The following is a 57,671-nucleotide window of genomic DNA, read 5'->3' on the forward strand; positions in this document are numbered from 1 at the left end:
ACCAAATCAAATGGCCGAAGACTTTTATAAGTTGGCTGCCTAGAATCTCCCAAGGGAAAGTCTCCTGATAATTCAGCGTATATCAGAACAACTCATAGGCAATATTTCGGAGTCAATCATGTAATAACATTATGGTTAATCACTATTATTTTAAGTGTATTACTATATCCATTAATACTAAAATTTTCTGAATTTAAACATAAAAATAAGCAAATTCCTTTTCTTAAATATTTATAGTTAAATCGAAATTTAGTACGCTAATGCTTATGTATGATAACTTCAGCATAGAATATTGTGCGCTTAGGCTCACAATATTTTAAGAATTTTGCCAATATGTGGTTAAAAAAAAGCTTTCTATACTATGAAACATCAGGAACATGATGTTCTGACAAAGATAATAAGATAAAGTACACGGAGTGTCAGGTATTAGTACGGAAAAGCCCAACAGGATGTTGGGCTTTTTTTATTTCCAAAAATTTCTACATATAAATAATTTGACTACACACCTCGTGATAAAAGTTCATAATTTTTGAATTTTATGACCTCAACCCCTAACCTTTCATTGATCTGTTTCAGTGGATTTTAGTAATACACAATTTCATTCTAATAAAAAACTTTAGCTACTTTTTCGACATTACTAAAACCACCTGCATTTTGTGGTCCCACGCCAATCAATTGTGGTGGTATGTGATGCCCTGCAAGTTGATCATCACGACTGGCAATTTTTGTATTGTAAAATTCATCTTTAGCTGCAACTTCTGCCAGTGGAATAACTTTAACACCATCTTTCATCCCACCAGGTGTGTAAATTAATAGATTCTTAAAGTTCTCTGCCCCTTTTGAATTTTCAAGAGAGTCTTCTAAATCCTGAACATCATCCTGAGTTTGTAGTGCATTAGTCATATGTAAAATAAAACCTGCATGTGCCCCATTTTTATAATTACTAAGACGGAATAGCGTTGTAACTTCGTTTAGTAAAATGGTATTAATACTACTTAGATAATTAGGTACACCATAAACTTCTTAACAAACTTCAAAAGTCGTGAACCGAGCACTCAACTAAATCGCCATAATAACGATCAAGCCATTTAATATGGTTTTTAATATAATTTTTGGATTTGGTAAATTGCCCGACTTTTTCGTAATATAAATTAAAAAGTTCACTCAGACTACATTTGGGCTTATCTAAGTCTTTTAATTCTTTTTCATATTTAAGTTGCAGTTCCATGAGGCGTTTGTAAGCCGATTGAGTGCATTCTTTTATCGTGTCACGAGTTGCAGATGAGCGTTTCCCATTAATCATAATCTCAATGTAATAAGCTTCACCGCGTTTTCTAGGTTTTGGTATTTTCATGACGTAAATTAGTTTCGATAATTACTCAATTTCGCATGTTTCCGAAACTACCGAAACTATAGCACATATTATTATAGGCATAAAAAATGGCTCTAAGCCATTGTTTTTGCTTAGAACCCTTGCTATTTCTAGCTTTGAATTTTGGTAGGTATAAGCAGACTCGAACTGCTGACCTCTACGATGTCAACGTAGCGCTCTAACCAACTGAGCTATACACCTGAAGTGCTGAGAATAGTATTCATTTTCATAGCACATGACAAGCCTTTTTATTATTTTTTAATTCAGATGCACATTGTTTAAGCAAAACATCCAACTGTTTTAAAAGCATTTTATCTTCCTGCTTCATATATACAATTTTTTGATAAATCTGATTTGCCTCTAAGAATGATGTTTGAATATCAGCATACTCAGATAAGCGAAACATCCATTGCTCAAATGTTTCAGATGTTTGTTTATAAAATGGCTCATCTAAATGCTTCGAAAAACGATACAGAATTCGATCTACTGCTGAAATGGCTAAATATTGTCGAATTTGAACAACTATAAAATAGAGTCCTCCTAGCCCCAACAAACCAAGCATTAACACTAAAGCAAATGAATAACTTGATATTAAACCTAGTTTTGCCATCCAACTAGTCTGCTTTTCAGCGTCATAACCAACTACTTTACTTTGCCACTGATAACTAGCGTAATCACTCCATACACGTAGCGTTTTTAAAGCATTAAATTGCTGATATTTCCATATACTCGTTGAATTGTCACCAAATACAGATTGATCATTTTGCATAAAATCTTGCATACCCTGATCAATTCGGTTCGGTGCAATGATAAAAGTCGGATCTATTCTTTGCCATTTTCCATCCAACTGAACTTCCGTCCATGCATGTGCATCCATTTGTCGAATTTCCCAACTCTGACCATCAGGGGCAAATTGCCCCCCTTGATAACCCACTACTACACGTGCAGGAATACCAACATAGCGCATCAACATGGTAAAACTCGAAGCATAATGCTCACAAAAACCCTGACGACTTTGAAATAAAAACCCATCCACTCTGTTCTGCGCCAATGTTCCAGGCGTGAGCGTATAAGAGAAATGATTCTGTTTATACCAAGCCAAAACATGCTGAACATACTGCTTTGGTTGATGTTGTGCCGTATTCCAAAGATGCATAGCAAGCTGCTGTGACTTTGGATCATAGTGTTGTTGAAAGCGTGTACTTCTTTGATTTAAAAATGTATTTGAGGATACATCACTCTCGACAGGAAGTTGCTTACCAACCCACTGTAGTTGAATCGGTTGTGTACGTTGCACAGCACGTGTTGGAATAATTGCACCATCTAGATTGACCTGAAAACCACGTTGACTGGGAATAGACGCCTCAAGCCCCATCACCCAATGCGTTTGGTTATCTGCCGCAAGATATTGATAATTAAAAGTCTGTTTAATGGTAGATGTCGTTTCAGGCGTAATATTGACTACACTTTGATTACTTGGATGACTTGTCCAAGTCTGACCATCATATTGATCAAGCACCATTGCCCGCCAATATAAATCTTGTCGGGGCGGTAATTTCTTTAAATCACCCATCACTCGAAACGCAAGCGCAGAAGATTGCGAAAGCTCCGCAATATCGCCCGGTGACATACGATCACTGATTCCTGTTACACCTTGCTGACTACTCACAGGAATTTGCCATAATGGCGGCAAGCGTGGAAAAAACATGAAAAGTAGAACAAAAAAAGGAACCGCAAGTCCTATCACTTTTAGTACATGCACTGTATCTGTTTTTAAGGAGGCCTGCGTTTGACCGCTCTGAACATAATGCCCCGTTTGCAGTTGATATAAACCAACCAAACTTCCTAATAAACTACACAGTACCATCATCGCCATCAACACCGATTGGCTGTGCAAGAAAAGACTAGCACTAACAAATAATGCAAAATTAAACAACACGATATAGTCCCGTGATTGTTTTGTTTCGAGCGCTTTGCCATATAAAAATGTTGCGAGTGCTGCTGTGCCTGCTTCAACACCCACAAAAGTACCATAATTCAGCCAAATCACCATTAAAGCGAATAGCGTCAAAATGACTTTAATCCCCTGCTGGATTCTATTTTTAGTTTGATTTGATAATGTTTTTTGAATGTGAAATGGCTGAATTGAATTTTTATAGTTCCATAGCAAATTGATCCACATACATGCAAAAATCACACTCAATGCTATGGGGAAATACGCTAATTCAGCAATCCAAATAATCGCAAGTGTTAACAATACACTTAGACGTGTAAGTCTTGTAATTGGTGTACTTGGAGGCTTTTGCTGCACATAATTTTGTTGTTTCTGATCTTGTTGACTAGGCTGTACTGAGCGCCATTTAAAAATATTCATATCACGCCTTTGCCAACATTAATTGTGCATTGAAAAATTGTATTTCCCCATGCCCAACAACTAACTGTTGTGTTGGTAATTTCATGCTATACAACATATTTTCAGCTTCACAACGGTCCACCATACCCATCATTAAACTTAAACGCTCTTCGTGTGATGTCGATGGCATCTGTGCATAATCAATTTCTACTATTTTTGCATCAAATTGATCTTCAAATTGTTTAATATATAAGCCCTGCCCTCGTGCAGCCTGCTTCCAAGACACCGCTTGTAAAGAATCACCTTCTCTGAATGCTCTTAATTCCCGAAATTCATCAAGATCAGGTTCACCACTACTCGAAGCTTGTGAATTTTCCTTCTGAGAATCCATAGCTTTTGGTGCAATCCAAATCTCTCCCTGAAAATAACAATACGTCCATGCACGAACTAACCCCAAAGGATAAGTCGAAAATATTTGGATTTCAGGAACAACAAACCACCCTCGTTCAGTTGGCTGAAAAATTAGTTCCACTTGCTGATTAAGTTGTTGTAATAAAACAGGCTCCACCTGATTTGCATAGCGAATTTGTAAATATTTAGGGCTCAACGTTGCCTGCTTAAAAGATAATCGTAGCGTTAAAGCGTCACCTGATCGTCCAATTTTAGGTGCAATCACCTCAATACTTAAAGCATGCAGTTGTTTAAATGTCACGTAAAAACTGATACATAAAATTGCACTCATCAAAAAGCAAAAACCTAAAATCAAGTTATTTGCATAGTTAATTCCTGCAATGAATGTAATGAGAATCAAGACTAAATAAAGGAAGCCTTGTTTATAAATAAATACTAAAACATCATTTTGGCGTAAAGTTTTTACGCCATGGTATTGGAAACGCTGACTGAGCCATTGTCGAAACTTCATCCGCATTGACATGACACTATCCTTTCGCTTCAACCTGCTGCATCAATAAACGTGTTTCCGCTTCGCCTAGTCCAATCCGATGAGATGCCACCGCAACAAAAACAGCTTGGACATCATCAAGAGTCACAAAACTACGTTTACTAATCAGGGCATGTGCTTGAGCTGCCAATTTCAGTGCTAGCACACCACGCGTAGACAAACCATGTCGTCCTTTCCGTGTTTCTTCTGTTAAATCAAGTAAATACTCAAGTACAGCATCACTTAAATAAATCTGACGCACCCATTGTTGTAATTGTAAAATATCTTCACTCTTAAACACTGCTTGCAACGTATTGATCATTTTTTGACGAGCATCTTGTTGTAAGAGTTGTTTTTCTGCCGAGCGAGATGGATAACTTAAAGATAAGCGCATCAAAAAGCGATCAAGTTGTGATTCAGGCAAGGCATATGTACCACTTTGAAACAGTGGATTTTGTGTCGCAATCACCCAAAATGGTTTGGGTAATTCATAACGTGTACCATCGACGGTGACATTGCCTTCTTCCATCGCTTCAAGCAAAGCACTTTGGGTTTTTGGACTACTGCGGTTGATTTCATCAGCCAATAAAATTTGAGTAAAAATAGGACCTTGTTTAAAATCAAATTGATGTTCTTTTTGATTAAACATATTGATGCCAATCACATCACTTGCAAGCATGTCATTGGTAAATTGAATCCGCTGAAACTGCAAGCCTGCGAGGTGTGACAAACTGCTTGCCAACGTGGTTTTCCCTAAACCAGGTAAATCTTCAAAAAGTAAATGTCCACCTGCAAGCAAGCTACATAAAGCAAGTTGCGTCTGCTCAGGCTTATCTAAAATGATTTGATTGATCTGGCTTAAGAAGGCATCAATTTGAGGATAAAATGGTGTCAGTACATCATCAGCAAGTAATGTGACTTCTTCATTTTGTTGTTGTTTTTTCAATCCCCAAATCATAATCTATTTTTCCTAATCTAATTGATGATGCTCGGTTCAACATACACGGTTTTAACAAATACTCAAAGATTAATCATTCGTCTAATTTTATGCCTAACTAATGCATCAAATTCAGAATATAAAAAAACGGCACCGAAGAGCCGTTTTTTACTTTTTAATATCTTATCTAAACATCAACACGGACACTTCTTCAAAGTTCCACCTGCTGTTGGATAACGAGCATCGACACAATAACGATGAAAGGTTTTTTCGTCCATTGGCTCTAAGTCAGGATGATTTTTTTGCATATGTTCCACATAAGTTTGATAATCAGGAACCCCAACCATCAATCTGAAACTTTGCTGTAAACGTGTCCATAAAGTCGCAATTCGTGACCAATTTTTTGGAGAAAAGATTAAATCCTTCTGCGCCATCACGGTCATTTTAATGATTTTATAAATCACTGTTTTACCATTTTTTGCAAATTTTAGATTCATATCACTCACCTTCTCATCTTAATGTTTCGCTGACGTCACGATGGTTTCTGAAGGATCAACATATATCGCTTCGCTTTCATTTACGCTTGGTTCAGGATTTGCCAATGCACGGCGAATCACTCCAATTGCAGCAATAATCATAATAATCGCAACGATCATAAAAAATGCACACAGCGCAGCGTTGATCTGATTTGAGAATACAATCGTTTGCATTTCTTCAAGCGTTTTGGCAGGTTTTAAAATTTCACCCTTCGCAATTGCAGCCTTGAACTTATCTGCTTGTGCCAAGAAACCAATTTTAGGATTGGAATGGAAAATCTTTTGCCAACCTGCTGTCATACAGGTAATGATTAAGAATACTGTTGGGACAATGGTAACCCAAACATATTTTTCTTTCTTCATCTTAAACAAAATTACTGTACCGAGTGTCAATGCCATTGCTGCCAACATTTGGTTACCAATACCAAATAACGGCCATAAGCTGTTAATACCACCGAGTGGATCGACCACACCTTGATAAACGAAGAAGCCCCAACCTGCAACTGCGATACCTGTACCAATTAAATTCCCCACAAAGTTATGTGAGTTTTTTAGAGCAGGAACTACAATACCCACTGTATCTTGAACCATAAAACGACAAGCACGTGTGCCTGCATCTACAGCAGTTAAAATAAACAGTGCTTCAAACAGAATAGCAAAGTGATACCAAAATGCCATCATTGAACGGTTGTTGAAAATCTCGGTAATGATATGTGCCATACCAATTGCAAATGTAGGTGCACCACCTGTACGAGATAAAATGGTATTTTCACCCACTTCCTTTGCTAACAAACTCAGTGCTTCAGGTGTAACGACAAAACCTAACGTACGTACCGCTTCAGCAGCCGACTCAACGGTTGTACCTAAAACTGCCGCAGGTGAGTTAATCGCGAAATAAATACCCGGCTCAAGAACTGTTGCGCAAATCATTGCCATAATTGCAACGAATGATTCCATCAACATACCACCATAACCAATCACACGAATATTAACTTCGTTATCGATCAGTTTTGGTGTTGTACCTGATGAAACAAGTGCGTGGAATCCTGAAATTGCACCACAAGCAATCGTAATAAATAGGAATGGAAACATAGAACCTGCAAACACAGGACCCGTACCATCAATAAAATGTGTTGTCGCAGGCATTTTCAACATCGGCATTGCTACCAAAATGCCAATTGCTAGACCAACAATCACACCAATTTTTAAGAATGTTGATAAATAATCGCGCGGTGCAAGCAATAACCAAACAGGTAAAACTGAAGCAACAAAGCCATAAATGATCAGCGCCCAAGTCAGTTGCGTACCTGTTAGAGTAAAGAATGGTCCCCAATAGGCATGTTGAGCAACATCACCACCATATATAATGGCAGCCATCATCAAGACAAAACCAATAATGGAAACTTCAGCAATTTTACCGGGACGGATATAACGCATATATACGCCCATGAACAGTGCAATTGGAATAGTCGCCGCAATTGTGAACACACCCCATGGACTATTGGTCAATGCTTTTACGACCACTAACGCAAGTACAGCAAGGATAATAATCATTACCCCTAATGCACCGAGCATTACGATCACACCTGCAAATGAACCCAATTCTTGTTTTGCCATTTCACCGAGCGAACGTCCATCACGGCGAGTCGAAATAAACAGAACCAAGAAATCTTGAACAGCACCTGCTAATACCACACCGACGAGAAGCCAAATCGTACCGGGCAAATAACCCATTTGTGCAGCTAGAATAGGACCCACCAATGGACCCGCTCCTGCAATGGCTGCAAAATGATGTCCAAAAAGAACATGCTTATTGGTGGGCACATAATCCAAACCGTCAGCAAGTCGATGCGCAGGCGTTAAACGTCGTGCATCAAGTTCAAAAACTTTTGTCGCAATAAATAAGCTGTAAAATCGGTAGGCTATGCTATACACACACACAGCAGCAAGCACGAGCCAAACAGCATTGACATGCTCACCACGACTGACAGCTAGTATCCCAAAAGATACGGCTCCGATAATAGCAACAATCACCCAAATCAATTTTGATAAGGGTGATGATTTTTTTTCTGTATTTTCCATGCAGACCTCACATCCTGATTACAAAAGCAGTTCCATTGTTTTTATAAAGCGCAATGCATTTTCGTGTGACACTTTTCTGTTGACTCTACTCCTCATCTTTTTATTTTCATCTACGACTTTGGCATAACATTATTTTAAACTTATATGACGAATATGACATAAATTTAGCATTAGTCATACTCATCATTTTTTGATTCTTATACTTTTCTATCATTCAATAAAAAAAGGGATGATTTTCATCATCCCTTCAATCATAGATCATTTATACGTAATTATGCACGTTCTAAATAATCACCTGTACGTGTATCCACACGTACACTTTCTTCTTGCTGTACAAACAATGGAACACGTACAACTGCACCTGTTTCAAGTTTAGCTGGCTTACCGCCACCGCCTGAAGTATCCCCGCGTACGCCTGGATCAGTTTCAACAATCTTCAATACCACGAAGTTTGGCGGGCTCACTGACAATGGAACACCATTGAACAGCATAATTGTACATTTTTCATTTGAATCGTCTTTTAACCATTTTGCAGCATCGCCCATTGCAACTTTGTCTGCAGTGATTTGTTCAAATGTTACAGGATCCATAAAGTTCCACAATTCACCATCGTTATAAAGATATTCCATCTCTACATCTACGATGTCTGCGCTTTCTAGTGTTTCATTTGATTTAAACGTTTTTTCTAAAACTTTACCTGACTTTAGGTTACGTAATTTTACACGGTTAAAGGCTTGACCTTTCCCTGGCTTAACGTATTCATTTTCCATGATTGAACATGGGTTACCATCAAGCATTACTTTAAGACCTTGCTTAAAGTCATTCGTAGAATAATTGGCCATTCAGGCACACTCCAAACTTACTATATTAATCAACACATGCAAAATAGGTATTGGCAAAGTATTCAGACAACGAACATTTGCAATGTCACCTAAACATGCATTTTACATATTTTGGATGTATTCTAAATGAGCAACCTATGTCAGGGCAACGAAAAAATATTCCTGTCCAAGCAGTTTGGGGGTAAAATCTTCAATTCACTTTCATTTCAATTGGTGTTGCACATCTATAGTGCAAAGTTGAAACAACTCCAAACCGATTAATTAATTATTTTATTCAAACGTGGCATGACAAACTTTATATACCAAGAGCAAAATTGGCAATCGCAAATGAGCGATTTAATCACCTCTCCGACTGAACTGCTCGAACTCTTAAATCTTTCTGAACAAGATTTACTTTCGGGAGCATTGCTCGCTTCTGAACAATTCAAATTACGTGTCCCTCGTGCTTTTGTCAGTAAAATGCAAATTGGTAATCCTCTCGATCCCTTATTATTGCAAGTTTTACCACACCATCTCGAATTAGAAGAACATATCGAATTTATCACAGACCCTCTAGGTGAGGAACAAGCTAATCAACTTCCTGGCGTACTGCACAAATATCAATCTCGCTTTTTACTCACCTTAACAGGTGCCTGTGCCATTCATTGCCGATACTGTTTCCGTCGTCACTTTCCTTATCAAGAAAATCTTCCTAAAAATGATGACTGGCTTAATATTCGTGATTACCTTCTAAGCAAACCACATATTAATGAAGTGATATTGAGTGGTGGTGATCCACTGACATTATCCAACCGAAAGCTCGCTTTATGGCTTGAACGCCTAGAATCTCTCAATCAAATTCAAATTTTGCGTATTCATTCACGAGTTCCTGTGACTATCTCAGAACGTCTCGATGAAGCGCTTGTTTCCTTATTGAAAAACAGTAGGCTACGGATTATTCTAGTGGTACACTCAAATCATCCTGCTGAATTGGATGATTTGACTTGTCGCAGACTAGCTAATCTTGTTCAACAGGATATTTTGGTTTTAAATCAATCCGTTTTGCTCAAAGGCGTCAATGACTCTGCCGAAATATTAGCTGAATTGAGCCATAGATTATTTCAAGCGAGAGTCATGCCGTACTATTTACATGTTTTAGACAAAGTAAAAGGTGCTCAACATTTTGATTTGGAAGCAAATAAAATTGATCAAATTTACACTGAGGTTTTAGCGACTTTACCAGGCTATTTGGTTCCTAAGCTTGTCCGAGAAATTGCGGGAGAACAAAATAAAACCCCGTTGTATGGAGTAACAATCTTTTAAATTTAAGAGTTAAAACATAATGATAAATAAAGAAACTTCTGAAATTTTCCAATCTACTACGGTTCTCAGTCGTGATCAGTTGAGCTTTGCTGAGCCAACTGTACAAGCACTGAGTCAATGGGTTTCAAAACTCTCAATTATGCAGTTGGGCGATACCTCAGAAGCCATTATGACTGCGGTTCATGAAATATCTACATTACGCTGTGATGAAACCCTGCGCTTTGATCTCATTCAGGTCTTACACCCATTTATTGAAAATGTTTTGCTTAGCTTAGAAAAACATTTTAATAATCAAGGACTTTTTCACTCAGATCGCAATGAACATATTATTGAATTGACCATTCGCTTGCGCATTTACTTCACCAATATCTATGTTGATATTGTACATCGTAGCCATCATCAGCTCTTAAACCAAAAATTTTCGCTGTTCAAGTTTAATGAGCGAAAAAATCTAAAAACAGCACGTACGCTTGCCACCTATTATGCTCTTGAGCAAATTTGTTTACTGCTCGTTCAGCAACAAATGTTATATAGCTCTGCATTATCAAATCAATGGTATACAACACACAACCTGTATGAAATGGCGATTAAAAATGAAGAATACCTAATTAATATTAATCAATTACAAGGTACGCATCATGTTGTTCAAAATATACAACAAGCCTATGCGCAAGTCTTATTACTCGATATTTTTAATACTCATCAAATTCGTCCAAGTGAAATTCAAGCGTTATATGAATGTAGTTTTGATTGGTCAAAAATGATTCAAGTACTCCCAAGAGAATCATCTATCTCTCGTTATATTGTCGATACCACTAAAGACCATCCACCAGTATATAACCGCAGACAACACGAAAGTTTTCAACCTAATTTATATATTTCGACACAAAGCCTACTCGAACATATCAACATCACTATTCAAAGAGACAATGAATATTTGTCCAAAAATGAGCAGATGTATTTATCGACTGCACTCAAATTTCATGTACAAAATGTTTTAGGCAGTACGCCTGAGCGTCAACATGAACGTTATGAGTATTCTGCTCAGTTACGTGTATGTTTTGGTTTACAAACGGCGCATTTTTATTTATCTAAAGCGAAAAATTTTGCTGAAACATTACAACTTAAAAATAATTACGCATTTCAATCAGAGTCCAATGTGCAATCAAGCATTGCCAATAATAATGATTCTAGTGCACCTAAATTGATAAAAACCCTAGACCGTGAAGCCAAGCAGATCCATCAAATTCCTGTCTTAGACATCAGTATTCATGGCTATCGTATTCGTTGGGCAAATGAAGCACCAAAAAGCTTACGTACAGGTGAGTTTTTATTAGTCAATGAAAATTCACAAAATAAATGGAAAGGCGCAACTGTTCGTTGGATCAAACAATCCATCAATAAAACATATGAAGTTGGTATTGAAATATTGGCACAGGATATTTTCCCATGTGCTGTCAAAGTCTCTACTGACCACTCAAATGTCAATTATCACCCTGCATTGTTGATTCAGACACAAGAACTCGATCAGGTAGTCAATTCTATACTTCTACCCAATCTCCCCTTCTTTAAAGAACAGCAAGCCATTCATCTTCGTTTAAATGATCAGGAAATTAAACTTTATCTAATCAAAACTTTACTGATTACTCAAAGTGTTGTTCAATTTGATTTTGAACTTTTGAATGATGAACAAAAAATCCTAATTGATGAATATATTCACCAGCAATCCAATGACCTAAATAATCAAGATGTATGGGAAGCCTTGAAATGAGAAATTTATTATTATCTAAGAAACTCAAACTGTCTGAAACTAGACTGTTAATCATTGATGATAACCAAATCAGATATAATGAAATTCTTAATATATTTCAAAGTAAAAATCATCCCGTCCATGCCATTTTGCTTGATGACCTCAGTAGCTTTGAAAAACAATTGCATACCTGTTGGGATTTGGTCATTTTTGGTCAGGCTTATGATTTAAAACTTGAACAAGCGATTACCCTCATTCATGCATCGTCCCAAATTGATATTCCAGTACTATTACTCAAACCACAAGACTATAAGCCTGAGCATTATCAAACCCTAATTCATAAAGGTGTTTACGACATTGTCAATATTGCTCACCCTGAACGTGTTTATATCAGTACTATACGTGCACTATCATATAGCCGAACATTACAAGCACAAAAAAACTTACTCTGCGATTTAGATACAGCAAAGACGCAAGCACAAGCATTGGTTCAAGAGCAAAAGAAAGCTGTAGCTACTCTTGAAGAAGGTATGCATTCACAAGCCAATGAGGAATATTTAAAATTATTTGGTATCGGATCCGAAGATGACATTCTCGGCTTACCGATTCTTGATGTATTAAAACCCAAGAATCTCAATGATTTCAAAACTCGTTTCAAAAAATTTACGCAAGGGCAAACAGAACTTAGTCGTTTTGAAATTACTACACAAAATGAACAAGCACTGTCTGAAAATCCACTTACAATAGAGTTTTTACCAGGTGAAGATGGTACGGTACAAATTGCAATAGAAACTGCAAATACTGCACCAATCGCTCAACCAAGTGTAGCATCAGCGCCAACAAATAATGCAGACGATACCTTCCATTTGATTCAACGTCATTTGATTCAACAACCTGCTACAGCCAATGCACTAATTATTTTTAGTTTTTCTAAATGTGATGACGAAATATTACATTTAAATTGGGCTGATACCAAAGCATATTTGTCTCAACTCAAAGCATTTATTAAAGAGCAAACTGGACAACGTGTTTTTAAAATTAATACCGTTCTTCACGCAATTATCATGCAAGCAGAATCTGCCACAGCACTTGAGTCTAAAGTTTCCGCACTCAACTCTTTAGAAAAACAGCAATTACTCAATATTAATAATCGTACATTCCCTTTACAACTCAAACTTGGTTTTAGCCCTATTCAACTAGAAACATTTAGCGAAGCGAATTTTGAAGGCTTATTGGCGAAGGCTTATGATACGTCTTTACCAAAACGTGAATCTGCATCAGACTTACAACTGGAAGCGACACTACAAGAAACCACAATTGAGCTGATTTCAAACGAAGAACTCTCAGTACCTAATGTACAACCGCTCAATACACCAATCATTCAACCTACGCTCAATATTGAACCTGTACAACGTGAGTCACCAATCTTAAAAGAAATTCAACAGAAGTTAGAAAAAGGTGAAATCCATCTGAAGTATCAGCAACTGTATGATAAACAAGATACAAACTTATATACTTATGAAGTCACTAGTGGTTTCATTTATGAAAACAATTGGAAAAAAACCTGTAGTTTAGTCGAATTAGATGATGATGTTGAATTGTCAATTAAACTTGATCGTTGGATTATGGTCGAAGCATGTAAACAATTACATAATTTTATTACGCAATATCCTGATGCTAAACTCATCATCAACTTGAATCGACATATTTTATTTCAAGATAAGCAATTCCCTGAATTAGTAGCAAAACTCATCACCATTGTGGGTAGTAAATTATCATATCCTCTCATTCTACAGTTTGATGAAGAAGATATTGCCAAAAGTCCAATTGAAGCACAAAAGCAATTTAATATATTACGTGAACATGGTGCAGAAATTGCTATACGTAACTTCGGTTCAACAATTTCAACTGAAGCTATTGTAAAACAAACAGATTTAGCACTACTGTCATTAGATGAAAAATATACGGACATGTTGGCTGATGAAAAATCATTAGCAGAACTACAAAATATGATTCAACATTACACAATGATAAAACCATTGGTATTTTTACTCAAAAATCTGAATGATATGAATGCTTTTGCTAATGCTTGGAATGTCGATGTACGCTTTATTCAAGGTGATTATTTCCAAAAGAGAATGGATCATTTAACCGATGTACAAGATCAGTAATTAAAGTATTTTCCACATTAAAAAACCAAGTTTCGACTTGGTTTTTTTACACATGATAATCGTAAATTGTTTCTACACTTATTTTAGGCATAAAAAAACGGGCAGATGCCCGTTTTTTTTGCTTTCGCAGATTAGTCGCGTTTGATAGAACGTGACATACCAGCAAAACGTTGTTTGAACTTGTCGATACGACCGCCAGTGTCAACATTCTTCTGTTTACCAGTATAGAATGGGTGACAAGCTGAACATACGTCAAGATAAAGCGTTTCTTTACCAAGAGCAGAACGAGTTTCGATTACGTTACCACATGAACAAGTCGCAACTAAAGTTTCGTATTTTGGGTGAATATCGGCGCGCATGGACGATTCTCCTAAGTTAAGAAAGGTTTCGCTGTCATCGCAATTGATCACTCTCAAAATGAGGAAATAAGCAGTTTATTTTAAAATAAATTTTTCCAATAAACCCGCAGATCAACACCACAACAGACCATTTCTTTTGAGCCCACCGAGACTATAAGCGTCAGAGCTAAGCACAACAAGTGGGCAACATTATACTTCAAAATAATGTAATAAGCGAATTATTCGGCTTTCAATTCTTCCACAACGTCAACCGACTTTTGATTCGCCCAATAATTGGCGATGATCCCACAGACCATCAGTTGAATTTGGTGAAAAATCATAATCGGCAAAACAATCATGCCAAGAGGTTGCCCTGCAAATAGAATCTGCGCCATCGGTACGCCACTCGCTAAAGTCTTTTTAGAACCGCAAAAAAATACCGCTTTTTGATCAGGTACACTAAAGCCTAACCAACGTGGAATATACCAAGCCAAAAGCATGACAATAGTTAAAAACACTGAACAAACGACTGTAAGAATAAACAAAGTCATCCCACTCACTTGATTCCACAAGCCTGCTACGACAGCACCACTAAATGCTCCATAAACCACCATCAAAATGGTGCCTTGATCAAAGGCTTTCACAATGCTGGGAACTTTTTGCATATATGGAAAAACATAAGGACGTAACACCTGCCCTGCAACAAAAGGCAAAAGCAAGAGTAATGCAATTTGTACGATCGATGAGGTCGCATCATAGTTATGCTGCGTTTGTCCAAAAATAAATAGACTCACCATAATGGGAGTAATAAACATACCGACCAAATTAGAAAATGATGCACTGATCACCGCCGCAGCAACATTACCTTTTGCAACTGAAGTAAAGGCAATGGAGGATTGTACTGTTGATGGCAAGAAGCACATAAACAGAAAGCCCCAATACAACTGTTGTCCAAGTAAAGGTAGCAAAAATGGTTTTGCAAGTAGACCTAAGATTGGAAAAATTAAAAAAGTAAAAGCAAAGACAACGCCATGTAAACGCCAATGCATAATGCCTTGCACAATCGCTTCACGTGAAAGTTTAGCACCATGCAAAAAGAATAAAATCGCAATCGCAATGGTGGTGATCTGACCAAATATGCTTGCACTTTGCCCTTGCACAGGAAAAAATGAAGCTAAAGCAACCATGACGATAAGTAGTATCGTAAAACGATCCAATGCTAATATTTTTAATATATTCATATTCAACATCCTGTCAGTGATAAAAAATCTATGCTGAACTTTTCAAATACATATAAAAAAGCTCAGTAAAATGATTTTTACCTAAAGATAAATAACCATCTTACCGAGCTTACTTGATTAAGTCATATTATGAGGAAAATGTTCATTATTTATTTTAAACATTCCACGTTTAACTTAATTGTTTCTCGCATCTTGATCTTGCTGAATCAACTCGATTTTATAACCATCTGGGTCTTCAACAAATGCAATAACCGTCACACCACCTTTCATTGGTCCTGCTTCACGAACAACATTACCACCACGTGCTTTTATGTCTTCACACGCTTTGTAAGCATCATCAACAGCTATCGCGATATGACCATAGGCATTACCCAACTCATAACTACTTGTGTCCCAATTATGCGTTAACTCAAGTACCGTATTATTTTCTTCATCGCCATAGCCAACAAAAGCAAGAGTAAAACGCCCTTCTTCATAGTCACGTTTACGTAATAAAGTCATACCGAGAACTTCAGTATAGAACGCCAAAGACTGTTCTAAATTGCCTACACGTAGCATGGTATGTAACATGCGCATTATGATTCACCTTTTTCATTTTGAATGGTTTTTTGATGTTCACCTAATAGTTTTCCAACCCAGACCACAAGAATTAAAATTGGAATACCAATTAAAGTCGTCATCAAAAAGAATTTTGGATATCCAATATTGCTGACAATTGTACCTGAATATCCACCTAAAATTTTAGGAGTTAAAGTCATGAGCGAACTAAAAATGGCGTACTGAACTGCAGTAAATGACACGCTTGTCAAGCTTGAAAGGAAAGCAATAAATGCGGCTCCCGCCAAACCTGAAGCCAAATTATCGACAATAATTGCAAAGTATAGCCAAGCGGAACTATATTTCTCAATAACCTTACCTTTCAGTTCAACCATGTCAACTGATGCTGTATTTGAGTTTATATTAACCACCGCAATAGGTTCAATATTAACATTTAACTGTGGTTCAACATCACTTATCAGATAACCATGTGTAACAGCAACCAAGGGCTCTGACTGAACAAAATTCAAACGTGCTTCAATACTTTTACTTTCTGATTTTTGCAAAGCATCCGCATCAACAATCGCAGTAAACATCCCTGTTTTATCAAGTTTGGTATTAAATGTTTGACCATCAAGGCTGACAAGTACAGGTTGATCTACATTTAAATCGGTATCTTTCACACCTAGAATTTGCCCTTTGACTACCACACTTTGCTTCAGCTCTTGTGTAGTTAATTTGCTATCACCTGTTATAGGTAAAAGTTGAATCTGTGCATGACCGTTTTCAACCAAATAGGGTGCTTGAACTTCAATCTGCTCTGACTGATCGGCAAATTGTGCTTTGACTGAAATGTGCTGATTTTCTGAAAGAAGCTGAGCAGGTACAGCAACTTTCCACGCACCTACTTCATCAGGCTGTGCTGTAAACTGTTGTGAACCGACTTGAATATCGACAGGTGCTAAAGGCTGTCCCGATTTGACCAAACCAATAAAAATCAGATTGGTTGAGCTTGCCAACACTGCGCCAATAAACATCAATTTCATAATGTTCATGCGTTGTGCAAGTAAGCCTCCTAAAAATCCACCAACAAGACTGAAAATTACACCGTAAATTTTAACGGCTTCAGCAATTTGTTCTTTGGTAAAATTTAAATCTTGATAAAACACATTGGAAATTACCCCAGCAATAATGTCTGAAATACGATAGAAACCTATCAATAGTAATAAAACTAGAGCAAGTTTCACTCCATAGCGTTTAAAGAAATCTGCAATTGGGCTGACCCAAGTGTCATAGGCCATCTGCTTATTTACGGCACCTGCCTGCACCAATCCATAGCCTGCAAAAAATGCTATTGCACCTGAGCCAATAAAACGCACAGCCTCTAAAGCAAAGAGTAAAAAGCTATCTTTGATTTCAAATTGTTTTGCCAAAGCTTCCGTTAAACTACCTGAAAAAATATAACTTGTAACAAAACTCACCACTGCAACAAAAAAGACAGCAACCAAGCGATAATAATCAGTATTTTTATAATGCTTATCGACACGATTAATTTGTGCTTCACGAATGCTCAGTGTGGTTATAATACCTACTACCATGACACCTGCCATCGCTAAGTAAGTATATTTCCATGCATCATAAATATAATTGCCTTTTGATGTTCCAAGCGATGCGGCAAGAAAAAGTGCGCCCGCACCTGCAACAATCATCCCGATACGATAGCCTGCGTTGTAGGTCGAAGCCAATACGGTTTGCATTTCCGTTTCAGCCAATTCAATACGATAAGCATCAATCACGATATCTTGCGTTGCCGCTGAAAAACCAAGTAATACAGCACCGACTGCCATTTGATACAAATAGCTCTGCCCAAGTGACGGATCTGAAAAAGCCATAATCGAAATTGCACAAATAATCAAAATTTGTGCAATGAGAAGCCAAGCTCTACGCCGTCCCAATTTTTTGGTTAGATAAGGCACAGGAATTTCATCAATCAATGGTGCCCAAACAAATTTAAAGGAATATCCCAAAGCTGCCCAACTGAAAAAAGTTACTGCACTTTTTTCAATACCGGCTTCACCAAGCCATAAAGATAGGCTTGAAAAGATCAATAAAATGGGTATCCCGGCTGAAAAACCAAGAAATAACATAATGAGAGCACGGCGATCCATAAATGCCATAAAGGCGGACTTCCACCCCGATGGTGGTGACGCATTTTGTGCTGAGTTTTGCGTAGACATACGTTTATTGTTTTCTGCAAAAAGAAATATCGCTATTCAACCGCTTAATCACATTAGTTTCAATGGTTTTTATGCTACTGCATTGCTGAAATCCAGATATTTGATTTGAATCTGCTTGATATTTACGCCCAATACTGTATACCTTTAAACTTTCAACCTTTAGCAGTTTTGGATTTCACCTGTGACCCAGAAACATGATCAAATGAGCTCAACCCCTGTTTCAAATACGACGATTACAACGACAGCACTCCAAAGTCCAAATTTACTTCCAACTGCTTTTGACCAGACGGATATACAACAAACCTTAATGCAGACTGCACTAAAACCAGAACAACTGACGCACCTGTTAAATTTACCTCGTGTTCCAAGTTCAACTAAACGAATTAAACCACTGAATAATTTTTTAGGTCAAGATCGTGCTAAAGCTTCAGTAGAAGCTGGTATTGCCTTGCCTTATTCAGGCTACAATATTTTTGCTGTCGGAACAGCCGGACTTGGTAAACGCACTATGATCAAGCGTTTACTTCAACAACATGCCAAGTCTATGCCGACGCCTGACGATTGGGTATATGTCAATAATTTTAAAAATGCTCGCCAACCCATTACTCTACGCTTTCCCGCAGGTCAAGGTAGTAAATTTGCAACATTACTACATCAAACATGGCAAACCATTTTAAAACAGCTTGAACGACGCTTTAGTGCGGAAACCTATCACAATCAAATTGAACGTATTCGCCAAATCACTGGTAATGAACAACAACATGCTTTGGCTGAATTGACTCGTGAAGGCGAAGAGTTTGATCTTAAACTGATCAATCGCCATGATGAGCATGTGTTTATTCCCACGCATTATAAAGATGACAAAATGCAGGAAATGTCGCAAGAAGACATGAATGCATTGACCAGTAAAGAGCGCACCGAAATTGCAGCCAATATCCGCTATATGGATAAAAAGCTCGAACGTCTAGGTTTACAATTAGGCGATTTAGAGGATGATGCACGAGATCAAGTTTCGGAACTGAATCGAGATATTGGTAAACAAGTCATTATTCCTCGTATGGAAGCCATTTTAAATAAATTTGATACTGATGGCTTAGAGCTATATCTCAAACAGTATGCACAAGATATTATTGATAATGTTGAAAATGTGATTGATAGTGAAAGTGATGAATTTGCACCTGCATTATTCAACAGCGTACCTTCACGCTATCAAGCCAATGTCGTCATTAGCAATAAACCTAATGCTGGTGCACCTGTTATTTTTGAAGATTTCCCGACACATTACAACTTGTTGGGTCATGTTGAACAATTGACGCAAAATGGTACGATTACCACCGATTTCACCCTAATTCGTCCGGGTGTATTGCATCAAGCCAATGGTGGTTTTTTAATGCTTGAAGCAGAACAACTGCTTGAGCAACCGTATGCTTGGCAAGGGTTAAAACGTGCGCTTAAATCGGGGCAATTAAAATTATCATCTCTTGAGCACATGATCACGCTCACAGGCAGCATTTCAATTGAGCCTGCGTCTATTCCACTGAATGTAAAAGTGGTTTTATTGGCTGAACCTGAAGTTTATTATGAAATTTTAGAGGTTGAACCTGAACTCGGTAGCGTGTTTAAAATCCGTGCTGATTTTACAGATACCTTACAACGCAATGAAGAAAATGAACAAGCTTATATGCAGCTCATTGCCGATTATGTTCAACAAGACAAACTGTTGCCTTTTGACCGTTCTGCCCTGTCTGCACTACTTACCGATTCTAGTCGTCAAGCTGAAGATCAAAGTTCATTGTCATTACATGCTTTGACTTTGGGTGATCTGATTCGTGAATCACATCACCATGCACTGCAATCTGATGAAAAAATGGTGACAGCGCAGCATATCAATACTGCATTGAAACATCGTCAATATCGTCTAGGTTATTTACGTGAATTGTATTGGCAAGATTTATCTCGTGGCACACAACTTATTGAAACACGTGGGCATCGTTTAGGTCAGATCAACGCACTTTCGGTTATTCAATATGCCGATGTCGAGTTTGGTCTACCTTCACGCTTAACCGCTTCAGTTTATCAAGGTGGTGGCGATATTCTCGATATTGAGCGCAGTGTTGAACTTGGTGGTTCTTTACATGCCAAAGGCGTGTTGCTCATGTCGAGCTTTCTCAAAGCACATTTTGGTCGTGAGCAAATTCTGCACTTCTCAGCCGCGCTTGCTTTCGAGCAAAGCTATGGTCAGGTTGATGGTGATAGTGCAACGGTCGCTGAACTATCTGCGCTTATTTCGGCAATCAGTCAACTACCGATTGATCAATCTTGGGCGATTACAGGTTCAATGAACCAACTTGGTCAAGTTCAACCCATTGGTGGAGTGAATGCTAAAATTGAAGGCTTCTTTGATGCATGTAAATTGCAAGGTTTGACTGGTAAACAAGGCGTTATTATTCCTCGTCAAAACATGCAACATTTGATGCTCCGCCAAGATGTCATTGAAGCTGTGGCTGATGGTCAATTCCACATTCATGCGATTGATACCATTGATCAAGCTTTTGAAATTTTAATGGCACGCCCTGTTGGTAAGCTCGACAAGAAAGGTCGTTATACCAAAGGTTCTATCTATTCAGTGGTTATGGCACAACTCGAATATTGGCAAGCGCTTGAAGATGGTTTAGACATCAGCATAAAATCGAAGAAGAAAAAGAAAAAAAAGAAACAGAAAAAAAATAAAAAGATTGAAAAAATAGAAGTACCGATCATCTGTGAAACACCTCAAGATGCGGTGGCTGAAGCTTTGGTAGATTAAAGTAGTCGATTCATGATGTTACCTTGAACCATTTTAAAAACAGCGTTGAATTTTTCAGCGCTGTTTTTATATGTCGTATTGGGCTTATTTTTGATCTTCATTTTGAATTTTTTAAGCTATTTCTACATTTTTATTACACATAAAAAAAGCACCATAAGGTGCTTTTTGAACATCAGAAGGTTAAATTAAGCTTCTGGTGCTGCGCTGTATTGCTCAACCAATGGCTTTAATTCACCATTTTGGAACATTTCAAGCATGATATCGCTACCACCGATTAATTCACCATTGATCCACAATTGTGGAAATGTTGGCCAATTTGCAATTTGTGGCAAAAGTGCACGAATATCTTGATTTTCCAAAATATTTACATAAGCAAAAGGACGACCAATTTGGCTAAGTGCTTCGACTGCACGTGCAGAGAAACCACATTGTGGAAATTGTGGTGTGCCTTTCATATAAAGAAGTACAGCATGTTTAGCAATCTGATCGCGAATTAACGCTTCTGTATCACGTGCTTGTTCAGTCATTGATAAATCCTCAACTCATTCTGCGTGCATTATACCTAAATCCACCATAAAGAGTACGCCAAGATGATTATTTCCAATTTAATTTACATTTGGGCTTTAAATCTGTACCGTATTTTGCTTATATAAACTTCCCCCTATTTCCTTCCTAACAGATAAGAGTTAGTCATGAATAACATTACCCTCGCTCCGGTACAACCTGATCAACCATCGCATTTAATGCCGGTATTTAGCCGCCAACCGATCAGCTTTGTCCGAGGCAGCGGTTCTTATCTTTACACTGAAGATGACACTGAATATTTAGATGCACTTACAGGAATTGCTGTATGTGGTCTAGGGCATGCACATCCTGTGATCGCTCAAGCCATTGCAGAACAAGCGGCAACACTCATTCATACAAGCAATATTTACGAAGTAAATTGGCAAACAGCTGCAGCACAAAAACTTGCTGAAGTTTCAGGTATGGAAGAAATTTTCTTCTCAAACAGTGGTGCAGAATCAAATGAAGGTGCAATTAAAATTGCCCGTAAATTTGGTCATTTACAAGGTGTAGCAAGTCCTAAAATCATTGTTGCTGACCGTTCTTTCCATGGTCGTACAATGGCAACATTGTCTGCAACAGGAAATAAAAAAGTTCAAGAAGGTTTTGGTCCATTGGTCGAAGGCTTTATTCGTGTACCTTTTGGTGACATCGAGGCGATTGAAGAAGCAGCCATCAACCATCCTGACATCGTGGCAATTTTAGTTGAGCCAATCCAAGGTGAAGGTGGTGTGAATACCGCACCTCAAGGATTTAGCTACTTAGAAGAAATTCGTCATATTTGTAATCAACATAATTGGTTAATGATGCTTGATGAAGTTCAAACTGGTAATGGTCGTACAGGAAAATATTTTGCTTATCAGCACACCAATATTATTCCTGATGTGATGACCACTGCTAAAGGTTTAGGTAATGGCTTTCCTATTGGTGCAGTAATGACTCAAGGTCGTGGTGTTGGTGTATTAACCGCAGGTAATCATGGCTCAACATATAGCGGTACTCACCTAGGTTCACGCGTTGTTTACACTGTGCTTGATCTGATTCAAAAAGAAAATATTGTTGAAAATGCTGCCGAAATTGGTACATATTTAGTCGATCAATTCCGCATGCAACTTACTGATCTCAATGTGATTGTCCGTGGCTTCGGTATGATGATTGGTATCGAATTACCGAAAGACTGTGGCGACTTAGTCAATATTGCACGTGATGAACATAAACTGATTATTAATGTTACTTCTGGCAATGTCGTGCGTTTGCTTCCTGCACTCAATATGACACATGAACAAGCAGATGATTTGTTACAACGTCTTGTTCCTGCAATTAAAAACTACTTGGCTTAATCAATTATATCGTTTTCCTTCAGATGTAAAAAAGCCGCTTAACAAGCGGCTTTTTTATTCAATCGATCTTTTTAAGATGCTTCTTGGTATATTCTGCCACCAGGTAATTGGCAAAAATATTGTTTTAATGCATCAAGGCAACGATGAATTTTCATCGGTTGCTGTTCACGTTTTAGCATCATAGCATTGAGTGTAAATGTCGGGAGTTTCCATTCCGGTAACACTTCAACCAATGTTCCATTGATGAGTTCTTTTTGTACATCCAAATAAAGAATGCGTGCAATGCCATGACCGTTTTGACACAGTGATTTTGCAACAAAGACATTATTGGTTTGTACACGATTCTTCATTTCAAGATAAACAACTTCACCCGTTGCACCATGCTGAAATGAAAAATGTTGATAGTTCTTCATAATATTGATTGGAATCAAATCATGATTTTGCAAATCTTCTGGGCGCGAAATTGGCGATGTTTGGTTTAAATAACTTGGTGATGCAACCAAAACCTGATCAACACGGGCTAATGGTACACTGCTAACATTATTTGACTCATCGACTTTCGAACACATACGAATTGCTATATCAATTCGTTCTTGAATCAGATCAATAAAATGATTGTCTGCTTCAAAGTGAACCATCAGGCCACGGTGTGCAGACATCCAATGGGATAGTGCAGGAACAACATGAGTTGCTCCTAGCTCTGGCGTTGTGGCAATACGTAAATCACCGACTAAATCGTCTCTCAACTCATTTAAACGGATTTTTCCACGTTCTGCTGCGGCTAACATTTCCTGACAACTGTGAAAAAAGGCTTGTCCTGCTTCAGTCAAACTGAGTTTTCGTGTAGAACGGTGCAGAAGTGTAACTTCCATCTCATTTTCCAACGAACGAACTTGCTGACTGACAGCACTCGTAGTAATACCCAAATCACGGGCTGCACCACTAAAAGAACTTTTTTCAACAACGCAGGCAAATACGCCCATTGCTCGAAGTTGATCTAACATAAATTTCCCTCTGAAATCATGCGCTGCTTCACATTTTTTTATCTAGCAACTCATTGTATTATACGAAGAAATCTACACATTGCATTAAATATCTTTAATTAATCGGTAAAATATTTGCAGGGTTAATTGGCTTGCCATCTAAACGAACTTGAAACTCCAACATCGTTTGTGTTGTACCACTCGAACCCATCTCTGCGATCTTCTGACCAGCAACAACATTGTCACCACTTTTCACCAACATCTTACTGTTATGCGCATAGGCAGTAATGTAACCATCTATGTGTTTAATGAGTACTAAATTGCCATATTCTTTCAAACCATCTGCGGCATACACCACTTGTCCATTGGCGGCTGCTACAATCGGATCACCGACATTGCCACCGAAGCGAATACCCTTAACATTTTTTGTTAAATTAAAGTTTTCAAGCACTCGCCCAGTTGAAGGTTTAACCCAACGTAAATTGGTTACACTCACGACAGGCGCAGGTTGAGTTACCGAATTATTTTTAATGGTATTATTTGGTGTAGTCTGTACTGTTTGCTGTTGTGGCGTAGGTGTTTTATTTGGTGCAGGAATACTAATGGTCTGACGTTGAATTTGAGGTTCATTGCTGCTCAATGCCTGCGTCGTAGAACGATTATCACGATAATTGCCTGATTTTTTCAAACGCAGCGATTGATTGACATAAATACGATAAGGCTCAGCAATATCATTCATATTGGCAATACTTAAATAATCTAAACCATAACGGGCAGCAATCGCACTTAAGGTATCTCCCGAACGAACGGTATAATATTCGGGTGCATTGGCATAACGGACAGGATTATTGATTTGTGGCTTTGAAGCACAGCCTGTAATCAATACAGTTGAAGTCAAAGCAGCCGATAAAAAAATGGTCTTAACCCATACCTGTGGTTTAGATAAAAACTGCTGTGATCCTGCCATAAACATCGACGTCCCTCTCCTAGTTTAAGTTTTAAAATTTAAATACAGCTATAAATGCAATTAAGAGTAGCAAAAAATGCTCAAAATACGGCGTACAACCCCGTATTTTCACAAACTTATAACATAAGGTAGCATCAATCATTCAGTGCTTTTGTGACTGATCGTATCTTTCAGGTGACGCATTGTTCAAATGTGAAAAATCCGTGTAGATCTTGCACGATGATGATGCAACAACATTGTAATATGATGAATTATGTCTTCTTAATACGTTAAAGCTATATAAATTGGGCTTGTAAATCAGTCAAAATGCTGTAATTGGTCGCATCCATCTGAATTGGGGTAATACTGACAAAGCCATTTGCTACAGCAAAAAAGTCAGATTGTATGCCAAGATTACTTTTTGCTGGATCTGTCACTGCTTCACCTGCAAGCCCAATCCAATAGACTTGACGTCCTCTAGGATCAACATGACTACTGATCGGTTTAGATTGAATTCGACGACCTTGGTAAGTAATTTGTTGACCTTGTATTTCGGCAACATCAGGAATATTAATATTCAAAATATGTCGAGCAGGTAACTGTGGTAATCCACGTGCAATGAAATCATGTACCCACTTTGCTGCTTGTGCATAATCATCTGGGCTTTCATAACTTCGAACATTACTACCCGCCAATGAAACAGCAATCGCAGCTTGCTTCATGAGACGACCCTCAAATGCTGCACCCACTGTTCCTGAGTACAATACATCATCGCCCAAGTTTGCCCCACTGTTAATTCCACTAACGACAAGATCGAATTCAAAATCAAAGAGTCCATTCATTGATAAATAAACGCAATCTGCAGGTGTGCCATTAACTGCCCACATATCAGGTGCAACCTGAATAGGACGCAAAGGACGATCAAGTGTCAATGCACTTGAAAAGCCACTACGCTCACTTTCTGGCGCAACTACAATCACTCGACCAAGTGGTTTTAATGCTCGTGCAAGGGCTTGGATCCCAGGGGCAAAAACACCATCATCATTAGCTATTAAAATATTCACATTTCATCCTATTGTATTACAGAGCGAGTCTTTTTCACGTGACTGCTCAGGTGATTTTGTTTCAACTTGTTAGTAAATTATATATATTGAACACGCTGAATTTACAGAAATTTTTTGGAAAAAATCATGCCAATACGTTCACTTAAATTTATACTTTTATCAACGCTTTTCACAATTTTCGCTCAATCATCTTTTGCAGACTCAGGACTTACAGCTGAAGAATCAGATAGCATTATAAAAGAAGATATTGCAGCAACTCAGGTTCTCATTGAGGTTTGCCCTGCTTTAACCGCAAATAATCCTAAAATTTTATCTTCGCTTAATAGCATGACACACACTTTTCTAAAAGAGTTACATAATCCATCAATCACTCTTGAACAACTCAAACAAGATGCTGAATACCAAACTATTTTCAAAGAAGCTAAAGCAGATGCGATAGCAGTAGATACAGCAGAACAAAAATCAGCATGTGAAGACTTATTGAATATGTAAGATTACACTGATTACTGTTAGAACTGTGAGCAAGGATGCTCAAAATAAATCCTCAATAAAAAGTCAATTTTCCATCAAATAGATAGTGCTTAACCCCAAAAGGCTTCACGCCTACATCTTCAATACATTTTCTCTATGTTTTTTCTATGCTTTTCTATTAGGCTATATAAAACATCACGTTAAACTACTCAAATACGTTCAACTGCAAAAATTGAGATATTCATGAATTCGAAGTTAATTAAACGCTGTTCTCTTACTATTCTTTTGCTGGGTTCTGTGCTGAGTCAAACCCATGCTGCTGATGAAAATATTGATGTCACACAAGCCAACGTGACCAATGAAGAATTGGCTGCTATTTTTGTTTTATCTGAAGTTTGCCCAACATTAGACCAAGCTGGTGATCAGTTTGATCAAGGTTATGCAAAACTAGTCAAAGCGTATTTACCAAATGAAAAAAAACCAGTTGCTGCTTTAAATACCATCGTACAGCAAGATAAATTTAAAGCTGCGCTTGATGAAGCACGCAATGATGCTAAAAAAGCAAGCGATGCCGATAACATCCAAATCTGTCAGGATGTAACCAATTTTAATTCATAAGTGCTTTAGCCAATGAATTAGTTACAATTCATAGAAAATAAGCCGATTTACCCCATAGAAGTCGGCTTTGCTTTGTCCTAGAATACCAAGCTCGTTTGTGCTCTTATAATGATTGGAACTGACCAGAATGACCCGTAAAAGCGCCTTTGCTGCATTACTACTATTACCCTCTTTTACTTACGCAGCAACAGTTCTGTCCACACCACCAGAATTAAATAACAAATCTTATGTTTTAATGGATTATGAAACTGGACAGATACTGGCATCTAAAAATGAAAATGAGAAGTTAGCCCCTGCATCCATGACAAAAATGATGACCAGTTTCATCATTGAACAAAAACTATTGAAAGGTGAACTGACTGAAAACGAAAAAGTTCGCATGAATGAGTCAGCATGGTGTAAAGGTAGCAGTACAGAATCATGTATGTATGTTCCTTTAAATGGCAATGCTACTGTTTTGGAAATGTTACGTGGCATTATCATTCAGTCTGGTAATGATGCATCTAAAGCCATGGCTGAACACATTTCGGGTAACGAAGGTTCTTTCGCTTATGCAATGAACCAAGAAGCCAAAAAAATTGGCATGACTAATACTAATTTTATTAACTCAACAGGCATGCCTGCTGAGGGACATTATTCAACAGCAAAAGATATGGCAACACTTGCAAAACATATCATTCATGACAGCTCAAAATATTATCCGATCTATTCTGAAAAAGAGTTTACTTTCAACGGTATTAAACAAGGTAACCGTAATGCCTTGCTTTATACTGATCCAAGTGTTGATGGTTTAAAAACAGGTCATACCGATGAAGCTGGATTCTGCTTAACCACTTCTGCTAAACGTGGTCCACTACGCTTAATCTCGGTAATTTTTGGTGCACCATCTATGAATGAACGTGCAAACCAAACACGATCATTATTGGCTTGGGGTTATTCAAATTTTGAAACCATCAGTGTTCAACCTGCAAACCAAGTTTTAGCAAAAGCTAAAGTTTACTTTGGAAAAGAAAATACGGTACAAATTGGTTTAGCTGAAAACTTTAATGTCACGATGCCTAAAGGTCAGGCAAATGCCATTAAAACGCAAATTACAGTACAACCAAACCTCAAAGCACCATTAAAACAAGGTCAAGTGGTTGGTAAATTAACAGCGACTTTAGATGGTAAAGTGATTGCTGAAAAACCATTAGTTGCATTAAAAGCAGTTGAAGAAGCAGGCTTTTTCTCTCGTATGTTTGATCATATCAAGCAATTTTTTAGCAACTTGTTCTAAGTATTGATCATTGAAGTATATTAATTACTTCAAAACTTGACGAATAAAAAGAAGCGTTCATATATCTAATATGGACGTTTTTTTATGATAATTTACTTTTATTTAGAACATGGATGCTACGCATGAAAAAGAATATTCGCCCTTACTTAGACACTCACCCTAAAATTGACTCAACCTGCTATATCGATGAATTATCTGTAGTGATTGGTGATGTTATTTTGGCTGAAAATGTGTCGGTTTGGCCTTTTGCCGTGATTCGTGGTGATGTCAATTTTATTCGCATTGGTCGAAATTCAAATGTACAAGATCATGCCATGTTACATGTCAGTCATAAAAATGACAGTAAACCTGAAGGTTCTCCGTTAATTATTGGCGAAGATGTCACCATTGGACATCATGTTACGTTACATGGTTGTACAATTGGCAATCGTGTTCTCGTTGGAATTAATACCATTGTTTTGGATGATGTGATTATTGAAGACGATGTGATGATAGGTGCTGGCTCTTTAGTACCCCCACGCAAACGTCTTGAAAGTGGTTTCTTATATGTGGGTAGCCCTGTTCAAAAAGTTCGCCCATTAACCGACAAAGAAAAAGCCTTTTTACCGTACTCAGCACAAAATTACGTTAAAGTATCCAGTCATTATTTACAGCAAAAATAGATTTTAAGTCCGCTATATATTCCCATCTGCCAATCAATGATATGAATTTTGATACATCATATATGGCAAGATAGGAATATCTTTACTTAACCGAAGTTAAAGTTTATTTCGCTGGCATATGCTTTTGAATAAAGGCAAGCAATTCAGGATTTTTCTGAACAATTGCTGCTGTATGTGACGCGTCTTTTACAGGAAGGAAAGTAATATCAGGAGACTTTAAATCATCCTTCAATTTTTTCACAAGTGCTTCTGTCACAGGATATGGAACGCTCATATCCGCTGTTCCCTGAATAATTAAAACTGGCTTATCCAATTTTTTTGTTCCAGGCTGACTATTCTTAATAAATTGAGCAATTTGAGGAAGTTGATAGAACTTAACTTCATCCAAGCCTGGGTAATCTAATACTGATTTACCAGGGTTTTCAGTTAAAAATTTAACAATATCCATTGTAAATAAGTAGCGAATGCTTTGTTCAGGCAAATTTTTAGCATCTGGACTATCTAAACATAAACCATTTTCACCTGTCGAGCCTTCTGCTTTTTCAGCAATTAACTTAGATCGCTGATCAAGGAAAATATCACGATACTCAAATGAAGGATCTACCGCTTTAATACCCACTCCAGCAAATGCAGCATAACTTAATAGAGTTGCATAAGCACCAATAGAACCTGCGGTTGCTCTCTCTGCTAAGGTTTTCCCTGCTGCAATTTCTAACGCTTCAGCTTGTTTTAATGCAGCTGGTGCGACCTTAAAGATAATTGTATCTAAACTTGAAGCAGGTGCCCCAGCAACTGCGCCTTTATAATTTACATCTGAATTTGCAAATTCAGCAGTTCCAAGAGATGCTTGCCCGCCCTGTGATTGTCCTGCAGACATCCACTGTTTGTTTAATTTACTGCCGTAACGCTCCTGAGCCGCTTTAACTGCATAAATCGCAGATTTAGCTTCACTCTCTAAATGTAAATACGGATGAATCCCTTTAGTCCCCATGCCTTCATAGTCAGGTGCAACAATTACATAGCCTGCTTCTAGCAAACTTTTTGCTAAAGGATCTTTAAAGCGTGCACCCTGAATATTATTGGTTGGTGCACAATTGTCAGCATTTCCTAAAGTACCGTGCTCCCATACAACAACACGGTAACCATCCTGTGGCTGTGCTGTCTGAGGGAAAATAACCATGGCAGTTGCTGTGGCTTTTTTACCTTGAACATTGGTCATATTATAGGTCATGACCTGAATTGGATCTGCAGAAGCACCTTCTGGCTTATCAAACTTATAAGGTAATTCAGAAACGAAGAATTTTTCTGGTGCTACAAAATTATCGTGGTCATTGTCACTATCATTACAAGCCGTTATGAATAATGCAGAGCTACAGCACAAAACAAGCAATGTTTTTTTAAATAATTGATTCACAATATCATCCTAATCATTCTATCTATGCCTCCTCATGAGGCACATGACAATAAAAACACAATTAGAATAATAACTCTACTTTTACATCATTATCTCAAATTAAAATACAATTGTATTTTCACAAAATCACATAATTATTTAATAATAATCACATTTTGTTTTAAATATTTAAAAAGCATCACATTGCATTTCAATCATTTTGATATCGATTAGATTACGGCTATAAAAAGCTCAATCATATTCATCATCATTTGAACGATCATACATCTTATATATTCAAACTATACATAAAGCGTGGTTGAAAGCTGACTCATAAAATAGATAGCTTAATTAGATCAATTCATCTCTCTTTTCTATTTTAAACATTTATGTCTTAATACAGCGCCACAAAAATGCCTAAAAAGATGATCAAACCCACCCAACGGTTATGTCGAAATGCCCAGAAGCATTGTTCTGGATTACGTTCTTTCGTGCGTGTCCATTGATAAATGAAATCAGCACTAACGACCAATAATGCAATCAAGCCAAAAGGTATTAATATATTTTCTAAATAGAGTGCACCACCTATCAGCAACATACTTAGTAACTGTAAAATTGAAATAATTTGAATATCGTAACGACCAAACAAAATCGCTGTCGATTTCACCCCAATTTTTAAATCATACTCACGGTCAGTGATAGCATATTGAGTATCATAAGCCACTGTCCAAGCCAGATTTCCAAAATAAAATAACCAACACGTTAAATCAGGTGTGACCCCCATCGCTGTGTATCCCATGGGAATTGACCATGAAAATGCAGCCCCCAAAAAAACCTGAGGAAGATGAGTATAACGTTTCATAAACGGATAAATAAATGCTAAAAACAGTGCACCAAACGACCAATAGAATGTTTCAATTGGCAGAAAAAGCAACATCACAGCACTGGCAGCTACTAACGTTAAAAAAACAAAAATTGCTTCTTTCGCACTAATAATTCCTGTTGCAAGCGGACGATTTTTAGTACGTTCCACTGCGCCATCCACTTTACGATCCGCAAAATCATTAATCGCACATCCAGCCGCGCGCATGAAAATAGTGCCCAAAATCATTGGAATCAAAATTGCAATAGGTGGTATTCCCTTCGCTGCAATCCACAGTGCCCACATGGTCGGCCAAAAAACCAATTCTGTACCAATCGGCTTATCAAAACGGCATAAGTAATAATAAGCCTCTAGTCGTTGTTGCCAAGTGGGATGTTGCGCTATTGCCATGACCAATCCTTCAATACGCTATTTTGAAATATTCTGTTGCTGTAAATATTGTTCAAATGCAGGTAAAAATGTTTCTTGCACAATAAATTTACAACCATGCCAAGTATAGCAACTTTGACGCGTCCAACCGTCTTGAAGTTTTAAAACTCGTCTTTCACAGACAGGATTGGTACGTTGAAATAGATATCGACCGATGGGCTTTTTACCAATATGTTTAAATAATCGAGCTTTGCCATGAATACTTAAAATAGGGAAAATACTTTTGGCTTTAACCCAAGGCTGATCATCACACCCGTACAGAAAACTCTCTCGAACCCAAGAGGTATGCTGTGACGGCATGGACATCCATTGACTGTCGATTTTGGACATTCTTTGATAATGTTCTTGAATGGGTTGTACTTTAAATACACCACCTGCAATATCAGTTAACTGTTGTGTTAAAGAACCTGAAGCATACAACCATGGTTTCAAGGCTATAGGAATAGATTTAGCCTGGATCATACTTGCCCGCTTGTTCCGCATACGCTCAATGCTCATTTTTTAAAATTGTGAGAAGTTTAACTTAAATTTAAGTCATATATCGTTAAAAAAGTTCAGATCAAATCTCATGATTCAAGCATTATCTGTTTTAGCAATCACTTCAAATTTACCTTGAGGCGTTTTCACCAAGATTAAACCTTCAGCACTTAAATAAAATATTTCAGGATACGGGTAATCCAATGCCAATTCAGGATTTTTTAATGCAACAAATTGCGCTTGCTTATAACCTTCAAGCGTTCTTGCTACTTCAATATAGGTCACTTCAGAAAAATTGAGTTTAAACCCTTTTTCTTGATCTTTCGGATCAATCCAAGGGAAAAATCCAATATGCTTTTTACGTTGTGCCATATCAACATTCACAAATGATCTAAAAATAGATCATACAAAAAAACCCGCACTTGGCGGGTTTTTTCTCACTTAAATTCTAAAAAGAATTACAAGCTGTAGTACATATCAAATTCAACTGGGTGAGTAGTCGTATTTAAGCGACGAACTTCTTCAGTTTTCACTTCGATATAAGCATCAAGCATATCTTTAGTGAATACGCCACCTTTAAGTAGGTAGTCGTGATCCGCTTGAAGTGCTTCAAGCGCCATATCTAGGCTATGCGCAACTGTAGGGATTTTCGCTTCTTCTTCAGGAGGAAGATCATACAAGTTTTTGTCAGCAGCTTCACCTGGATGGATCTTGTTCTGGATACCATCAAGGCCAGCCATCAACAATGCTGCAAAACCTAAGTACGGGTTCATCATTGGATCTGGGAAACGCGCTTCAATACGTTTGCCTTTCGGGCTAGAAACGTAAGGAATACGAATAGATGCAGAGCGGTTACGTGCTGAGTAAGCAAGCATAATCGGTGCTTCATAATGTGGCACTAAACGCTTATATGAGTTCGTAGAAGGATTTGTGATCGCATTCAATGAGCGTGCATGTTTAATTACACCACCAATGAAATATAAAGCCATTTCTGATAAGCCAGCATATTCATCACCAGCAAATAAGTTTTTGCCATCTTTTGCAATTGAAATATGAACATGCATACCTGAACCGTTATCGCCAACCATTGGTTTAGGCATAAACGTTGCAGTTTTAGCGTACTGGTGCGCCACGTTCCAAACAGCATATTTGAACTGTTGTACTTCGTCAGCTTTACGAACCATTGTGTTGAAGCTCACACCAATTTCTAACTGGCAAGATGCAACTTCATGGTGATGCACTTCTACACGACCTGGGCCCATGATATCTTCAATACGAGCACACATATCTGCACGCATATCATGTGAAGAATCTACAGGGGGTACTGGGAAGTAACCACCTTTAACACGTGGACGGTGACCTGAGTTTCCGCCTTCATAGTCTTTGTTTGTTGACCAAGCAGCTTCTTCAGCGATCAATGTATGGCGCGCGCCAGACATATCAATTTCCCATTTCACTTCGTCAAAAACGAAGAATTCTGGTTCTGGACCAAAGAATGCAGTATCACCAATACCTGTAGATTTTAAGTATTCTTCTGCACGGCGAGCAATAGAGCGTGGATCACGGTCATAGCCTTGGCCTGTAGATGGCTCAATCACATCACAAGTCACAACCACAGTTGCTTCAGCAAAGAACGGGTCAAGAAATGCAGTATTCGCATCTGGACGCAAAATCATGTCAGACGCTTCGATGCCTTTCCAACCAGTGATTGAAGAACCATCAAACATTTTACCATCTTCGAATGTATCTTCATCAATGGTATCTGCTGGGTAAGTCACATGTTGCTCTTTACCCTTAGTATCAGTAAAGCGAAAATCGACCCATTTTGCGCCACTTTCTTTGATGAGTTCTAGAACCTTGTTCGCCATGCTCATTTTGCTCCAATGAATTTTTGTTGCACTTCAGAAGTGCGTGTTAGTAGTTGGTTAGTATTAAGCAATTCCCGTACCAACTTTTGAGAGACATTCCAAAATATTGAATTCTTTATCAGAATATAAGCAATACAGGTTTATCTTCAGCGTTATTATACTGAGTGCAGTTATAATTGCACCATATCAAAACACACATATCATTCTAAATTAGGTAACGAGATTCTTATTGCACTATTTTTGTGCACATTATAAATAGTGCTTTAATCTGGTGCTGTATAAATATAATTTATCACTTTTTACATACATTTTTTTTGTAAAAAAATCCATTTTACAAAAAAATGGATTTCTCATTTTAATTTAATTATGCATATTCAATTTCAGCCCGAGCAATCAGCGCTTCAACGACCAATAACACATCGTCTTTTTCACGTGCATCAATGGCAAATACAGGCATGTTATAGCCATTTAAGTCCATCCAATCACGGTATTTTTTTAGTAATTGTTGTGAGTCTTCATCAACATGTGTAATTCCAACAATAATGTTGTTTACATATTCTTTAAATGAATTGTGATAGAATTTTAAATCATCAAGTGCCGTTTTTTTAGAATGGTCGATTAGAACAACAGCACCTATTGCCCCTTTACAGATCACAGACCATACAAAATCAAAACGATCTTGTCCTGGTGTACCATATAAACCAACGGTAATGCCATCATCAAGCTTAATTTCACCGTAATCGATTCCCACCGTAGTCAAAGCTTTGCTATGCGACTGCTCATCCGTGTTATACGCTTCTGTAGATAAGACATTAATTTCTGAAAGTGACCTAATGGCTTCTGTTTTACCTGCCCCCATTGTTCCACCAAATACAATTTTATACTTCTGTAAAATCACACTGAACCCCTATTTTATTTATATGAACGACCCTGTTTTTATCTCTTTTACAGAGTGTCACTCAAACCGTTTTATAATCTAATACACTAAAAAAATGATTTTTTGTTTAACTCGTACATTTAAATACGATTTAATCAATTATTTTTTAGGTTTATACTTTTATAAACCCAATTTACGACGTAGCTTACCAAAGAAACCTTTCAGCACACCTTCTGCAGGCTTTTCTTCTTCTATAATCAACGTTGCATCTTTTGCATCAATCTCAGTCAACAAATGATTCAATAATGCAATTGAAACAAAACGTTCAATCGTTTTTACTGAGACACCTGATTTCTTTGCAACTTGCTGAATACTTGCCCCACGCTCAAAACACGCTGCAATCGTAAAAACATCTTTACGGTCATCTTTTGAATCTGGATGTGGCCAATATTTTAATTTATAAAATTTTTTATCTGAGGTATTTTTAATCAACTCTGGTGAATACCATAAAATATTCCACAACCATCTTCGTAGATCTATACCCTGAATATTACTCACGCTCTGCGCCATTTGCATTGTTGCATAAGTAAAATTCAATGTCGTATCTGTTCCTGCAAAGCGTCGCCCTGTATCGAGCCAAACTTGTTCACTACGTGCATTCATCAAGCCAATATTACCGTGACCATCAAAAATTTGTAGATTTCCATTCCGCTCATTAAAAAATTCTGCCGTTACCTTATTGATATCTGTTGTTTTCGTAATTTGGGCAACTTGTTTTTCAACTTTTTGACTTAGTGGCACTTTCAAATAACGATCTTTAAACCACTTCCGTGTTGCATCACTTACAGAGAATGGTAAAAATAGTTTATCCCCATCAATTTGTCCTGCAACTTCAGACTTATTGATCAGGCGTAGATAAGGGACTTGTTGTGAACCAACCAAATGTTGAATTGTCGGTGAACCAAAAAACATATCATTTACAAGAAGAATATCTAGATGTGGATCGGCAATATTCGCCCAAGTAATATTAACGGTATCGTCATACATCAAGCGAATTTTTTGTTTTATGTTATCCAACACATTGAGACTCAAGCCAAAAATAGCTATTTTAATTTCTTCTTTCATTCAGCCCCTCGCCAGCCCATAAATTGTGTCCACTTTAACATTTTTTGTTTTTTATGCAAAATAATTCACATAACCATTTATGCTTTTCAATATACAAATCTAATCGTACAAACATCATACTCAGATATTGTTTAAATAAAAACCTATCAATTTAACAATTTAAACAAATATATGTATTTATTTATCTTTTTAAAAAAATTTTAGTAAATAAAACCAATTTGATTATTGTTATTTAATTAATCTAATACAACATTTAAACAAAACTAAATATTATGTTTTTTAATATCGACTCCTAATTTTTTTAAATACATAAGAATCTGTAATCAATACATCAAAAGTATGTAAAAAATAAATGATCTCACCGATCTAAAAAGCTAAAATCTACATTATCTTTCAAATTAGACCACTCCTCATTTAAATCAAACAATAGAATCATCTGTTCAAATGATATTGCTTTCTCATAGATTCAGTATTGATTATCTAGGCCACACGACAAACGCAATCGAGCTATCCTGAAAGTGATAAAATCTGCTAAAGTAAGTGACTGACATTTTTATCACCTTATAGATGAATGTCAGGTACTTTATGCAATGTGTGTAACAAGACGGGTATGAAACACTCGACTTTTATAGATACATTAAAATTCAAAGGGATACGTTCAATATGCTTCTCATGATCGAAAGTTAATATTTGAAAAATCTAGCAAAACCTAACAAAATTCACAAGTATATAAAATTATAAAAATAAGTAAGTTAGCAAACCTAAGTAAATTAAAACAAACTGTGCAAAATCACTAAAATTGAGTACTATCTTGAGTACCACTTATTTTTTTAAATCGGTACTCAATATCAATGCTAAGTGATTCAAAAATAAGAACTCTTAAGCCTACTGAAAAAATCACACGTTTTATTGATGCAGCAGGTCTATATATTGAAGTCCGACCAAATGGGAAAAAGTTTTGGCGGTATCGCTTTCAATGGTTAAAAAAAACACTAATGATGGGTTTGGGTGAGTACCCTATTGTCTCTTTAGCTGATGCACGAAAAAAGAGAGATGAAGCAAAAGTACTGCTTGATCAGAATCTAAATCCACTTGAAGAAAAGCGAAAAGAAAAGCTCACGCTAGAACTCAACTTAAGTTCAAGCAACTTATTCAAAAATGTCGCTCAAGAATACAAACAAGAGAAGCTTGCGAACCGATCTGAACGACATCAGAATAGATTTCAAACTTCTTTAGAGAAAGACATCCTAAAAATTATCGGCAATAAAGATGTAAAAGACGTTACTTCCGCAGATGTACTTCAAATCATGAAGAACACTATCAAGCGTGTGAAAAAACAGAAGAACTTTGGAACCGGTGAAGTCACAGCAATCGATAATCGGAAGTTTATCGGTGCTGTTATGAGATATGCAATTGCTACGCTTCGGGCTGATTACGACCCAACTTACGCTGTAAAAGATGCAATTGAACGCCCTGATGTTGAGCATGCCCGACCGCTTGAAAAATATGAAGCAAGAATGCTCAGAAATAAATTAGAAAGCTACGGTGGTTCAAATACAGTTAAAAATGCCGGTCTAGCAATGCTCTACTCAATGCTACGAACAATTGAAATTAGACGTATGCAATGGTCATTTGTTGACTTTGAAGACAAAATAATCACATTCCCTGTATCGTCAAAAAAGACCGGGCAAACTCGTACAACTAAGAAAAACCGTATTCACATTGTGCCAATGTCTACTCAGCTCTATGTGTTACTTCAGGAACAATTTCAACTTACAGCTAATCGTGAATATGTATTTCCTTCTGTATATAAAGGAGGAATGCTATCTGCGACGACTCTTAATAGGATGCTTGACTATATTGGGTTGGGGGATGTGACTGCCCATGATTTTAGAGCGACTGCTTCAACACTGCTTTATGAAAAGGGATATGAAGAAGATTGGATTGAAAAGCAGTTAGCGCATGCTGATGACAATAAAACACGTGCGTCCTACAACCACGCTAGATGGCTCGATGACCGAAGAAAGATGCTTCAAGATTGGGCTGATATTGTTGATAGTTGGAAGGATTAAATATGAAAACATGGCTCTACTTCTACATCGAACACACTCTCAAATATGGTGAAATGTTTATGAAACAAACTAGATGATCATTATCATATTTTTTTGTATTTTAATATCATGCACTAAGTTTAAGAAACTAAAGGAACATGATGTTCCTTTAGTTTCCTGATTTAAAATCAACCATTAACTCTTTCCCATGCATCAAGAACGGCATACCTTGCTTGTTCCCAATTCAGGCGTGAAGTACCTTTCACTTTTTCCCATTTTAATTTCAAGTCATTTTCTGCATCTTCAAATCGTGTTCCATTTGGATATTCTGCACGACCTGTATAACCTAAATGGTAAGCTGGTCGGTAATCCCGATCATAAGTAAGATCATCGTAAGCATTTAATGTATCAAGATAATAAGGGGTACTGTGTGCTACGCCACGCCAATATGCTTCTTCCTCAGTAGGATTTACTGCTTCTGCTACGCCTTTACCAGCCAATCCACCAACAACCGCACCAATAGCGCCACCTACTAAAGTACCAATAGGACCAGCAACAGTACCTACAGCTGCACCTGTAGCAGCACCACCAACAGCACCTAAACCTGTACCAACAGGATGTGCACCAGGTTCACCTGTAATTGGATCGGCATTTAATTCATCACGTTGATCTTTTGGTAGCTCTTTAACTACATGGCGATCGATTTCATTATGATTAGTCATATTGTTATTCCCTCTTGATTCAAATTAATAAATGTTTGAGTACTACATATACATAATGCATATAGTTAAAACATACATGACCTATCTCTATCTTATTGTATTTAAAATATAAAATTACAAAGAACAAACATTCTTTTATACAAACTCACAAAAAGTATGTCAAGAAAGCTCGGGGATATCACAATTATTAATCTACATGTGACCGCATTCTAGATTTGATTGAAATAGCATTTACACTACTTAAAAGATATAAAAGCCAGGTATCAAGTTGAAATATAGTCATGTGTTAAAATTATGGATAAATATCAAGTATTTTGTATAAGTTGATATAACTTAATCATTTATAAATTCAAAAGCAGATTTTTATAATGCCTAGACATGGCTACCAGATATCTTAATGCCATTAAATTTTAAGTTTAGAGCTACACAAGCATCATGAATATCTTTTACTTTATAGCCAAAATCCTAAATAGCACGAACAGCGAAAAAATTACGATTATTTATACAATTTTAAATATTTTTCCACTCAATGTACTTTGAAAAAACATTTCAAAACTTGGTCGAATATCCTCACCATCAACGGTGATATGTTTTATATTCGAATGAGATTGCGTGTTAGCAAAGAGATGATCTACTGTTGCTTGAATAGCGTGTTTAACCCCAAACTGATCTTTCACACTTAGACTGTGCTTAAGCATATATATATACCTTTAATAAAAATGTAATGGAAAAAATCTAAGTTATTAATTTATTTTCATTTTATATCTAAATAACTTTATGATTTAATTTAAATAACTGATTTGGAGAGGTGTAAAATGTACGACCATCTAAATTTAAATCAACTTCGATTCCAGACTCAAGCAGAACTCTTTTACCGACTTCAATTTGTTTAAAACCTTGACGTGTATTTTGCATTTTATTGAGGGGAATTAACGAAACAATAATTTCAGTACCATTTTTAGATTTTGCAATTAAATCATTTATTTTTAACAACTTGTATCCTATATTTTAGATGTTTTTCAATTTTTGAAAAAAATTAAAGTATAAAAAAGCACTTGTCAGTGCTTTTTTATTACTGCCTATTATTGCTTAGATAGCAACAATATTTACAGCATTCGGTCCTTTTTGACCTTGAGCTACACTAAATTCAACCATTTGGCCTTCAAGTAAGGTTTTAAAACCTGAACTTGCAATTTCGCTGAAATGAGCAAAAACGTCTGGACCTGATTCTTGTTGAATGAAACCGAAACCTTTAGTTTCGTTGAACCACTTTACAGTACCTTTAACAACATTTGAGTTTGACATAATATATCCTACTAATTTTTTAATAATTTTTTAATCATTTTACTGACTGGGTATAACTTTGAAAATAATAAAGAAACGACTTAAAATCTGAAAAAACGAAGAATTATGACTAAAACTGCGACACTTAAAGAAAATTTACCGGGACAAGACTTTTTTCTAGCTAAGGTGACTATACACTAAAAATATAAAAAATCAAGTTTTCTTATATATATATTCATTAAACTTATAAAAAAGATATCTCAATAAAAAATGTAATAAAATCAAATTTTTATTGTAAACACAACAAAGTAACGCTAATATGTTGATCTAGTAATTCTGATAAGTAATGAATGCGATTATATAATTCTGTAATAACAGTATTAATGTTTTTAATTTCGGGAATGATGATTTTTTCCCATACGCAAATCATATATCAACCGCCAAATTTCACTGTTTTAAATATTACTAATTAGCAAATATTTAATAAAAAACCGCCCAATAAGCGGTTTTTTTGAAGAAATAATAAGTGTCTTTATCTCACATAAAGTCTCTTATGCAAAAAAAACCTTTTAAAGGGCTTTCTCAAATAACTTTCGCTCTTCAGCACGACGATTAACAAGACCCTGCATTACCTTGCCACCACCCTTATTCCAAACAGCAAACTGAGTAGCTGCAGCTTTAAAATCACCAAGATTCAATTTTTTAAGCAACGTAGATTCTATAAAAGCACCTGTACCAATGTTATAAGTGAGCGATACCAATGCATCAAACTGATTCTGATTAATCGGCACAGTCACCCCACTATTTACAGCAGATTCAAATGTCTTTAAATCATGCGCTATGTACACTTTGGCTTGAGCTTCGGTGCAAGTATCCCCTTTTTTAACCTTGATACCATTTGGATAAATCGTAGTACCAAATCCGATGGTCCATATGCCAACACCATCATCGTACGCTTTGAGTTTTAAACCCTCAAAACAACAGATTAAAGCAACACCTTCCGTACTTACTTGCATCACATTATCAATCGCAATACCGAGCATATCAGCCACCGCATCTGAAGCAGTGGCAATCAGCTGATCTGTAGCATCAACTTGCTTCTGAGTGAGTGAACCACCGCTAATTTTTCGTAAATAATCAAATATTGCTTTCATTTAAATATCGCTCCAAAAGCTTCTTTAATTTCGGTAATAATTTCCATAAAGGATTTACCTTTTAGTAATCGAACTGATTGGTAAGCAATACCAATGCACAGCATCCCAAAGATGGCAAAAATCAACATCACAAAACCCTGTGACATATGTGAGTAATGGCTTAGGTCATAATACTCAATGAATGCCGATCCACCATAAAGGCTAATGGCCACACTAAAAGTAAACTTCATAATCACGCCCATCGTGATTTTAATGCGTCCCTGAGTATCAATATCTCCCGATAAAGTGAGGGCAAATATAGCCCCAATCACCGCAGCCATAATTTTAAAAAGCCATGGCAAGCCTTTGATAGAAATTGGATCGTTCATATATTTTCCTTATGCAATAAAAAACCGCCTTTCGGCGGTTTATAAAATTGATGAGTCGTTATTCCTTATTGGAGGAATGTAGCCAAGGCGTTACTGTTAACCCAGTCAATATACCTTCAGGACTTAGAAATCGTGTAACTGATTGCCCCCAAGGCTCTAAACGATTATTTACAAGTAATTGATACCCTCTAGAAAGCAATTCGGCCGAAGCTTCAGCAATATTTTCAACCTCAAACTCAATCCAACTCTGAGGAATACTAAACTCAGCAGGCCATTCTTTTACACCAAAACAAGACTCAGCAGCCTGAGCTAAGGGCCAAAGTGCAAAATGCTTCACACCATCCAACTCACCATCCTCAGTGCTCATGTAAGATTCATTCCCTTGCATGGCTTTGATTGGAAGTTGTAATGTATCTAGATACAGAGACTTGCTTTCTTGATCTATTTTCGTAATTGGTCCAAATCCAGCAACAAAAAGAACTGTAATAAGGGGCATTTTAATGTCTCGTTTTTATGAAGTAATATCCATTTATACTTCAAAATATTAATTTTTCACACATCAAATAATTTAAACATTTTTTTAAAAATTCATCTTGATACTCTCCTTAAGGTTTTTCAATACATCAGGAATGATCTATCATTCCTATTGATTAACAATAAAAAAAGCACCTTTCGGTGCTTATGCTGTTCTTTTCCAAATGGCGAATACCATGGATGGCTGTACATTGTTATGTGCCTGCCCTCCACCTGCTTTATCTGTAGTGCCATCCGATGTAAAACGAGAGCCATTACCTCCCGAATACGATTGATTTGATGCCTTTACAACGCCTTTATGATCATGTTCAGGAATCTCTTCAAGCGTTAAGGTATGGTCGTAAGCCCCGAAAGTACTCCCCACGGTTTTTGTCCAATTTGGATCATTCGCAACATCTGAATACCCTACTAGCGCTTTACCTTTTGAGGTTAATTGCCATGTTCCGTATCCAAGCGTTGTTGCGGGATTCGTTGATTCAGTCGAGATATAAACTCCACCGACTTTGATTTTGACATTCTCCAAGGCTTCGTTAAATTTAAGAATCACATCCGCCAATTGAGTTTCAAACTCTTCAGTTAATGCTGTTTTAAGCGTATCTACTGCCGTTTTAATTGCAGCATCGCGATCTGTTTTAACCTCCTTCGTGATTTGTTCTTGTAGATCTATAACCGTGTCATTCAGTTCATTAATCTGATCAGTATGCTCATCTCGTGCCGTCTCAAGATCACTTACACGTTGAGCGAGATCAGATGCACCGCCTGAGCTTCCATCGAGTAGCGCTTGTGCCACTGATTCAGCATCAGCAATACCGTCAGCTTCTTCAATCAAGTTGCCATCTGCATCAAAAACCTGAATAAAATAATCACCTGAGATATAGATCGAAGCGCTACCCATATCATCAAGAGTTACAGGCCACGTATTAAAATTCTGCATCCCTTTATCAGAGTATGTATCTTTCTCATCTGTTGTCCCGCCTGCTTCATACGTAAAAACCTGACCACCAATCAAAGGTTCTCCATTTTTATCGAAAGCCCGATAACGTATAGGCGTAAGTGGATATGCGGACATATAATCCCCTTAAAATAAAAAACCACCTTAGGGTGATTATTGGTTTGGTAGATTCGCGCCTGTTATAACGCCTGCTTGAGTTAATCTATCAATGAGTGATTGCTCACCTTGATTTGGTAAAGTCTTGTTGGTACTCGTAATACCTCCCCCTTTTAAAGCATTGGACACAGCAATACTATCGGGAACATCTTTAACTGAACTCAATAGAACTCTAGCTCCTGGTAACTTTAATAAATTCATAAAGTGATTTGCTAAAGCGGAAGATGTATTCGAGTTATTCACATAGGAATGCGGAGGTTGAGTAACCATATAATCAGCCGCTTTACCAATGTCTTTTAGGTGTGAAAGCTCTTTGAGGGAAAACATCGTTAATAAACGTCTATCCCCCACAGCATCTAAAGCTTTTTTCATTCCTGCGGGACTAAATTGACCATTACCATTAATTGATTTACTGCTGATATGCTCAACAAATTGTTGCTTGATATCATTTACTGCCTGCGGATTGACGTTCTTAAGCAACTGAACTGTTTTACTCAACTCAGCAATATTTCCACCTAAAATGTGCTTATTAAACAATTTATCTGGCTCAACACCCTTTACTGCATCTTTCAACAAGGGCATTGATTCTATTTGCTGAGCATTAAAACTATTCGCTTTACGCGCAAACTGATAAAGTGATGCAGCATCGTTCCCATTTGAAATCAAGCCTTCCATCGCCTCATCCTGACGCTTATTCAATGCATCCCGAACAAGACCAACTGCATGTGTCGCACTGGTCGGCTGACCATTCATCAAACTAGCTTTGTGCTCTCTATTTAAAATTTTAATAAACTCTTCAGATTTCCCAAGCGTAAACATATCTGGATGATCATTAATATCTTTAATAATTTTCTGCACATTCCCTGGTAGACTTGATGCCGCATAGTTCTGATCCAATGCACTGAATGCATCGTTTGCAAAACCCTGACCATCAAGCTTTATATCATTACCTGGTGCATTCCGAGCTGCAGCATATGCTTCGCGTACATAAGTCTTATTCTGTGCAAGCAAACCATCAATAGAATTTAGAGCATTATCCATAGCTCCATAACGATCCGTAGATGACCCATTGGTAGAGTCAGAAAAATCATCCAATAGCTTTCTGAGTTGAGAATTATCATCAATAAATTTATTGCGTAAGGGTTCCCCCGCACCTTGAATTTTCGCAAGTTCAGCTTCTTGCTGCCATTGCTTGGCATCGCCAGATATCTGTGCCCTTGTACCTTTTAAACCGAGACGATTGAGCACTACTTTACGTGCAACAGCAGTTGGATTAATAGAACCGCCCGCTCTAATAGCTTTAAGCGCTTCCGTTCGCATACCTTTAACCATATCGTCTGAAAGCTCCCCAAGTGTCATACCCTGTTGTTGTAATGCCTCATCTAGCTTGTTATCGATCGACTGCAATAACTGATTGGTTTGGGTTGTAGAAAAACGAGAGGATTGGTTCTTTAGCGTTTGAGTCGCTTTAACAACCCCTTGCCCAATTTTTTCACCTATCGCACCACCAACCGCTCCACCTACGCCACCAAAGGTTGTATGCATAAGTCGAGCATCCGAATCTTTTGCAAAACCTGACGCACCAATTACAGCACCAACTGCAGCATTTTGTGCAGCAACGCCTGCACCTGCTTTAGATACAACATTAATACCTTGATACCCTTTACCAAGTGCAGCCATTGGCGCGGTTGCAGCAACTTGACCAGCCATACGCCATCCATCAAAACCTTGCCCGTTTGCTTCACGACGTGCGTTATGGAAATCTTCAATATCTTTACGTTGTTTGGTAAAACGGTCGTAAGATTCGGTATCTAAATTTGTACCTAGCGCCTTATTTACGCCTTTATTAATGCCATCTGCAGCATAAGTAAATCCTTGAACAACACCCGCGCCCAGGTCAGAAGCGCCAAGGAGTGCAGATTCCCATGCCTTCGTTTTACCTGATTTTTTCGCTTGATTTTTGATTTCGGTTTTTATTTGCTGATCAGTATCATTAGATTGTGGACCTGCAATTTTTAAACCGATTTGTTGAGCAAACTGACGATTATTTAGCCCAGCGTCATTAGCCCTTTTAATTCCTTTTGAAAACACAGGATGATCCTGCATTTTCAAAAAAATCTTAATATCAGATATGCCTGCTTTTCTCTCATTATCAATAAATGCTTTCGCCTGTTCTGCTGACATAAATTACCCCTCATATCCAAGTGCTTTTAAATCCACAAACTTAGGTTGGCTAGCTTGAGTAGGTTTTTCTTGATAGCCTAATTTCTGTAAATCAACAAAAGATGGTTGTGCCACAGGAGATCGCCCCTTATACCCAAGTGTTTTTAAATCTACAAATTGAGGTTGCATAACTTGTGCAGCCTGATGACCTACATCTTGCCCCAATTGCTTATTCACAAAATCCCAAGAGCGTTTACCTTGAGCGTAGGTAGAGGTAGGTAGAGAAGCCCATTCTTTGCCTAATTTACCAATGGCTGATTTATAGTTACCATTCGCTACATCGTTCAATGCTCCCCTCTGAGCAATCAGGGCAATCGCACCGAGGTCCTGATTTTTTGCAGAGAAATCTTTAAAACCATATTGCTGTGCCAACTTGATCCATGTCGGATTTATAAATTGGTAACGGCCTGCAGCCGTGGTGTAATTCGTCTCACCATCCGTTTGCTTAAATGCCTTTCGCATGTTTGGATGTGCATTAAGATTATTGATGCGCTGATTACCAAACAGTGTGTTGTATCCATGCTTCACCCCTTCAGAAGCAGCAATGAGGTTTAACATTTTTTGAACGTGTGGATTTCGACTATATTGTTCGAGTTGCTGTCTGTTCATACTTTTTTTCCAGGCAGAAAAAAACCACCCGAAGGTGGCTTTTGCTTAATCCTTATTTTTTAAATCATGTATTTCCCACGAAAGAGCAGTAATTTTATCTTCAAGATCACTATTTCTCTGACTCAGTGATTTAATCTTTTCAGTATTTCTATTCACAGCTCTTTCAACCACGAATATCAATAAAATAATCCAAAAAACACTACCACCCAAAACATCGTGTAACCATGTTAAAAACCATGTAAAAAGCAAAATAATAATTACACTTAAACACCATGAAATAATTGTTTTAAACATAGCAGTCCCCTCGTGATGGGAAAATATAGCATAATTTTTAATCATCAAAATAACTAAAACTATTACTCTCCTGACTTGAGTTTCCCGTATCTTTATTACCTGCTCCACCTGAATAAATTTTTGATAACTTGCTCGCCTTGACTGCTGCAGTTGACATAACTTTCGCAATCTCAGTTAAGTTAGCTTGTAACTGATGAGGCTCTAAACCTTTATCTAGATTCGCAATTGACGTAGCTAAACGTTGGCCTTCTGCATCGGTCAAAGCCCCCATTCCTTTCATTTTGGTAATTTGATTTAAAAAAACTTGCGACTGCAATGTTTCTATTTGCGAAGAATAAGTACGCTGAGGTGTACCAGGAATCTTTGCTAAAATTCCAAATCCACCGGCAGTACTATTCAACCCTTTCAAATCATTCGCCAATTTAGCAGCCAATTGAGATGCATCAGCGGCACTTTTGGCCGAATCAGCTAAACCAACCACTCGCTCTAAGCGCTCCATTTTCTGAACCGAAGTTTCGGATTTACCCTGTTGAACTTTAACCGTGTTACCTTGAGTATCTGAAATTGGAATGCCTTGACCATTCGCATAAACTGCATAACGAGTCCCATCTGCTGCAGTAAAATAATCCAAGGGTTTATTCTGAGTTATATATTGTTGAGCATTAAATTGTTCTCCATCCTGAGTCAATTTATTTGCTGCAGTTTGTGCACCAACTTCAGTACCGTAGATAGAAGCTTGTGTTGTACGCTGATTATTCATATCTGATTGAGCATTATCAGCAATATTATTCTTAGTTTGAAAAAGATAACTTGAAGGATCCTTAGCATTGCTGAATGAAACGCCTTGCGCAAATTGAGCAACCTCTTCATCAGTCATCACATCTAGTGCCTGCATATTCGTTGCATAGTCCTCCTGACCAATTAAACCCGCCCGATGTGCATGATTTAAGCCCAAGCGGACATTATCCCTGTTACCGGTTAATGCTGCCGTTTGAAATATTTGGTTAATTGCTCCAAACTTCTTCTCACTATTCTCAAGACCTTTTCCTGCACCCTCTTGAGATAACTTCCCTGTTTCAGCATATGTCTTATTGATATCAGCATTAAACTTTAAAGCATCTTGTGCCGCTTTTGCCTTTGCCACATTCTGCGCTTGAATCGCAGAACTCAAAACACCGGTCAGTTGAGGCGCATAAGGTTGATTCCGCGCTCCTGCCAAAGCATTACCCAAATTGACTTCACCTTGAGCATTGGTATTTTGAGCAAGCAATCGAGATAGAATACCTTGTTGGCCACGTTGTTTTATGTTGTCGTAAAGCCCTAAAGTATCTGCTGTGAGCTGATTAAAATTAATCTGAGGTGCTTCAGCAGACAATGGGACACGAGTATCAAGTTGTGTGAGTTGCATGGTTTACCCCGCATAATTATTGGTTCGTGTCACAGGACTGCTAAAGTCTTGCGCCATTAAATTCCCTGATCCTTTTTTATTAAACAACCCTGAAAGTAATCCTGTTCCTGCAGGGCCACCCATAGCCATAGCACCTAAAGATGTTCCTAGGCTCAGTAAGCTACCCAAGCCCTGACTACGAGCATTCGCTGATCCAACGATCCCACTGGCATTGGCATTCGCTGCACCCGTCAACGCATTGGCTTGAGCAGTTGCACCATTGATTCCGGCATTCGCTAAAGCATCAGCAGAGCCGAGTACACCGCCTGCATTGGCTTGAGCAGATCCAAGTAAACCTTGTGAAATCAATTGCGATAGTGATGTTTGATTATTGGCAATATTCGACGCATTGTTATAGGACATGTTGCTCATATTATTGGCAGCGCTTTGCCCCATTTGCGTCGTTGACGATAATCGATTGAAAGCATTCGCTTGATCATTGCCGAAACGGTTATAGGCGTTTTGATACTCTTGCGATGCCAAATCACTGTTATAACCATTCAGTGCTTTAAGAGTCGCACCACTGAGCAATCCACCACTTGCTACCGCACTCGATTCAATTCCATCCATGCCTTGTTGCTTGCGAAATGCATAACCTGGATCAGCATTAAAATCAGATGCACCAAAACTACGTGTCAAACTTCCATCCGCTAAGCCTTGGGATAACAATCCACCTGCTTGTGTACCCAAGTTCGCATAAGGCTGCTGATAACCAAGTGCTGAACTCAATCCACCATTTAAGGTGTTATTTGCATCGGTAAAGCCAGTATTTAAGTTTGCATTTGAATCAAGATAACCTTGACTCAATATGCCTGAACCTTTCAGCGCTGCATCAGATTGTGTTTGCCCTGCATTTGTATAGGCCGTATTTAAAATACCGCCTGCTTGTTGCGCAGCTTGCGCTTGTAGTGCCGCAGCTTTTTTTGCAGCATTTGCCGCACTCGAACCAGTTAGCGAACCTAATAAACCCATAATTAACTCCTATACCAATCCAATCGCAGGATTTAATAATGTACCAATATGAAAAGGTACAAAATTAAATACAGCGCTTGAGGGCGTACTTTGAACACAATAAAAACGTGAAACGTTGATCGCCTGTGTTTGTATAAAACCAAAAATATAACTGGCCAACGTAGAGCCATATGTATCAAAGGTTTGAACTAAACCAACATTGACGGCTCCCGCTGATGCGAAAACAAACCAATCTTTATTATTAATCGTGAAAATTGGATCGGTATTGGCTGAAATCTGCGCTGTAACTTGAAAAGAACCTTTCATCCAAAACTCACCATTAATATTGGCAATTTTTAGAGTTACACCAGGTAAATAAACTTTATTATTAAATGTGGCAATGGTTCTGACATCAATCCAATTCACAGGCTTAATGCTATTCGCATTAATTTGTGCCTGTAACTTTGCAAGTGCCATCAATATTTCATCAGTTGCTAAGATTCCATGAGCAGGTACAACCGCCAAACCTGTGAGTGGCGTATCTAGGACACGCTGACTTTTAAAATATAGATTCTGACTTCCCTCAGGGACTTCATCCGTATTTGCACCAACATTCGCTTGCGCAATCGCCCATTTTGAATCTGATGAATCCCACACTGCAGCAAGACGATCAAACCCTGCACCACTATCAATATGTGCATAATCTCCGTCTAGAGCTGTCGGTAGTGCAGTCATTAACGCAGAATAGCTACTAAATACGCCTCGGAAATGCTGAACAAAATCAATTTTATCGAGCTTTCCCGAGATTCCTAATTGATCTTGTGCCTCTAAAAGCGTGGATACTCCTGTCCCACCATGTTCGATAGGAATCACATCGTTGGGTTCAAACTCACCTAAGCCTTCAGTTCTTTTTTTAAGGGGTATGGTCTGATTCATGTTGTCACCATCTGAATATTTTGCTGAGTACCGTCTGCCAAGAAAAAAGGCAGTTGATAATCAGAACTCAGCTCTACATCTTGTCGAATACCGTTCTTTAAAAAAAATGGCAGTGATAAATTCACTGCCACAACTTCTACCCATTCTGCATTTTTACGCCCATAGATCAGATCATCCTCAGGGGCATCACTCAAATTGTTCTCGCTACTTCGAAAGAGAATTGATATTTCATGCTCTAAGTCTTGAAGCTGACTCCCTGTTTCTTTCTTTAATGTCTGCAAAGATTTACTCAATGCATCAATTGCAGATTGCTGTTGCTGATCGATATGTTGTAAATCCTCATCAGCATGCATGAGTTGATTGATCTGATCTTGTGAAACAGTTTGATCTTTCAGTTCTGATATCGATTTCGCTAAAGATAGGATCTGTTTTTGTTGTTGATCATTTCCATGCTTATTTTGCTGTGCAAGCTCTAAAGCTTGATCAGCGATCTTTTGTATTTGTTCAATCGATTCTGTATTACTTTGACTCGTATTTGAGTACAAACCATATAACTGCTCAAAAAAAATAAGCCAGATTGTTGTAATCTGGCCATTCCGATCGACAATGATGTCCCGTGCAGGGATGCCCTGACTCATTCCAAGCGTCCCTCGATAATCACAATATTGATGGGTTCAGAACAGCGAATACGAAATACCCGATCACGCCCTGCGCCTAAACGTCTAGCAATAATGCGTTTGTGATATTCACCTTTTTTACCAAGTGGAATCAAACGAGTATCAGACCATGTATGACCATTATCATCTGACCAATTCAGCATTAGCTTTGGTTCCATAATTAATCCTCACTCTGCAGGTGCTAAACAAAAGGTATAAGAAGAAGGCTCAAAGGTAGGATTGATGGGCTCATATACTTGATCAATATCATTTGCATCAAGTATTGTGATTTCAATTTTGACAAACTGTTTTGTCATATTTTTAAAGCGACTTATTTCAATTAAATTCAAGTTTGTGGTTGGATTCATATTAATATCAAAAGGAATTAGATCTACTTCAAAGTCCTGTTTTAATATTGCTTGTAAATCTCTACCGTCTTGATTGTTATAAAAAGAAGTAGATTCAGTAATTTCTACACCATTAATGGCTAAGCCATAAAATCCATAAGCTGATATGTATCCGAGTGTGCAAGAATCAATAGCACCCTCACAGCCAATAGGCTCAGGAGGTTTAGGATCAGGAGTCTCTTTCTTTTCAACCCCAAACCCTGTTTCACACACAATTTCCAACTTATTGAACCGCGTTAATGCACCTTCAGTATTGACTGCCTGCGCGGTACGTTCACGTAAAATCAGCTCACCATCGTCTGTGAAAGTGTGATTGTCTAAATCGTATAATTTACCATTTCGATAATCGCCAACAATATGCATATTCCTAAAAAATGCATGATGCTGTGAACGATGGCGCTCATGTAAACCTTGAGCATTGGCAAAAGAGCGTTGATGCCACAAACCTGTAGATACATCAAAGCAAAATGTTGCATTCGCAGATGGGAACGAAATGACATAAAAAACATGTCCCTCTTGCTGATAGGCATAAGCCATTGCATCTGTTGTTTTGCTATAAACAGAGATTGCCTCTTCAATCGCATGAGTCGAAATTCGCTCAGGAACACCGCCCGCACTCATTACAATTTGATGGCCACCAAATTCGCTCACACCTAGCCAAATCACACCTGTAGATAAAGACACAATACTATCCGGAGCAACACAACCAAACGCCATCGCACCACCCGACAACCGAGCAAAAGGTGCATTGCTTGAACCTGTACCGTAGTATCGCTCTACACTTTGTGCCCCGAATAACCAAAGCTCTCGGTTAAAGGTAATGCTTGCTGTGATGTTGTCCGGTGTAGACTCAGCCGTTGCATAAGACAATGCATCTATTTTCGTACTGTACAAATTGGACCAATAGAACTGTCCTGTCCCAAACTTATTTAGAACAAAACGACCATCCAAGAACAATACATGTGTCGATCTAGGAATCGTTGAGCCTGACAATCGCTCAATCGTGAGCGTTAACATATCCAATGCATAGGTATATGTACCATTTACAATCAAAGCGACTTGACCATTATCGGCAATACGCACCGTACCAAGCGCACTAATCTGACTCAACTCAACAAGTTCAAATTTAGATGATTTGCTGTGATAGAGCCTTTTACCAATTACAGCGATCAGATCTCCATTAGACAAAACATGCAAGCACCGTACTGAAGCTTGATCTCCCTCAAAAATACGTTTTAGTCCAGGTGTAGGTATGAGTGCAGCAACGCGTGAACCGTTAGGATATTCAATCGTTTGGGGATACCAATTAATGCAGTTTTGACAACTCATACTTTGAGCCCGCAATTTGTATGCAGGACCAACCAATGGAAGCTTAACCATAACGACCTCGATAACTAATACCCATCAATGTCTGATCAGGTTTTACTGGAATTGGCGTAGATTGTGCTCGATGCATAATGCGCATCGCTTGTTGATATTGCATCTGTACATCTGCAGTAATCGGCAATTGATATTCAGGTGCTAACTCAATCGCCAATGCATATTTAATTGCTCGTACATACTCAACAGGCACATAAATATCATCTGTGACTTTAAGTGGAAACTCAGGGCTGATTAACGAATGAATAAACAATTTTGCAGACTGAGGATTCGCCACAATTACCTCAATCCCCTCTACAAACCGTCTATAACGCAAAGCATCTGCAGGTACATTCAATGCGGTATCACGATACAAACGGATGTCTTGCCCATCAAGTATTGCATCTTCTGAGATAAGGCGAGCATCAACGAAATAATGCGTTTGCCCTGCCTTAAGTTGCACCTCAATGCCTTGTGATTGATAAAAATAGTCTCGTGATGCTGACCATTGCCCCAATAACATATTCAAAGCAGATACAGCATCACTCATTTCGGCATCTGTCATGTTTTCACCTGAAGCAACAATACCGATAATACGTGCTGAGGCATGGATAAGATCACGGACTTTCATTGTTATTATTCCTTCTTAGCAGGTTGAGTTAACAAGCCAATCAAAGTCGGTTTATCATCACGGGCTAAATACTTAATGCCTTTTTCATCAAGCAAAGTACGAAGTTGATCTGCCGTTAGTCCGTTGTAATCCGTTTCAACTACAACATGCTCGGCAGGCTGAAAGGAATCAATCACTTGATTCAATTGCTCTATTTGAGCCTTTAAATCATCATTCTCAGCTTTGAATTGGTCACGTTCAGTTTGAGCAACACTAAGCTGTAATTCTTTTTGAACTAAGTCTTCGCTAACTGCATCAAACTGCTCAACAGGCACAAAAGCATTTCTAAAGCCTTCGCTTGATGCACCACCAATAGCACCCCCAACAGCACTGCCCATCATTTGATTGACTTCATCTTCTAAATCAACAAAGTCCACAAAGCCAAGTTCACGTAGCTCTGCTTCATGCTCTGCATTTTGAGCAATTTCATTCTGGTGTGAGGTGGTCGACCCCAAGTACAGCATTTTTGGATATTCCATTTTCATTACTCCAGAAATGACAACGCCCCAATTAAAGGGCATATGTTGTCATTCATTGTGATTAAAATTATTCAGTGATACGGCAAGCAAAATCACGAACACGAGTAAAGCCCCACATCAAATCGATACGGGTAGCCGTAGACAGGTCTTTAAAATCACCCGCGCTTTGCACTGTAAAACGCACACCTTTCGAAGAATATGAATAGCCAAACTCTTTCGGCGTTACAATCTTTGCAGGTACAAATGCTGCAGTAAATGCAGATTCTTGGAACAATAGGTTTTGCACAAAGCCTTGCTCGGCTCCACCATAGAAATTAACCACCGCACCATTCGCAGGACTTGCATTGACTGTCTTGTTTGGCATTGCAGGCGTTAATGCTGGATAGATTGATACTTGTGCTGTTGCAGCAGAAGCCATGACATCGGCAAGTACAACAAATTGTTGTAGGTCGCGCATCAATTCACCCGTCAATGGATGGGTTTTAAATACGCCTGCAATAGTAAAGACCTGACCTGCTTTGAAGGTATCACCATTGGCAAGACCACCAAATACCAATGTCTCACCTGTTTGACTTGCCCCTGAGATGATTACTCCTGCCACCTTATTACCATTGTATAAAGTTGGGAGGTTAATCACTTCATCCCAATCGGCACCTGAGGCACGACCAAGATTCGTTTCACGATACTGTTCTGAAACCTGCTTGCCCGGATTGAACAACGCCTTACTGGTATCAACCAATTCAAGGTTCAAATCCGTACTGATCAAACCACTACGATTACCTTCAGGTGCAAGCGCTTTTTGTAGTTTTGCTCGCGCTTGATTCAGCGTACGAATTGAGTTCGGTACCGTACCTGGTGTACCCACCAAATAAGGCGTTTTCATCACCGCATTTTTAATCAAACGTGCTTCGATCGTTGAGCATAAGGTTTGGATCTGAGGCTTAAAAATACGATCGACATAATCACGACGACGCGGATCACTGGCATCAAGCTTAAAGACATTTTCAACATGAGAAGACTGAAAGGCAGCATGCACATGATTGTCCACTTTTAAACTGACTTTACGCTCTTTCCATGAATCAATTTGTCCACCTTCAGCCAGTACATTACCGTCATAGATACGGCTAATACCTGGAATCGTGATTGAGACATCATCACCGACTTGATAGCCGTTCACGGTTTTATCAAACTCTTTTTCACGAGAGCGGTTAATCCCCATCAGAAATGGACAACTTTCTTCAATAATGGCTGCAGCTTCCTGCGCAAAAACTTGAGCTGTATTAATAACATTTGGCATATTTTATTTACCTTTTATTTCGTAGACTTTTTAAATAGCTCACAGCATCCCCATCCTTCATATCAAGCGGGTTCTTCTTCACATTGGCTTTGCCTGAAGGTGGATTTACCGGAGGGGGTGCATTTGGAACTTTGGGAGCTTGCGGTTTATTTTTAAGTGAGGCACGGACTTCACCGAGTTTCATCAATTGCAAAGATGGGGGTAGACCTAAAAGCTCAACATAATCCATCGGGTCTTTGCCAAGCTCATACAGAATCGCGGGCGCATCAGCCCCCAACTCAAGCACGGCTTCACTGAGCTGTTCAGGCAATTGCCCACCACTGAGACTGATCAATTTACTCACCGTTTGCAGATAATCAGGATGAGTCTTTCCAAACTCAGCTTCTGCAGACTCAATCTGCATAGACTGCGCTTGTCGTGCTTGATCAGTACGCTGTTGCTCAAAACGAGAATTAACCTCTTGCTCAGATTTCTTATGCTGATACTCCGACATCGCTTTAGCGTAGTCATCGACAGATTCGAAATCATACAAATCAGGTTCTTTAAAATTGACCTGTTCCTGAGATGCATATTTTTCACGTAAGGTTTGAGCCGTTCGTAAAGCTTCGTTTTTCTCCCATGTCAATTTCGCAATACGTTGATCAATCGCAGTTTGACGTTTGGATTCACGTTCAGCTTCAGCCTGTTTATCAGCTACTGCTTTCTGCTCATCCGTCGGTTCTGACGCAACCTGCTGACTCTGTTCCTGATCAATTTCTTGATCCTGTTCAGCACCGTCTGTTGTATCAACATCATCTACGATGGGATTCTCTGTGTTTTCCATAGTCCTACTCACTTAAGCCTTGATTACCGTCAAGTGCGGGGTCTTGTTGCGGTGCAGCCATATTGTGCGTATCAATCCCGATCTGGCCGTCATCAGGTACGAATGGTTGTTGCTGTTGCATTTGTTCAGGCATTAAAAAACCGCCCTCAAGTGGCGGTTCTTCATTCGGTGGTTGTTGTGGTGGCGGTTGATCTTGTATGCCCATATCTACCCATGCTTCAGGCGGTTGCATATGTTGCAGAATCATACTGATTGCCCCTTTTAATTCCTCAATCTCAGCTTTGGCGGCATTATTGAGTTGAGCAACCTCAATAGTCGTTTGCGCCTGAAGCTCAGCAATTTGATAACGTGCATCACGTTCAGCATTCTTATCGTCAACCTGTGCCATTGCTTGCTGTAACTGCATTTGAAGCTGTTGCATCTGTTGTTGATACTGTTGCAATACGGCTTGTATTTGTGGATCACCTTCACCCTCTTGCGTTAATGCGGGATTCAATGATTTCTTAATACGCTCCACAATATCCTCAAGCATATTGCCATCATCAAAGGCTTTGAGCAGTAGATCAGGTGCAGCTTGACCAATTTGCGGTACAAACTGTAATAGCTGTACCAGGGCTTCTTTATTCTCTTGCCGTTGGCTGATATAGCTTGCACCTGTCGTCATACGAATGTCATAGCGTCCGATGGTGAGATTATTCAAGATTCCATCAATAATGCCCTCACCTTGCTGATCAGTGGGTTCATTCAGCTTTACACGCTCAGTTTTGGCATCTTCACCTGTAATCCGTTTAATCAAAGGGACTGAATACACCTTTTGATAAATCGCAATCAAAATCCGTCCAATTTGAGCCAGGGACTTATTCAGGTTATCTGTAATATGAAAATGACTGACATCCGCTCGTTGTTGTAGAAGACTGATTGCCTTACCTGACTGTTGATTGACGTTTTGACCCATTGCTGCAGGTTGCATATTAAGAATTTCCTCAATGCTTTCCTTGGCTCCATTGGCAGCATTCAAAATCCCTGATAATGCAGTTAACGCAGGTAATTGCTGTGGTGGTGCAATCGGTTGACCTTGATCGTCTACATCATTCCAACGTAAGGCTTGATATGCATTTGGATTCGCCCATTCTGTCAAATCTCGTGATGCACGTTCAGGCACTAAAAACTGTTTCCGCAAACCTTCTGCAATCTGCTGTGCTTCTGACGATTTCCAATAGTTGTACAATTTCTGCGGATCACGGGCAAAATGGATCAGTGAAAAGATATAACGATCTTCTCCATCCCAAGTCACATCGCCATAAACAGGTACAATCGGCAACATCGGAACGACAAATTCACGATCCTCAAGCACCTTTGAGCCTGTCAGTTTGTACCACCAACACTTCTCAATATAGCTTTTACGTTGATCGTGAATCGAGTTTTTATCAATTGGCTCCTCGAATGTTGTTGTGCCATCAACCAATAGATATAAGGTCTTGGGTTCTCGTTGCATCTCAAACAACTCAGCAACACAGACCGTTTTATCGTCATGGTTTGACCAAGTGCTTTGAGCATCACTTTCAAAGTCTGTTGTCGCATCATCGCCATACTGATCTGCAATGTCCTCTTTCGGCACCCACGTTTTAAGCACAACATAACGTGCATCTGAGCCATCAAGCTCCTTTGAGTTTGGATCAAAGTACACAGAATCAGCGTTATGAATCGACATGATTTTCGGCTCTTGCTGAAAACTATCAGGAGAAACATAGTCAACATGAATACGAATCGCACCAAAGCCACTGTAGACGACGTTTTCCATGGCAGCATCATAAGCATTATCAGCACTGCTTGAAATTTCAGTATCACGCAATAAACCGTTAAAAATACGTGCTACTGC

At 38.2% G+C, this 57,671-nt stretch carries 55 protein-coding genes and 1 tRNA gene (1 of these 56 running past the window's edge); 10 read left to right on the plus strand and 46 right to left on the minus strand.

The window, feature by feature from the left end; all coding sequences use genetic code 11:
• Window positions 1-603 precede the first annotated feature (603 nt).
• The 9 genes from ACK2M2_RS10945 to efp form a co-directional block, all read right to left on the minus strand.
• Window positions 604-903: a hypothetical protein gene (locus ACK2M2_RS10945; RefSeq protein WP_419348352.1), complete on the minus strand. Its 300-nt coding sequence runs from the start codon at window positions 901-903 to the stop codon at window positions 604-606.
• A 130-nt stretch (window positions 904-1,033) separates the two neighbouring features.
• Window positions 1,034-1,354, minus strand: coding sequence for a hypothetical protein (locus ACK2M2_RS10950; protein WP_419348355.1), 321 nt, complete (start codon window positions 1,352-1,354; stop codon window positions 1,034-1,036).
• 142 nt (window positions 1,355-1,496) lie between these two features.
• Window positions 1,497-1,573 (minus strand) — tRNA-Val (locus ACK2M2_RS10955).
• A gap of 25 nt (window positions 1,574-1,598) precedes the next feature.
• Window positions 1,599-3,656, minus strand: a complete 2,058-nt coding sequence (locus ACK2M2_RS10960) for a transglutaminaseTgpA domain-containing protein (RefSeq protein ID WP_419348449.1) — start codon at window positions 3,654-3,656, stop codon at window positions 1,599-1,601.
• Between the two features lie 91 nt (window positions 3,657-3,747).
• Complete coding sequence (locus ACK2M2_RS10965; RefSeq protein ID WP_419348451.1) at window positions 3,748-4,653, minus strand: DUF58 domain-containing protein; 906 nt, start codon at window positions 4,651-4,653, stop codon at window positions 3,748-3,750.
• Between the two features lie 10 nt (window positions 4,654-4,663).
• Window positions 4,664-5,623, minus strand: a complete 960-nt coding sequence (locus tag ACK2M2_RS10970) for an AAA family ATPase (protein WP_419348357.1) — start codon at window positions 5,621-5,623, stop codon at window positions 4,664-4,666.
• A 173-nt stretch (window positions 5,624-5,796) separates the two neighbouring features.
• Window positions 5,797-6,099: a YbdD/YjiX family protein gene (locus ACK2M2_RS10975; RefSeq protein ID WP_409511018.1), complete on the minus strand. Its 303-nt coding sequence runs from the start codon at window positions 6,097-6,099 to the stop codon at window positions 5,797-5,799.
• A gap of 18 nt (window positions 6,100-6,117) precedes the next feature.
• The gene (locus ACK2M2_RS10980) at window positions 6,118-8,220 is read right to left on the minus strand and encodes a carbon starvation CstA family protein (protein ID WP_419348361.1); all 2,103 of its coding nucleotides are present in this window, start codon (window positions 8,218-8,220) and stop codon (window positions 6,118-6,120) included.
• Window positions 8,221-8,492: 272 nt separating this feature from the next.
• Window positions 8,493-9,062, minus strand: coding sequence for an elongation factor P (efp, locus tag ACK2M2_RS10985; protein WP_409511016.1), 570 nt, complete (start codon window positions 9,060-9,062; stop codon window positions 8,493-8,495).
• Between the two features lie 285 nt (window positions 9,063-9,347).
• On the opposite strand from efp, the gene epmB reads away from it, so the two are divergent.
• The 3 genes from epmB to ACK2M2_RS11000 are packed head-to-tail and all read left to right on the plus strand — an operon-like array spanning window position 9,348 to window position 14,285.
• The gene (gene epmB, locus ACK2M2_RS10990; protein ID WP_419348365.1) at window positions 9,348-10,364 is read left to right on the plus strand and encodes an EF-P beta-lysylation protein EpmB; all 1,017 of its coding nucleotides are present in this window, start codon (window positions 9,348-9,350) and stop codon (window positions 10,362-10,364) included.
• Between the two features lie 19 nt (window positions 10,365-10,383).
• Window positions 10,384-12,135 (plus strand): GTPase, encoded by a 1,752-nt coding sequence (locus ACK2M2_RS10995; RefSeq protein ID WP_419348368.1) that lies wholly within the window; start codon window positions 10,384-10,386, stop codon window positions 12,133-12,135.
• Window positions 12,117-14,285, plus strand: a complete 2,169-nt coding sequence (locus ACK2M2_RS11000) for an EAL domain-containing protein (protein ID WP_419348371.1) — start codon at window positions 12,117-12,119, stop codon at window positions 14,283-14,285. Before ACK2M2_RS10995 ends, ACK2M2_RS11000 begins: the two co-directional genes overlap by 19 nt.
• Before the next feature lie 131 nt (window positions 14,286-14,416).
• Here ACK2M2_RS11000 and rpmE read toward each other — a convergent pair whose 3' ends face one another.
• The 4 genes from rpmE to ACK2M2_RS11020 form a co-directional block, all read right to left on the minus strand.
• Window positions 14,417-14,644: a 50S ribosomal protein L31 gene (gene rpmE, locus ACK2M2_RS11005; RefSeq protein WP_409511012.1), complete on the minus strand. Its 228-nt coding sequence runs from the start codon at window positions 14,642-14,644 to the stop codon at window positions 14,417-14,419.
• 218 nt (window positions 14,645-14,862) lie between these two features.
• Entirely contained in the window at window positions 14,863-15,864 is a 1,002-nt protein-coding gene (locus ACK2M2_RS11010) for a bile acid:sodium symporter family protein (protein ID WP_409511011.1), read from the minus strand.
• A 174-nt stretch (window positions 15,865-16,038) separates the two neighbouring features.
• Complete coding sequence (gene gloA, locus ACK2M2_RS11015; protein ID WP_409511010.1) at window positions 16,039-16,440, minus strand: lactoylglutathione lyase; 402 nt, start codon at window positions 16,438-16,440, stop codon at window positions 16,039-16,041.
• Entirely contained in the window at window positions 16,440-18,638 is a 2,199-nt protein-coding gene (locus ACK2M2_RS11020) for an AmpG family muropeptide MFS transporter (protein WP_409511009.1), read from the minus strand. The genes gloA and ACK2M2_RS11020 overlap by 1 nt, the downstream gene beginning before the upstream one ends.
• Before the next feature lie 181 nt (window positions 18,639-18,819).
• Between ACK2M2_RS11020 and ACK2M2_RS11025 the strand changes: the two genes are divergently transcribed.
• On the plus strand, window positions 18,820-21,444 hold the full coding sequence (locus ACK2M2_RS11025; protein ID WP_419348375.1) for an AAA family ATPase: 2,625 nt from the start codon (window positions 18,820-18,822) through the stop codon (window positions 21,442-21,444).
• A gap of 185 nt (window positions 21,445-21,629) precedes the next feature.
• On the opposite strand, the gene grxD is transcribed toward ACK2M2_RS11025, so the two are convergent.
• Complete coding sequence (gene grxD / locus ACK2M2_RS11030) at window positions 21,630-21,971, minus strand: Grx4 family monothiol glutaredoxin (protein WP_409511007.1); 342 nt, start codon at window positions 21,969-21,971, stop codon at window positions 21,630-21,632.
• Window positions 21,972-22,136: 165 nt separating this feature from the next.
• Here grxD and ACK2M2_RS11035 point away from each other — a divergent pair, with 165 nt between their 5' ends.
• Window positions 22,137-23,348 (plus strand): aspartate aminotransferase family protein, encoded by a 1,212-nt coding sequence (locus ACK2M2_RS11035; protein WP_419348377.1) that lies wholly within the window; start codon window positions 22,137-22,139, stop codon window positions 23,346-23,348.
• A 71-nt stretch (window positions 23,349-23,419) separates the two neighbouring features.
• On the opposite strand, the gene ACK2M2_RS11040 is transcribed toward ACK2M2_RS11035, so the two are convergent.
• From ACK2M2_RS11040 to surE, 3 genes are all read right to left on the minus strand, one after another.
• Entirely contained in the window at window positions 23,420-24,352 is a 933-nt protein-coding gene (locus ACK2M2_RS11040; RefSeq protein ID WP_409511005.1) for a LysR family transcriptional regulator, read from the minus strand.
• Between the two features lie 94 nt (window positions 24,353-24,446).
• Window positions 24,447-25,304, minus strand: a complete 858-nt coding sequence (locus ACK2M2_RS11045; RefSeq protein WP_419348379.1) for a peptidoglycan DD-metalloendopeptidase family protein — start codon at window positions 25,302-25,304, stop codon at window positions 24,447-24,449.
• 269 nt (window positions 25,305-25,573) lie between these two features.
• Complete coding sequence (gene surE, locus ACK2M2_RS11050; protein ID WP_409511003.1) at window positions 25,574-26,341, minus strand: 5'/3'-nucleotidase SurE; 768 nt, start codon at window positions 26,339-26,341, stop codon at window positions 25,574-25,576.
• Window positions 26,342-26,467: 126 nt separating this feature from the next.
• Between surE and ACK2M2_RS11055 the strand changes: the two genes are divergently transcribed.
• The 4 genes from ACK2M2_RS11055 to ACK2M2_RS11070 all read left to right on the plus strand — a co-directional run bounded on the left by ACK2M2_RS11055 (window position 26,468) and on the right by ACK2M2_RS11070 (window position 29,368).
• Window positions 26,468-26,833 (plus strand): MCR_0457 family protein, encoded by a 366-nt coding sequence (locus ACK2M2_RS11055; protein WP_409511002.1) that lies wholly within the window; start codon window positions 26,468-26,470, stop codon window positions 26,831-26,833.
• Between the two features lie 222 nt (window positions 26,834-27,055).
• Complete coding sequence (locus ACK2M2_RS11060) at window positions 27,056-27,430, plus strand: MCR_0457 family protein (RefSeq protein ID WP_409511001.1); 375 nt, start codon at window positions 27,056-27,058, stop codon at window positions 27,428-27,430.
• Between the two features lie 127 nt (window positions 27,431-27,557).
• On the plus strand, window positions 27,558-28,706 hold the full coding sequence (dacC, locus tag ACK2M2_RS11065; RefSeq protein WP_409511000.1) for a D-alanyl-D-alanine carboxypeptidase PBP5/6: 1,149 nt from the start codon (window positions 27,558-27,560) through the stop codon (window positions 28,704-28,706).
• A 122-nt stretch (window positions 28,707-28,828) separates the two neighbouring features.
• Window positions 28,829-29,368: a gamma carbonic anhydrase family protein gene (locus ACK2M2_RS11070; RefSeq protein WP_419348384.1), complete on the plus strand. Its 540-nt coding sequence runs from the start codon at window positions 28,829-28,831 to the stop codon at window positions 29,366-29,368.
• 103 nt (window positions 29,369-29,471) lie between these two features.
• Here the strand turns inward: ACK2M2_RS11070 and ACK2M2_RS11075 are convergent, their stop codons facing one another.
• The 7 genes from ACK2M2_RS11075 to ACK2M2_RS11105 all read right to left on the minus strand — a co-directional run bounded on the left by ACK2M2_RS11075 (window position 29,472) and on the right by ACK2M2_RS11105 (window position 36,420).
• Window positions 29,472-30,782, minus strand: coding sequence for an alpha/beta hydrolase family protein (locus tag ACK2M2_RS11075; protein WP_419348387.1), 1,311 nt, complete (start codon window positions 30,780-30,782; stop codon window positions 29,472-29,474).
• Window positions 30,783-31,155: 373 nt separating this feature from the next.
• On the minus strand, window positions 31,156-32,034 hold the full coding sequence (gene ubiA / locus ACK2M2_RS11080; RefSeq protein ID WP_419348390.1) for a 4-hydroxybenzoate octaprenyltransferase: 879 nt from the start codon (window positions 32,032-32,034) through the stop codon (window positions 31,156-31,158).
• Between the two features lie 18 nt (window positions 32,035-32,052).
• Complete coding sequence (locus ACK2M2_RS11085; protein WP_409510996.1) at window positions 32,053-32,535, minus strand: chorismate--pyruvate lyase family protein; 483 nt, start codon at window positions 32,533-32,535, stop codon at window positions 32,053-32,055.
• Window positions 32,536-32,646: 111 nt separating this feature from the next.
• Window positions 32,647-32,922 carry a hypothetical protein gene (locus ACK2M2_RS11090; protein WP_409510995.1) on the minus strand — a complete coding sequence of 92 codons (276 nt, stop codon included), beginning with the start codon at window positions 32,920-32,922 and terminating at the stop codon, window positions 32,647-32,649.
• An 86-nt stretch (window positions 32,923-33,008) separates the two neighbouring features.
• Window positions 33,009-34,424, minus strand: a complete 1,416-nt coding sequence (gene glnA / locus ACK2M2_RS11095; protein ID WP_409510994.1) for a type I glutamate--ammonia ligase — start codon at window positions 34,422-34,424, stop codon at window positions 33,009-33,011.
• A gap of 358 nt (window positions 34,425-34,782) precedes the next feature.
• A complete protein-coding gene (locus tag ACK2M2_RS11100) occupies window positions 34,783-35,316 on the minus strand; it encodes a GTP-binding protein (RefSeq protein ID WP_409510993.1) in 534 nt (177 codons plus the stop codon).
• Between the two features lie 159 nt (window positions 35,317-35,475).
• Window positions 35,476-36,420 (minus strand): hypothetical protein, encoded by a 945-nt coding sequence (locus ACK2M2_RS11105; protein WP_409510992.1) that lies wholly within the window; start codon window positions 36,418-36,420, stop codon window positions 35,476-35,478.
• Between the two features lie 851 nt (window positions 36,421-37,271).
• Here ACK2M2_RS11105 and ACK2M2_RS11110 point away from each other — a divergent pair.
• Window positions 37,272-38,492, plus strand: a complete 1,221-nt coding sequence (locus ACK2M2_RS11110; RefSeq protein ID WP_419348395.1) for a tyrosine-type recombinase/integrase — start codon at window positions 37,272-37,274, stop codon at window positions 38,490-38,492.
• 167 nt (window positions 38,493-38,659) lie between these two features.
• On the opposite strand, the gene ACK2M2_RS11115 is transcribed toward ACK2M2_RS11110, so the two are convergent.
• The 22 genes from ACK2M2_RS11115 to ACK2M2_RS11220 all read right to left on the minus strand — a co-directional run.
• Entirely contained in the window at window positions 38,660-39,193 is a 534-nt protein-coding gene (locus tag ACK2M2_RS11115; protein ID WP_419348396.1) for a hypothetical protein, read from the minus strand.
• A 500-nt stretch (window positions 39,194-39,693) separates the two neighbouring features.
• On the minus strand, window positions 39,694-39,891 hold the full coding sequence (locus ACK2M2_RS11120) for a hypothetical protein (RefSeq protein WP_419348397.1): 198 nt from the start codon (window positions 39,889-39,891) through the stop codon (window positions 39,694-39,696).
• A 67-nt stretch (window positions 39,892-39,958) separates the two neighbouring features.
• Complete coding sequence (locus ACK2M2_RS11125; RefSeq protein ID WP_419348400.1) at window positions 39,959-40,186, minus strand: hypothetical protein; 228 nt, start codon at window positions 40,184-40,186, stop codon at window positions 39,959-39,961.
• A 96-nt stretch (window positions 40,187-40,282) separates the two neighbouring features.
• Complete coding sequence (locus ACK2M2_RS11130; RefSeq protein WP_004649268.1) at window positions 40,283-40,498, minus strand: cold-shock protein; 216 nt, start codon at window positions 40,496-40,498, stop codon at window positions 40,283-40,285.
• A 548-nt stretch (window positions 40,499-41,046) separates the two neighbouring features.
• On the minus strand, window positions 41,047-41,631 hold the full coding sequence (locus ACK2M2_RS11135; RefSeq protein ID WP_419348403.1) for a lysozyme: 585 nt from the start codon (window positions 41,629-41,631) through the stop codon (window positions 41,047-41,049).
• Entirely contained in the window at window positions 41,628-41,999 is a 372-nt protein-coding gene (locus ACK2M2_RS11140; RefSeq protein WP_419348406.1) for a hypothetical protein, read from the minus strand. Before ACK2M2_RS11140 ends, ACK2M2_RS11135 begins: the two co-directional genes overlap by 4 nt.
• Window positions 42,000-42,057: 58 nt before the next feature.
• The gene (locus tag ACK2M2_RS11145) at window positions 42,058-42,495 is read right to left on the minus strand and encodes a glyoxalase (RefSeq protein ID WP_419348408.1); all 438 of its coding nucleotides are present in this window, start codon (window positions 42,493-42,495) and stop codon (window positions 42,058-42,060) included.
• Window positions 42,496-42,678: 183 nt separating this feature from the next.
• A complete protein-coding gene (locus ACK2M2_RS11150; RefSeq protein ID WP_419348409.1) occupies window positions 42,679-43,602 on the minus strand; it encodes a phage baseplate protein in 924 nt (307 codons plus the stop codon).
• 36 nt (window positions 43,603-43,638) lie between these two features.
• Window positions 43,639-45,825 (minus strand): hypothetical protein, encoded by a 2,187-nt coding sequence (locus ACK2M2_RS11155; RefSeq protein WP_419348412.1) that lies wholly within the window; start codon window positions 45,823-45,825, stop codon window positions 43,639-43,641.
• Between the two features lie 3 nt (window positions 45,826-45,828).
• Window positions 45,829-46,473 carry a glycoside hydrolase family 104 protein gene (locus ACK2M2_RS11160; RefSeq protein WP_419348414.1) on the minus strand — a complete coding sequence of 215 codons (645 nt, stop codon included), beginning with the start codon at window positions 46,471-46,473 and terminating at the stop codon, window positions 45,829-45,831.
• A gap of 45 nt (window positions 46,474-46,518) precedes the next feature.
• Window positions 46,519-46,767: a hypothetical protein gene (locus ACK2M2_RS11165; protein ID WP_419348416.1), complete on the minus strand. Its 249-nt coding sequence runs from the start codon at window positions 46,765-46,767 to the stop codon at window positions 46,519-46,521.
• A gap of 37 nt (window positions 46,768-46,804) precedes the next feature.
• The gene (locus ACK2M2_RS11170) at window positions 46,805-48,175 is read right to left on the minus strand and encodes a hypothetical protein (protein WP_419348418.1); all 1,371 of its coding nucleotides are present in this window, start codon (window positions 48,173-48,175) and stop codon (window positions 46,805-46,807) included.
• Between the two features lie 3 nt (window positions 48,176-48,178).
• Complete coding sequence (locus ACK2M2_RS11175) at window positions 48,179-49,186, minus strand: hypothetical protein (RefSeq protein WP_419348421.1); 1,008 nt, start codon at window positions 49,184-49,186, stop codon at window positions 48,179-48,181.
• A gap of 9 nt (window positions 49,187-49,195) precedes the next feature.
• On the minus strand, window positions 49,196-50,101 hold the full coding sequence (locus tag ACK2M2_RS11180; protein ID WP_419348423.1) for a hypothetical protein: 906 nt from the start codon (window positions 50,099-50,101) through the stop codon (window positions 49,196-49,198).
• Window positions 50,098-50,739, minus strand: a complete 642-nt coding sequence (locus tag ACK2M2_RS11185) for a hypothetical protein (RefSeq protein ID WP_419348425.1) — start codon at window positions 50,737-50,739, stop codon at window positions 50,098-50,100. The genes ACK2M2_RS11180 and ACK2M2_RS11185 overlap by 4 nt, the downstream gene beginning before the upstream one ends.
• The gene (locus ACK2M2_RS11190) at window positions 50,736-50,936 is read right to left on the minus strand and encodes a hypothetical protein (RefSeq protein WP_419348427.1); all 201 of its coding nucleotides are present in this window, start codon (window positions 50,934-50,936) and stop codon (window positions 50,736-50,738) included. The genes ACK2M2_RS11185 and ACK2M2_RS11190 overlap by 4 nt, the downstream gene beginning before the upstream one ends.
• Window positions 50,937-50,945: 9 nt before the next feature.
• Window positions 50,946-52,544 (minus strand): hypothetical protein, encoded by a 1,599-nt coding sequence (locus ACK2M2_RS11195; protein WP_419348429.1) that lies wholly within the window; start codon window positions 52,542-52,544, stop codon window positions 50,946-50,948.
• Window positions 52,537-53,154, minus strand: a complete 618-nt coding sequence (locus tag ACK2M2_RS11200; RefSeq protein ID WP_419348432.1) for a hypothetical protein — start codon at window positions 53,152-53,154, stop codon at window positions 52,537-52,539. Before ACK2M2_RS11200 ends, ACK2M2_RS11195 begins: the two co-directional genes overlap by 8 nt.
• Before the next feature lie 5 nt (window positions 53,155-53,159).
• Window positions 53,160-53,672: a hypothetical protein gene (locus ACK2M2_RS11205; RefSeq protein WP_419348434.1), complete on the minus strand. Its 513-nt coding sequence runs from the start codon at window positions 53,670-53,672 to the stop codon at window positions 53,160-53,162.
• 67 nt (window positions 53,673-53,739) lie between these two features.
• On the minus strand, window positions 53,740-54,969 hold the full coding sequence (locus ACK2M2_RS11210) for a P22 phage major capsid protein family protein (protein WP_419348436.1): 1,230 nt from the start codon (window positions 54,967-54,969) through the stop codon (window positions 53,740-53,742).
• Between the two features lie 7 nt (window positions 54,970-54,976).
• Window positions 54,977-55,792 (minus strand): hypothetical protein, encoded by an 816-nt coding sequence (locus tag ACK2M2_RS11215; RefSeq protein ID WP_419348439.1) that lies wholly within the window; start codon window positions 55,790-55,792, stop codon window positions 54,977-54,979.
• 4 nt (window positions 55,793-55,796) lie between these two features.
• Window positions 55,797-57,671: the 3' portion of a portal protein gene (locus ACK2M2_RS11220; RefSeq protein ID WP_419348442.1), read on the minus strand. The gene runs 291 nt beyond the window's last position; only the last 1,875 of its 2,166 coding nucleotides appear in the window; its start codon lies off the right edge, out of view; the stop codon is at window positions 55,797-55,799.

This window comes from Acinetobacter sp. TY1 (assembly GCF_048551395.1).
GTDB lineage: Bacteria > Pseudomonadota > Gammaproteobacteria > Pseudomonadales > Moraxellaceae > Acinetobacter.

Bases quoted from the DNA above. Each gene is read 5' to 3' on its own strand.
- ACK2M2_RS11170 (WP_419348418.1), bottom strand. From the start codon at position 48,175: ATGCAACTCACACAACTTGATACTCGTGTCCCATTGTCTGCTGAAGCA.
- ACK2M2_RS11010 (WP_409511011.1), bottom strand. From the start codon at position 15,864: ATGAATATATTAAAAATATTAGCATTGGATCGTTTTACGATACTACTT.
- ACK2M2_RS11000 (WP_419348371.1), top strand. From the start codon at position 12,117: ATGGGAAGCCTTGAAATGAGAAATTTATTATTATCTAAGAAACTCAAA.
- ACK2M2_RS11110 (WP_419348395.1), top strand. From the start codon at position 37,272: ATGCTAAGTGATTCAAAAATAAGAACTCTTAAGCCTACTGAAAAAATC.
- rpmE (WP_409511012.1), bottom strand. From the start codon at position 14,644: ATGCGCGCCGATATTCACCCAAAATACGAAACTTTAGTTGCGACTTGT.
- ACK2M2_RS11130 (WP_004649268.1), bottom strand. From the start codon at position 40,498: ATGTCAAACTCAAATGTTGTTAAAGGTACTGTAAAGTGGTTCAACGAA.
- ACK2M2_RS10965 (WP_419348451.1), bottom strand. From the start codon at position 4,653: ATGCGGATGAAGTTTCGACAATGGCTCAGTCAGCGTTTCCAATACCAT.
- ACK2M2_RS11060 (WP_409511001.1), top strand. From the start codon at position 27,056: ATGAATTCGAAGTTAATTAAACGCTGTTCTCTTACTATTCTTTTGCTG.
- ACK2M2_RS11190 (WP_419348427.1), bottom strand. From the start codon at position 50,936: ATGGAACCAAAGCTAATGCTGAATTGGTCAGATGATAATGGTCATACA.
- ACK2M2_RS11145 (WP_419348408.1), bottom strand. From the start codon at position 42,495: ATGCCCCTTATTACAGTTCTTTTTGTTGCTGGATTTGGACCAATTACG.
- ACK2M2_RS11175 (WP_419348421.1), bottom strand. From the start codon at position 49,186: ATGGGTTTATTAGGTTCGCTAACTGGTTCGAGTGCGGCAAATGCTGCA.
- ACK2M2_RS11085 (WP_409510996.1), bottom strand. From the start codon at position 32,535: ATGATCCAGGCTAAATCTATTCCTATAGCCTTGAAACCATGGTTGTAT.
- ACK2M2_RS10970 (WP_419348357.1), bottom strand. From the start codon at position 5,623: ATGATTTGGGGATTGAAAAAACAACAACAAAATGAAGAAGTCACATTA.
- ACK2M2_RS11090 (WP_409510995.1), bottom strand. From the start codon at position 32,922: ATGGCACAACGTAAAAAGCATATTGGATTTTTCCCTTGGATTGATCCG.
- ACK2M2_RS11205 (WP_419348434.1), bottom strand. From the start codon at position 53,672: ATGGAATATCCAAAAATGCTGTACTTGGGGTCGACCACCTCACACCAG.
- ACK2M2_RS10950 (WP_419348355.1), bottom strand. From the start codon at position 1,354: ATGAAAATACCAAAACCTAGAAAACGCGGTGAAGCTTATTACATTGAG.
- grxD (WP_409511007.1), bottom strand. From the start codon at position 21,971: ATGACTGAACAAGCACGTGATACAGAAGCGTTAATTCGCGATCAGATT.
- ACK2M2_RS11055 (WP_409511002.1), top strand. From the start codon at position 26,468: ATGCCAATACGTTCACTTAAATTTATACTTTTATCAACGCTTTTCACA.
- ACK2M2_RS11150 (WP_419348409.1), bottom strand. From the start codon at position 43,602: ATGTCCGCATATCCACTTACGCCTATACGTTATCGGGCTTTCGATAAA.
- ACK2M2_RS10995 (WP_419348368.1), top strand. From the start codon at position 10,384: ATGATAAATAAAGAAACTTCTGAAATTTTCCAATCTACTACGGTTCTC.
- ACK2M2_RS11045 (WP_419348379.1), bottom strand. From the start codon at position 25,304: ATGTTTATGGCAGGATCACAGCAGTTTTTATCTAAACCACAGGTATGG.
- ACK2M2_RS10945 (WP_419348352.1), bottom strand. From the start codon at position 903: ATGACTAATGCACTACAAACTCAGGATGATGTTCAGGATTTAGAAGAC.
- ACK2M2_RS11135 (WP_419348403.1), bottom strand. From the start codon at position 41,631: ATGAAAGCAATATTTGATTATTTACGAAAAATTAGCGGTGGTTCACTC.
- efp (WP_409511016.1), bottom strand. From the start codon at position 9,062: ATGGCCAATTATTCTACGAATGACTTTAAGCAAGGTCTTAAAGTAATG.
- ACK2M2_RS11160 (WP_419348414.1), bottom strand. From the start codon at position 46,473: ATGAACAGACAGCAACTCGAACAATATAGTCGAAATCCACACGTTCAA.
- ACK2M2_RS11035 (WP_419348377.1), top strand. From the start codon at position 22,137: ATGAATAACATTACCCTCGCTCCGGTACAACCTGATCAACCATCGCAT.
- ACK2M2_RS11040 (WP_409511005.1), bottom strand. From the start codon at position 24,352: ATGTTAGATCAACTTCGAGCAATGGGCGTATTTGCCTGCGTTGTTGAA.
- dacC (WP_409511000.1), top strand. From the start codon at position 27,558: ATGACCCGTAAAAGCGCCTTTGCTGCATTACTACTATTACCCTCTTTT.
- ACK2M2_RS11215 (WP_419348439.1), bottom strand. From the start codon at position 55,792: ATGGAAAACACAGAGAATCCCATCGTAGATGATGTTGATACAACAGAC.
- ACK2M2_RS11165 (WP_419348416.1), bottom strand. From the start codon at position 46,767: ATGTTTAAAACAATTATTTCATGGTGTTTAAGTGTAATTATTATTTTG.
- gloA (WP_409511010.1), bottom strand. From the start codon at position 16,440: ATGCGCATGTTACATACCATGCTACGTGTAGGCAATTTAGAACAGTCT.
- ACK2M2_RS11140 (WP_419348406.1), bottom strand. From the start codon at position 41,999: ATGAACGATCCAATTTCTATCAAAGGCTTGCCATGGCTTTTTAAAATT.
- epmB (WP_419348365.1), top strand. From the start codon at position 9,348: ATGACAAACTTTATATACCAAGAGCAAAATTGGCAATCGCAAATGAGC.
- ACK2M2_RS11155 (WP_419348412.1), bottom strand. From the start codon at position 45,825: ATGTCAGCAGAACAGGCGAAAGCATTTATTGATAATGAGAGAAAAGCA.
- ACK2M2_RS11195 (WP_419348429.1), bottom strand. From the start codon at position 52,544: ATGGTTAAGCTTCCATTGGTTGGTCCTGCATACAAATTGCGGGCTCAA.
- ACK2M2_RS11105 (WP_409510992.1), bottom strand. From the start codon at position 36,420: ATGAAAGAAGAAATTAAAATAGCTATTTTTGGCTTGAGTCTCAATGTG.
- ACK2M2_RS10975 (WP_409511018.1), bottom strand. From the start codon at position 6,099: ATGAATCTAAAATTTGCAAAAAATGGTAAAACAGTGATTTATAAAATC.
- ACK2M2_RS11115 (WP_419348396.1), bottom strand. From the start codon at position 39,193: ATGACTAATCATAATGAAATCGATCGCCATGTAGTTAAAGAGCTACCA.
- ACK2M2_RS11070 (WP_419348384.1), top strand. From the start codon at position 28,829: ATGAAAAAGAATATTCGCCCTTACTTAGACACTCACCCTAAAATTGAC.
- ubiA (WP_419348390.1), bottom strand. From the start codon at position 32,034: ATGGCAATAGCGCAACATCCCACTTGGCAACAACGACTAGAGGCTTAT.
- ACK2M2_RS11120 (WP_419348397.1), bottom strand. From the start codon at position 39,891: ATGCTTAAGCACAGTCTAAGTGTGAAAGATCAGTTTGGGGTTAAACAC.
- ACK2M2_RS10980 (WP_419348361.1), bottom strand. From the start codon at position 8,220: ATGGAAAATACAGAAAAAAAATCATCACCCTTATCAAAATTGATTTGG.
- ACK2M2_RS11180 (WP_419348423.1), bottom strand. From the start codon at position 50,101: ATGAATCAGACCATACCCCTTAAAAAAAGAACTGAAGGCTTAGGTGAG.
- ACK2M2_RS11210 (WP_419348436.1), bottom strand. From the start codon at position 54,969: ATGCCAAATGTTATTAATACAGCTCAAGTTTTTGCGCAGGAAGCTGCA.
- glnA (WP_409510994.1), bottom strand. From the start codon at position 34,424: ATGAGCATGGCGAACAAGGTTCTAGAACTCATCAAAGAAAGTGGCGCA.
- ACK2M2_RS11185 (WP_419348425.1), bottom strand. From the start codon at position 50,739: ATGAGTCAGGGCATCCCTGCACGGGACATCATTGTCGATCGGAATGGC.
- ACK2M2_RS11020 (WP_409511009.1), bottom strand. From the start codon at position 18,638: ATGTCTACGCAAAACTCAGCACAAAATGCGTCACCACCATCGGGGTGG.
- ACK2M2_RS11200 (WP_419348432.1), bottom strand. From the start codon at position 53,154: ATGAAAGTCCGTGATCTTATCCATGCCTCAGCACGTATTATCGGTATT.